49 protein-coding genes and 1 riboswitch (2 of these 50 running past the window's edge) are annotated in these 56,724 nt (G+C 68.4%); of the genes, 31 read left to right on the top strand and 18 right to left on the bottom strand.

The window, feature by feature from the left end; translation table 11 throughout:
- The 4 genes from ASC81_RS01060 to ASC81_RS01075 form a co-directional block, all read left to right on the top strand.
- A protein-coding gene (locus ASC81_RS01060) for a glutathione S-transferase (protein ID WP_056264123.1) crosses the window boundary here: on the top strand, positions 1-649 show its 3' portion. Its footprint begins 32 nt before the window's first position; only the last 649 of its 681 coding nucleotides appear in the window; its start codon lies off the left edge, out of view; it ends in the stop codon at positions 647-649.
- A 170-nt stretch (positions 650-819) separates the two neighbouring features.
- Positions 820-2,136 (top strand): Xaa-Pro dipeptidase, encoded by a 1,317-nt coding sequence (pepQ, locus tag ASC81_RS01065; RefSeq protein WP_056261570.1) that lies wholly within the window; start codon positions 820-822, stop codon positions 2,134-2,136.
- A gap of 3 nt (positions 2,137-2,139) precedes the next feature.
- The gene (locus tag ASC81_RS01070; protein WP_056261572.1) at positions 2,140-2,967 is read left to right on the top strand and encodes a DUF6624 domain-containing protein; all 828 of its coding nucleotides are present in this window, start codon (positions 2,140-2,142) and stop codon (positions 2,965-2,967) included.
- 20 nt (positions 2,968-2,987) lie between these two features.
- Positions 2,988-4,004, top strand: coding sequence for a hypothetical protein (locus ASC81_RS01075; protein WP_056261574.1), 1,017 nt, complete (start codon positions 2,988-2,990; stop codon positions 4,002-4,004).
- A gap of 14 nt (positions 4,005-4,018) precedes the next feature.
- Here ASC81_RS01075 and ASC81_RS01080 read toward each other — a convergent pair whose 3' ends face one another.
- The 7 genes from ASC81_RS01080 to ahcY form a co-directional block, all read right to left on the bottom strand.
- Entirely contained in the window at positions 4,019-6,274 is a 2,256-nt protein-coding gene (locus ASC81_RS01080) for a hypothetical protein (protein ID WP_200946667.1), read from the bottom strand.
- Between the two features lie 101 nt (positions 6,275-6,375).
- Positions 6,376-6,840 carry a low molecular weight protein-tyrosine-phosphatase gene (locus ASC81_RS01085; protein WP_056261577.1) on the bottom strand — a complete coding sequence of 155 codons (465 nt, stop codon included), beginning with the start codon at positions 6,838-6,840 and terminating at the stop codon, positions 6,376-6,378.
- Between the two features lie 19 nt (positions 6,841-6,859).
- Positions 6,860-9,169: a TonB-dependent siderophore receptor gene (locus tag ASC81_RS01090; RefSeq protein ID WP_056261580.1), complete on the bottom strand. Its 2,310-nt coding sequence runs from the start codon at positions 9,167-9,169 to the stop codon at positions 6,860-6,862.
- A 62-nt stretch (positions 9,170-9,231) separates the two neighbouring features.
- Positions 9,232-9,861, bottom strand: a complete 630-nt coding sequence (locus ASC81_RS01095) for an OmpW family protein (RefSeq protein ID WP_056261583.1) — start codon at positions 9,859-9,861, stop codon at positions 9,232-9,234.
- Positions 9,862-10,105: 244 nt separating this feature from the next.
- On the bottom strand, positions 10,106-10,966 hold the full coding sequence (metF, locus tag ASC81_RS01100) for a methylenetetrahydrofolate reductase [NAD(P)H] (RefSeq protein WP_056261586.1): 861 nt from the start codon (positions 10,964-10,966) through the stop codon (positions 10,106-10,108).
- Complete coding sequence (locus ASC81_RS01105) at positions 10,963-11,709, bottom strand: TlyA family RNA methyltransferase (RefSeq protein ID WP_056261587.1); 747 nt, start codon at positions 11,707-11,709, stop codon at positions 10,963-10,965. The genes metF and ASC81_RS01105 overlap by 4 nt, the downstream gene beginning before the upstream one ends.
- A 9-nt stretch (positions 11,710-11,718) precedes the next feature.
- Positions 11,719-13,137 carry an adenosylhomocysteinase gene (gene ahcY, locus ASC81_RS01110; protein ID WP_056261590.1) on the bottom strand — a complete coding sequence of 473 codons (1,419 nt, stop codon included), beginning with the start codon at positions 13,135-13,137 and terminating at the stop codon, positions 11,719-11,721.
- A gap of 74 nt (positions 13,138-13,211) precedes the next feature.
- Positions 13,212-13,287: riboswitch (S-adenosyl-L-homocysteine riboswitch) on the bottom strand.
- 68 nt (positions 13,288-13,355) lie between these two features.
- Here ahcY and ASC81_RS01115 point away from each other — a divergent pair.
- Entirely contained in the window at positions 13,356-14,366 is a 1,011-nt protein-coding gene (locus ASC81_RS01115; protein WP_056261592.1) for an aldo/keto reductase, read from the top strand.
- Here the strand turns inward: ASC81_RS01115 and ASC81_RS01120 are convergent.
- Together ASC81_RS01120 and ASC81_RS01125 are read right to left on the bottom strand one after the other, a co-directional pair.
- Complete coding sequence (locus ASC81_RS01120) at positions 14,363-15,460, bottom strand: DNA glycosylase AlkZ-like family protein (protein ID WP_056261596.1); 1,098 nt, start codon at positions 15,458-15,460, stop codon at positions 14,363-14,365. The two genes, ASC81_RS01115 and ASC81_RS01120, sit on opposite strands and share 4 nt — an antisense overlap.
- Positions 15,444-17,165, bottom strand: a complete 1,722-nt coding sequence (locus tag ASC81_RS01125; protein ID WP_056261598.1) for a sensor domain-containing diguanylate cyclase — start codon at positions 17,163-17,165, stop codon at positions 15,444-15,446. The genes ASC81_RS01120 and ASC81_RS01125 overlap by 17 nt, the downstream gene beginning before the upstream one ends.
- Positions 17,166-17,364: 199 nt before the next feature.
- On the opposite strand from ASC81_RS01125, the gene yajC reads away from it, so the two are divergent.
- The 4 genes from yajC to ASC81_RS01145 are packed head-to-tail and all read left to right on the top strand — an operon-like array spanning position 17,365 to position 23,222.
- Positions 17,365-17,688, top strand: coding sequence for a preprotein translocase subunit YajC (gene yajC / locus ASC81_RS01130; protein WP_056261600.1), 324 nt, complete (start codon positions 17,365-17,367; stop codon positions 17,686-17,688).
- A gap of 56 nt (positions 17,689-17,744) precedes the next feature.
- Positions 17,745-19,649: a protein translocase subunit SecD gene (secD, locus tag ASC81_RS01135; RefSeq protein WP_056261603.1), complete on the top strand. Its 1,905-nt coding sequence runs from the start codon at positions 17,745-17,747 to the stop codon at positions 19,647-19,649.
- Positions 19,650-19,658: 9 nt separating this feature from the next.
- Positions 19,659-20,693, top strand: a complete 1,035-nt coding sequence (gene secF / locus ASC81_RS01140; RefSeq protein WP_056261606.1) for a protein translocase subunit SecF — start codon at positions 19,659-19,661, stop codon at positions 20,691-20,693.
- A 45-nt stretch (positions 20,694-20,738) separates the two neighbouring features.
- On the top strand, positions 20,739-23,222 hold the full coding sequence (locus ASC81_RS01145; protein ID WP_056261608.1) for a DUF1631 family protein: 2,484 nt from the start codon (positions 20,739-20,741) through the stop codon (positions 23,220-23,222).
- Between the two features lie 41 nt (positions 23,223-23,263).
- Here the strand turns inward: ASC81_RS01145 and ASC81_RS01150 are convergent, their stop codons facing one another.
- The 3 genes from ASC81_RS01150 to ASC81_RS01160 form a co-directional block, all read right to left on the bottom strand.
- Positions 23,264-23,716: a DUF494 family protein gene (locus tag ASC81_RS01150; RefSeq protein ID WP_056261611.1), complete on the bottom strand. Its 453-nt coding sequence runs from the start codon at positions 23,714-23,716 to the stop codon at positions 23,264-23,266.
- A gap of 86 nt (positions 23,717-23,802) precedes the next feature.
- On the bottom strand, positions 23,803-24,897 hold the full coding sequence (gene dprA, locus ASC81_RS01155; RefSeq protein WP_056261614.1) for a DNA-processing protein DprA: 1,095 nt from the start codon (positions 24,895-24,897) through the stop codon (positions 23,803-23,805).
- A 4-nt stretch (positions 24,898-24,901) separates the two neighbouring features.
- Positions 24,902-26,068, bottom strand: coding sequence for a LysM peptidoglycan-binding domain-containing protein (locus ASC81_RS01160; RefSeq protein ID WP_235533536.1), 1,167 nt, complete (start codon positions 26,066-26,068; stop codon positions 24,902-24,904).
- 113 nt (positions 26,069-26,181) lie between these two features.
- Here ASC81_RS01160 and def point away from each other — a divergent pair, with 113 nt between their 5' ends.
- The 10 genes from def to ASC81_RS01210 all read left to right on the top strand — a co-directional run bounded on the left by def (position 26,182) and on the right by ASC81_RS01210 (position 35,907).
- The gene (gene def, locus ASC81_RS01165) at positions 26,182-26,718 is read left to right on the top strand and encodes a peptide deformylase (RefSeq protein WP_056261619.1); all 537 of its coding nucleotides are present in this window, start codon (positions 26,182-26,184) and stop codon (positions 26,716-26,718) included.
- Positions 26,718-27,650: a methionyl-tRNA formyltransferase gene (fmt, locus tag ASC81_RS01170; RefSeq protein ID WP_056261620.1), complete on the top strand. Its 933-nt coding sequence runs from the start codon at positions 26,718-26,720 to the stop codon at positions 27,648-27,650. The genes def and fmt overlap by 1 nt, the downstream gene beginning before the upstream one ends.
- A 58-nt stretch (positions 27,651-27,708) precedes the next feature.
- Positions 27,709-28,554, top strand: coding sequence for a zinc metalloprotease HtpX (gene htpX, locus ASC81_RS01175; protein WP_056261623.1), 846 nt, complete (start codon positions 27,709-27,711; stop codon positions 28,552-28,554).
- Positions 28,555-28,590: 36 nt separating this feature from the next.
- Entirely contained in the window at positions 28,591-28,944 is a 354-nt protein-coding gene (locus tag ASC81_RS01180; RefSeq protein WP_056261626.1) for a hypothetical protein, read from the top strand.
- 135 nt (positions 28,945-29,079) lie between these two features.
- The gene (locus tag ASC81_RS01185) at positions 29,080-29,838 is read left to right on the top strand and encodes a head GIN domain-containing protein (RefSeq protein ID WP_162245839.1); all 759 of its coding nucleotides are present in this window, start codon (positions 29,080-29,082) and stop codon (positions 29,836-29,838) included.
- Positions 29,839-29,863: 25 nt separating this feature from the next.
- A complete protein-coding gene (locus ASC81_RS01190) occupies positions 29,864-30,583 on the top strand; it encodes an AzlC family ABC transporter permease (protein WP_056261631.1) in 720 nt (239 codons plus the stop codon).
- Positions 30,576-30,905 carry an AzlD domain-containing protein gene (locus ASC81_RS01195; RefSeq protein WP_056261633.1) on the top strand — a complete coding sequence of 110 codons (330 nt, stop codon included), beginning with the start codon at positions 30,576-30,578 and terminating at the stop codon, positions 30,903-30,905. Before ASC81_RS01190 ends, ASC81_RS01195 begins: the two co-directional genes overlap by 8 nt.
- Positions 30,906-30,964: 59 nt before the next feature.
- Complete coding sequence (locus ASC81_RS01200; RefSeq protein ID WP_056261635.1) at positions 30,965-32,158, top strand: phosphoglycerate kinase; 1,194 nt, start codon at positions 30,965-30,967, stop codon at positions 32,156-32,158.
- Between the two features lie 89 nt (positions 32,159-32,247).
- Positions 32,248-33,504: a GGDEF domain-containing protein gene (locus ASC81_RS01205; RefSeq protein ID WP_056261637.1), complete on the top strand. Its 1,257-nt coding sequence runs from the start codon at positions 32,248-32,250 to the stop codon at positions 33,502-33,504.
- A 75-nt stretch (positions 33,505-33,579) separates the two neighbouring features.
- Positions 33,580-35,907, top strand: a complete 2,328-nt coding sequence (locus ASC81_RS01210; protein ID WP_056261639.1) for an NADP-dependent malic enzyme — start codon at positions 33,580-33,582, stop codon at positions 35,905-35,907.
- On the opposite strand, the gene ASC81_RS01215 is transcribed toward ASC81_RS01210, so the two are convergent.
- Positions 35,849-36,781 carry a DMT family transporter gene (locus tag ASC81_RS01215; RefSeq protein WP_056261642.1) on the bottom strand — a complete coding sequence of 311 codons (933 nt, stop codon included), beginning with the start codon at positions 36,779-36,781 and terminating at the stop codon, positions 35,849-35,851. The genes ASC81_RS01210 and ASC81_RS01215 overlap by 59 nt on opposite strands.
- A 41-nt stretch (positions 36,782-36,822) precedes the next feature.
- Here ASC81_RS01215 and ASC81_RS01220 point away from each other — a divergent pair, with 41 nt between their 5' ends.
- The 3 genes from ASC81_RS01220 (at position 36,823) to pyk (ending at position 39,375) form a co-directional block, all read left to right on the top strand.
- Positions 36,823-37,395, top strand: coding sequence for a helix-turn-helix domain-containing protein (locus ASC81_RS01220; protein ID WP_056261646.1), 573 nt, complete (start codon positions 36,823-36,825; stop codon positions 37,393-37,395).
- A gap of 5 nt (positions 37,396-37,400) precedes the next feature.
- Positions 37,401-37,877 carry a GNAT family N-acetyltransferase gene (locus tag ASC81_RS01225; RefSeq protein ID WP_056261649.1) on the top strand — a complete coding sequence of 159 codons (477 nt, stop codon included), beginning with the start codon at positions 37,401-37,403 and terminating at the stop codon, positions 37,875-37,877.
- 67 nt (positions 37,878-37,944) lie between these two features.
- Positions 37,945-39,375: a pyruvate kinase gene (gene pyk / locus ASC81_RS01230; protein WP_056261652.1), complete on the top strand. Its 1,431-nt coding sequence runs from the start codon at positions 37,945-37,947 to the stop codon at positions 39,373-39,375.
- Between the two features lie 4 nt (positions 39,376-39,379).
- On the opposite strand, the gene ASC81_RS01235 is transcribed toward pyk, so the two are convergent.
- Positions 39,380-39,802 carry a Cd(II)/Pb(II)-responsive transcriptional regulator gene (locus ASC81_RS01235; RefSeq protein ID WP_056261656.1) on the bottom strand — a complete coding sequence of 141 codons (423 nt, stop codon included), beginning with the start codon at positions 39,800-39,802 and terminating at the stop codon, positions 39,380-39,382.
- Positions 39,803-39,876: 74 nt separating this feature from the next.
- On the opposite strand from ASC81_RS01235, the gene ASC81_RS01240 reads away from it, so the two are divergent.
- Together ASC81_RS01240 and ASC81_RS01245 are read left to right on the top strand one after the other, a co-directional pair.
- Positions 39,877-40,497: a cation transporter gene (locus ASC81_RS01240; protein ID WP_056261659.1), complete on the top strand. Its 621-nt coding sequence runs from the start codon at positions 39,877-39,879 to the stop codon at positions 40,495-40,497.
- A gap of 96 nt (positions 40,498-40,593) precedes the next feature.
- Positions 40,594-41,346, top strand: a complete 753-nt coding sequence (locus ASC81_RS01245; protein ID WP_162245840.1) for an ABC transporter substrate-binding protein — start codon at positions 40,594-40,596, stop codon at positions 41,344-41,346.
- Positions 41,347-41,360: 14 nt separating this feature from the next.
- Here ASC81_RS01245 and ASC81_RS27315 read toward each other — a convergent pair whose 3' ends face one another.
- Positions 41,361-41,882 (bottom strand): ECF-type sigma factor, encoded by a 522-nt coding sequence (locus ASC81_RS27315; protein WP_056261663.1) that lies wholly within the window; start codon positions 41,880-41,882, stop codon positions 41,361-41,363.
- Between the two features lie 108 nt (positions 41,883-41,990).
- Between ASC81_RS27315 and ASC81_RS27320 the strand changes: the two genes are divergently transcribed.
- Positions 41,991-43,037, top strand: a complete 1,047-nt coding sequence (locus ASC81_RS27320) for a hypothetical protein (RefSeq protein WP_056261666.1) — start codon at positions 41,991-41,993, stop codon at positions 43,035-43,037.
- A 17-nt stretch (positions 43,038-43,054) separates the two neighbouring features.
- Positions 43,055-45,649: a serine/threonine-protein kinase gene (locus tag ASC81_RS01260; protein WP_056261669.1), complete on the top strand. Its 2,595-nt coding sequence runs from the start codon at positions 43,055-43,057 to the stop codon at positions 45,647-45,649.
- 12 nt (positions 45,650-45,661) lie between these two features.
- Here the strand turns inward: ASC81_RS01260 and cphA (ASC81_RS01265) are convergent, their stop codons facing one another.
- Together cphA (ASC81_RS01265) and cphA (ASC81_RS01270) are read right to left on the bottom strand one after the other, a co-directional pair.
- Positions 45,662-48,235, bottom strand: coding sequence for a cyanophycin synthetase (gene cphA, locus ASC81_RS01265; protein WP_056261672.1), 2,574 nt, complete (start codon positions 48,233-48,235; stop codon positions 45,662-45,664).
- A gap of 12 nt (positions 48,236-48,247) precedes the next feature.
- Positions 48,248-50,422, bottom strand: a complete 2,175-nt coding sequence (gene cphA, locus ASC81_RS01270; RefSeq protein WP_056261675.1) for a cyanophycin synthetase — start codon at positions 50,420-50,422, stop codon at positions 48,248-48,250.
- Positions 50,423-50,523: 101 nt separating this feature from the next.
- Between cphA (ASC81_RS01270) and ASC81_RS01275 the strand changes: the two genes are divergently transcribed.
- Positions 50,524-52,770 carry an ABC transporter ATP-binding protein gene (locus tag ASC81_RS01275; RefSeq protein ID WP_056261679.1) on the top strand — a complete coding sequence of 749 codons (2,247 nt, stop codon included), beginning with the start codon at positions 50,524-50,526 and terminating at the stop codon, positions 52,768-52,770.
- Positions 52,767-53,240: a DUF1854 domain-containing protein gene (locus tag ASC81_RS01280; protein ID WP_056261681.1), complete on the top strand. Its 474-nt coding sequence runs from the start codon at positions 52,767-52,769 to the stop codon at positions 53,238-53,240. Before ASC81_RS01275 ends, ASC81_RS01280 begins: the two co-directional genes overlap by 4 nt.
- A gap of 59 nt (positions 53,241-53,299) precedes the next feature.
- On the opposite strand, the gene bfr is transcribed toward ASC81_RS01280, so the two are convergent.
- Positions 53,300-53,776, bottom strand: coding sequence for a bacterioferritin (gene bfr / locus ASC81_RS01285; RefSeq protein ID WP_056261683.1), 477 nt, complete (start codon positions 53,774-53,776; stop codon positions 53,300-53,302).
- Positions 53,777-53,882: 106 nt separating this feature from the next.
- Between bfr and ASC81_RS01290 the strand changes: the two genes are divergently transcribed.
- The 3 genes from ASC81_RS01290 to ASC81_RS01300 form a co-directional block, all read left to right on the top strand.
- Positions 53,883-54,107: a bacterioferritin-associated ferredoxin gene (locus ASC81_RS01290; RefSeq protein ID WP_082536168.1), complete on the top strand. Its 225-nt coding sequence runs from the start codon at positions 53,883-53,885 to the stop codon at positions 54,105-54,107.
- Positions 54,108-54,232: 125 nt separating this feature from the next.
- Positions 54,233-54,448 carry a cold-shock protein gene (locus ASC81_RS01295; protein WP_056205145.1) on the top strand — a complete coding sequence of 72 codons (216 nt, stop codon included), beginning with the start codon at positions 54,233-54,235 and terminating at the stop codon, positions 54,446-54,448.
- An 84-nt stretch (positions 54,449-54,532) separates the two neighbouring features.
- Positions 54,533-56,724, top strand: partial view of a YgiQ family radical SAM protein gene (locus ASC81_RS01300; protein WP_056261686.1) — the 5' portion only. Its footprint extends 70 nt past the window's final position; 2,192 of the gene's 2,262 nt are visible here — the first part of the coding sequence; the start codon lies at positions 54,533-54,535; its stop codon lies beyond the right edge, outside the window.

Genomic DNA, 56,724 nt, shown 5'->3' on the forward strand with positions numbered 1-56,724 from the left:
GTCCTGGTCCATGCGCAGCGGCGTCCTGCTGGCGGCTTTCGGCATTCCCGTCGACGAGGTCAAGCTACGCTTCGACTTCAGCGAGGGCTCTGAATGGAGCCGCGTCATCTCGGGCATCACGCCCACCAAGCGCGTGCCGGTCATCGTCGAGGATGACGGCTTCACCGTGTGGGACACGCTGGCCATCACCGAGTACATCGCCGACCGCCATCCCGAGCACGCCATCTGGCCGCGCGACGTGAAGGCCCGCGCCCGGGCGCGCAGCCTGTGTGCGGAGATGCATGCCGGCTTCATGCGGCTGCGCACCGTCTGCCCGATGAACATCGAGGTGTTCTTCCCCGATGTCGGCGCCAGGCTGTGGGCCGAGGACGAGGCGCTGCGTGCCGATGTGGCCAGGCTGGATGCGGCCTGGAGCGATGCGCTGGCCGGCAGCGGCGGCCCCTTCCTGTTCGGCGCCTTCAGCGCGGCGGATGCCTACTTTGCGCCGGTCGCCGTGCGGCTGAGCCGATTTGGCTTGCCGGTATCCGAGGCGGCAGCGGCCTATCGCGACGCGCTGCTGGCGCATCCGGCGGTGGAGGACTGGGTGGCGGACGCGCTGCGGGAGCAGGACTTCATCGTCGAGGACGAGCCTTACCGCAAGAGCCGCTGACCCAGTTGGCGTTGCGTCCGGGCTGCGAGCATTGCGGGGCCCTGCTGCCGCCTGGAAAGTGCTCGCGTCTTTGCGGCGGCGGCGTCTGCCAGACAATCCAAAGTCCACCGTATCGCCACAAGCGATGCCCCAAGCTGCAAGCCGAAACCGCTGAGATCCAGGACCGCCGCATGAGCCTTTACCTCGACCATCTCGCCACGCTGCAACGCCAGGCGGAATCCGCGCTGGAGCGAACCGGCTTCGACATGCTGCTGATCGCCTCCGGCATCGAGAAGTACGCCTTCCTCGACGACCGCCCCTATCTCTTCCAGCCCAACCCGCATTTCAAACACTGGCTGCCGCTGACGAATCACCCGCACTCCTGGCTGGCGGTCAGGCCCGGCAGGAAGCCGCGCGTCGTCTACTACCAACCCGACGACTACTGGCATGTGCCGCCGAGCGCGCCCAGCGGTGAATGGGTGGATGCCGTCGAGCTCGTCGTCATCCGCGAGCCCGAAGATGCGGCCAAGGCGCTGGCCGATGTAGTCACGCCGCGCTCCGCCATCCTCGGCGAGCCCGACGCGGCCCTGCCTGGGCTGCTGCCCAACAATCCCGAGCCGCTGCTCAACCTGCTGCACTGGGCGCGCGGCGTGAAGAGCCCGTATGAGCTGACCCAGATGCGCGCCGCCCAGCGCCGCGCTGTGCCAGGGCACAACGCAGCGCGCGCGGCCTTCCTGCGCGGTGAGAGCGAGGCGGGCATTCATCGCGCCTACCTGCTCGCCACTGGCCACACCGACCGCGACCTGCCCTACAGCAACATCGTCGGTCTCAACGAGCATGCGGCGGTACTGCACTACCAATACCAGGACGAGAGCCCGCCGGCCGAAGTGCGCAGCTTCCTCATCGATGCTGGCGCGCAGGTGAACGGTTATGCCAGCGACATCACACGCACCTGGGTCGCGCCCGGCCATGACGAATTCGCGGCGCTGGTCGCGGCAATGGAGCGTGAACAACTCGGCCTAGTCGACCAAGTGCGTGAGGGCGTCGACTACCGCGACATCCACCTCAGTACCCACCGCCGCATCGCCCGCGTGCTGCGCGGGGCGGGCGTCGTCAACATGAGCGAGGAGGCCATGGTGGAAGAGGGCGTCACCAAGCCCTTCTTCCCGCATGGCATCGGCCACCTGCTGGGCCTGCAGGTGCATGACGTCGGCGGTTTCATGGCCAGCGAGACCGGCGGCGTGGCCGACAAGCCCGAGGGCCACCGTTACCTGCGCCTGACACGGCCGCTTCAGGCCGGCATGGTGGTGACCATCGAGCCGGGGCTCTACTTCATCCCGACGCTGCTGCGCCAGCTGCGCGCGTCGCCGCAGGGCGCGAACGTCGACTGGGACTGCGTCGAGCGCTTGTCGCGCTACGGCGGCATCCGCATCGAGGACGACGTGGCCTGCCGCCCCGCCGGCGAGGCGCCGGAGAACCTGACACGGGACGCGTTCGCAGTGGGGTGACGCGTGCAAGCGGTGCTGAAGTGCGCAGCAAGCCTCGTCTTGGCGAGTGGCGCCGCCGCGGCGGCGGCGAGCGCGGAACTCGTGCTCCCTTGTCCAGGCTACAGCGGCCAAGCGGTCCCTGACACCATCGTCAAGGCGGTCCGGGAAGACTACAGCGGTGCGGAGATCATTGGCAGGGGCAGCAATGGCGTCTGCCGGATCGTGCTTCCGCCGGGGGCCTTCTGGGTGAAGGCTGAGTCGTCTGAGGCGCGCTCCGTGGCAATCCGCGTAGTCGACGCCACGGCGCCGGGACGCATTCTGCGCATGCTGCCGTTGAAGGGTGCCGAAGCAGACTTGCAGCAGAGCTTGGCAGCGATGGTCCGGCGTGATCAGCAGGTGCGCCGCGCCCTTGAGGCCGCGCAGACCCAGGCCGATCAGACGCGCATTCAGGAGGCAGAGCGCGCGTTGATGGAAGCAGACGCGGTCCATGCGTCCGAACTCAAGCGTCTGCTGGAGACGCGTGGTATCCCCACGGCTGCCGAGGTGGGTATCGATGGCGTCGGCGCCGTGTGGCTGCTGCTTCAGCATTCACCGGACCTGATGGCGCAGCACATGCCGGGCTTGCGTGCGGCGGCGGCGGCGGGAGAAATTCAACGGTCCAATCTGGCGCTCAGCGAGGACCGCGTCGACATGATTCAAGGGCGACCGCAGCGCTACGGCAGTCAATTGCAACCCGGCCCGGACGGAAGATTGGCGCGGTACAGATGGGCCGACCCCGACGACGTTGATGTCCGTCGCGCAGAGATGGACCTGGAGCCACTGCGCGCCTACCTGAAGCGCTTCGATCCATGAGGGGTGCATGCTTGCTTTGCATGGCAGTCGGTGCCGCCGGTGCGTGGGCCGCGGACGCGCAACTCGGCCGTGTCGAGGTGCAGGGCGAGGCGGCCATCGCGCGCGAGAAGAAGACGCTGGCCCAGCTCTTCAAGGCCCAGGCGCTGTTCGAGAAGTACCACGCGCTGGCGCCCGCCGCTGCGCTGAAGTTCAAGGTCTATGCGCGCACCCAGGCGGAGAGCGCGCAGCGCCTTGAGCTGGCCCTGGTGACGCCGGCGGGCCGCCAGCCGGTGCCGCTGGACGACGAGGACCGCTTCGTCATCGACCCCGCCTGGCGCGTGCTGGATGAACGCATCGAGCTGCGCAGCCGCCTGGGCGATGGCCGCGTGACCTGGCGGCCCGACATCCGCACGCCTGGCGTGGCCGAAGGCGAGCGCCGCCTGGGCGACCTGCGGCTGCAATGCCGCGTCGGCTTCGGCAGCGGCGTGGCGCGTGGCAGCAGCTGGTTCGGCGGGCTGCTGTCCTTCAGCTTCGATGACTGCTGGGACCCGGACTGGAGCCCCAGCAACTTCGCCGACCGGCCGGTCTTTGCGGTGACGCTGGTGCATGGCGAGCGCCGGCGGGTGCTCGGCGCGCGCCTGCTGCACGGCCTGCGCGACGACGGCGGGCCGGACTACGACTGGGGCTATTCGCTGCGCGAGCGCATGTTTCGGCTGCCCATCGGCGACACCAGCTGGCCGGACGACACGCGGGTGGTTTTCGAGGCCATGGACGACCCGCCCGCCCCGCCCGACCCGGCCGTGCAGGCGCTGCCGCAGTCTTGGGCCAAGGCGGCGCTGGCCTTGTCACCCGGCCTGTCGCCGGCCGAGGTGGCCGAGCGCATGGGCGCGGCGCGCGACGACCTGCGTTTCGAATCGGGCCGGCGGTTGCAACGGCACCTGCACGAGATCGGCACGCCGGATCAGCCCCGGCAGCTGGAGCTGGTCACGCTGTTCGACGCGGAGGACCGGCTGCTCAAGTCGTCGTTGCGGCGGCTGGCGCCGCCTGTCAAACGCTAGCGGCTGTCACGTTGCTAGGGCCTGGGGTCGCCGTAGAGCACACCCCGCCCATGCGTGCCGACGTAGACGCGGCCGTAGACCTTGGGGTCGCCGCTGACATGCAGGATCAGCCCCCACTGATGCGCGTCGTCCTTGATGCGCCGCCAGGTCGCTGCCCCGTCGGTCGAGCGGAAGACGCCGTACTGGCCCGAGACGGTGCCGACGAGATACAAGGCGGGCTCCGCAGCGCCGGGCGCCGCGCGGCCGAAGCCGAAGGCGTGGATCTGCGTGACGGCGGGCTGGCGCTTGAAGGCCTTGCCGTCGCCAGCGCGGTACAGCCCGTGGAAGGCGGCCAGCCACAGATCGCTTTCGCGACCCGGCGTGGCGTAGAGGCGGTCCTGGCCGCCGCGGCTGTCGCCCCGGCCGGTGAGGTTGTGGCTGCCGGTCGTGGCGCGGGTGACGGGGCCGTCAGGCAGGGCGAGGGGTCGGGCGCTGAAGCTGAGCCCCGCGTCGTCGCTCGCATAGATCTTGTCGTCGAACAGCGCCATCGCGTGGAAGCGCCGCGGGTTCACGCGGTCGGCGATGACGCGGGTGCCGGCGGGGAGGCCTTTCACGGCCGTCCAGCTGTCGCCGCGGTCATGGCTGACGTGGGGCGTGCTTCCCTTGGGTGTCCAGATCCAGGCCTGGCCGTTGGCGGACACGGCAACGTGGCCGTCGCCCGATTTGGCAGCGGGGACGGTGGCGGGTTGGTGCCAGGTCTTGCCGCCGTCCAGCGAGTAGCCCAGGTTCTTGCCGCCGTCGCGTGCGTTGCCGATGCGCACGATGACTTCGGGCGCGGCTTCAGCGCCAGCCACGTCGTGCGTGTTGCCGAAGAAGGGCGGCTTGGGGTTGCCGGGTGCGGGCTTGTCGAGGTCGGCATGCACGAAGCCCGAGTAGTCGCCGATGGCCGTCACCAGTGGCACGCCCTGGGTCGGGCTGTGCAGGGCCAGCGCGACCGTTTCCTCGATGCCGGTGGCCATGATGCGCCAGTGCGTCGGCTTGCCGGCGTCGGCCTGCGTCAGGTCCAGCGTCTCCCAGCCGCCGTAGCCGGTGGTGAACAGCGCGTGGTCAGGGTTGGCGGGGTTGATCTTGACATCGTAGAGCCAGTGCAGGTGGGTGTCCGCGGCGTAGGGCGCAAACGCGGCATCGAAGCTGGCGCGATTGAACAGCGGCTGCCAGGTGGCGCCGCCGTCCGTGCTGCGGAAGAGCTCGTCCCCACCGGGGCGGCCGGCGGTGCTGGCGAGCAGGCGCTGCGGGTGGGCCGGGTCGACCGTCACGGTCGCATAGCCGAAGGGCTTGGTGGCGCTGGGGCGCTCGGGGGTGATGTCGGCCCAGGCCTGCTTGGCGACGTCGTAGCGCCACAGGGCGCCGTCCTTCATGCGGTGCGGGCCGGGATCGCTGGCGTAGGCGACGTACAGGTGCCCATCGCTGGCCAGCGACGCCCGCATCGGGCGGTGCTGTGTGGGCGCGCCGGGCACGGCCTGCCAGCTGGCGCCGGCATCGCGGCTGACCCACAGGCCGGGCCGACCGACGACCGACACGCCGGCGTAGATCGTGCGGCTGGGCTGGCCGCGTGTGCCGCTTGCGGGGTCGAAGAGCACGAAGTTGATGGTCGCCTTGCCATCGCTGCCGCCCCAGCTCGGCAGCGGGCCGTCAGCGGCGTCGCGGCGCCAGGCCGAGTCGGGAAAGGCATCCACGCGCTGGAAGCTGGCGGCCGCGTCGGTGCTGCGCCAGAGGCCGGCCTGGCGGCTGCCGAGGTAGAGCACGCGGCCGTCGTTGGGGTCCACCGCCAGGCGCTCGCCGTTGCCGCGCCCGCCCTCATTGCCACCGAGCTTGAAGGGCAGGTCGGTGCGCTGGAAGGTGCGGCCGCGGTCCTTCGAGCGCAGCACCGCGCCGTTGGGCACGGCGGGGTTCGTGTAGGTGCCGCAGGCGAGGTAGAGCGCGTCGGGGTTGTTCGGGTCGACGGCCAGGCTCTCGACACCCATGAGGTTGACTTCGGCCAGCGGCAGCCAGTCCAGCAGCGGTTGCCAGGGGCCGGTGGCCGTGTCGCGGCGGTAGGCGCCGCCCATGTCGGTGCGGGCATATGTCAGGCCCGGCACCGCCGGCTGGAAGACGATGCCGTCGACAAAGCCGCCGCCGACGATGGCGACGGGCCGCCAGTGGTAGGGCGCATGGGCCGGCGGCGCGGCCTGGGCCGATGCGCTGGCGAGCGCCAGCAGGGCAGCGCCCAGCAAGGGCTTGATGGGGTTCATGTCTCCGGCACCGTCTCGTTAGATGTGCCGGCAATCGTAATTTGTTCGCCTGGCGAACAAATCAGGCTTACCCCCGGAAACTCGCTGTCACCGCCGCTGGTTCAGCGCTTGCGCAGCGTGGCGATCAATCCGTCGCAGGCGGCTTCCACCAGGTCCAGCACCTCGTCGAAACCCGCCGCGCCACCGTAGTAGGGGTCGGGCACATGCTGCTTGCCGGTATGCGGCGCGTAGTCCAGCAGCAGCTTCAGGCGATGGCGCTGCGCCGGCGGGCAAAGGCGTTCGGCATGGGCAAGGTTGTCAGCATCCATCGCCAGCACGAGGTCGAAGCGCTCGAAGTCCGCCGCCAGCAGCTTGCGGGCGCGCAGCGGGCTCAGGTCGTAGCCGCGTTTGGCGGCGTGCTCCTGGCTGCGTTCGTCGGGCGGCGCGCCGATGTGATAACCGTGCGTGCCAGCGGAGTCGACCTCGATGTCCAGCCCCGCCGCCTTCAGCTTGGCGCGCATGACGCCGTCAGCCGTCGGGCTGCGGCAGATGTTGCCCATGCAGAAGAAGAGGATGCGGCGCGTCATGGCCGCATTCTCGGCGCGCTCAAAAGCGCATGTCGGCCCGCAGCGAGATCACCCGGAAGGTCTTGTTGCGCGACCAGCTCTCGGTCAGGTATTCGTGCTGGGTGACGCTGTTGCTGCTGATGCCCTCAGAGCGCGCCTCGGCATCTCGCGGCAGCAGGTTGGCCATGGACAGGCGCCAGTTGATGCCGTCGCGCACCGCGCCGCTGCTCCACGACAGGTAGGCGTCGAACTGGCGGCGGGCGTTCTCGTCGCGGCGCAGCGTTTGCGTCTGTTGCACGCGCGTGCCGGGCACGTAGCTGGCGTTGAAGCCGCTGCCGAAGTTCTGGCCCAGCGCCTTCCAGCGGTGGTCGATACCGAAATTCAAGCTGCCGCGCGGCTGCTGGTCGAGCCGGTTGTTGGCACCGGAGATGCCTTTGACCTTGCTGTCGAAGACCGCGAGGTTGAAGCGCAGCAGCATCAGCTGCAGCTCCGCCGGCGCGTCCTCCCAGAGTTCGTCCATGCGGGCCTTGAACTCGAACTCGACGCCCATGGTGCGCGCGCCTTCCATGTTGCGCGGCCGGCTGACCCAGCGCTGGGCCGTGTCCCAGGAGACGGTCTCCAGCATCACCTCGCTGCGGATCAGGCTCTTGATGTCGCGCACAAAGGCCGTGCCCGAGATGACGCCACCGGTCGGCAGCCAGTGCTCCAGGCTCAGGTCGACGCCGGTGGCCAGCTCGGGCTTGAGGTCCGGGTTGCCGGCGCGGTCGGCATGGGTCTGGTAGTTGGGGCCGTCGGGGTAGGTGGCGTTGATGCTGGGCCGGGCGACGAGGTCGTTGAGGTTGGGCGAGCGATAGCTGCGCGTCAGGCTCAGGCGCACCTGGTCCTTGGGGAAGGCGGCGGGCTTCCACAGCAGGTGGAACAGCGGCGACACCACCTGCGACACATTGCGCGTCTCGGGCAGCACGCCACTGGCGTCGGCCGTGGTCTCGATGCGCTCGTAGCGCAGGCCCGCGTAGACGGACCATTGCTTGGTGGGGCTCCACTCGTCCTGGGTGTAGGCGGCGAAGCGCTCGTTACGCGAACCCAGCGTTTTGCCGAACCTCACCAGGCCGGGCAGCACCTGGCCGTTGACGAGCGTGTCGCGCACCTGCGTGCGCTCGCTGCGCTCGGCCTCGAAGCCGCTGACCCACTGGTGCTCCTGCGCGGTCTTCAGGCTCCACTTGCCGCCCAGGCTGTTTTGCGTTTCCTCGACGCTGTTGTGGTCGTCTTGAATGCGCTGGGTCGTGACGCCCGCAACGGTCAGCGTGTCGCGACGGTGGCTGTTGCCGGTGTTCTTGAAGCCACCCGTGCCCAGACGCAGGTCAAAGCTTTCGCCGACCTTGGGGCGGTAGTTGGCCGACAGGTTGAGCCGCACGTTGTGCATGCGGCCGTCGTTGTCACCGCTGATGTCGCGAAAGCGTGTGCCCTCGGCGTTGCTCTGGCTGCTGCCCTCGTTCTGCGAGAAGGCGAAGAAGGGCGAGATGTTGAAGCTGAGCGTGTCGCTGTACTTCCAGCGCAGCCGCGCGTTGCCGTTGAGGTTGGCGCTGTTGCCTTCGCTGGTGCCGACCTGCGTCGTCTCCTCGACGATCTGGCCAGTCTCGGTGTCGGTGACGCGGTTGCCCGAGTCGATGTTGTTGAAGCGCCGCCGGATGCCGCCGTTGGTGGACACCGCGCCAACGAACTCGTCGTTGTTGGCGCCGCCCCAGCGCAAATTGCGCGTCCAGCTGAAATCGGCCTGCGGTTCGTTGCGGTCCTGGCCCAGCGTGAAGCGCAGTTCGTGGTTGGCCTTGACCAGCGGCTCGCGCAGGATGATGTTGATGGTGCCGGCGACGGCCCGCGCACCGGTCTCGGCGGTGGGGGCGCGGTAGATCTCGATGCGCTCGATCTGGTCGGGCGGCAAGTCCTCGACCGCAAAGCCGGCCGGCGCGCGCTCGCCGTCCACCAGGATTTGCGTGAAGCCGCTGCCCATGCCGCGCATGCGGATGTCGCCGCCGCGGCCCGGGCGGCCACCAAGGGTGACGCCGGGCAGGCGGCGCAGCACGTCGCCCAGCACGGTGTCGCCGTACTTGTCCAGGTCCTCGCGGTCGATGACGATCTTGCTGGCCGTGCTGTTACGGCGCCGGCTGTTGGCCGTGGGGCCGCTGCTGACCTCGACGCGTTCGAGCTGGTTGGCGCTGCTGGCGGCCGACGCCGGTACGCTGGCCGCCGGGGCGGATTGCGGGGGCTGGGCAGAAGGGCGGGCGGGCGGGGTCTGGGCCGTGCAAACGGCGCTGACGCAAAACCCGGCCAGCGCGAGGAGTAGGCGGCTCATGACGGCCGCGATTCTCTATGCGCGGGCAACCCGCCCGCCATGTAAAGCGCGCATTTACATGATCAGAAGCGCCAGCCCAAGCCCACGCTCGCCAGCGTCGGGTCGACCTTGAACTTGCCGACCGCCGCGCCACCGGAATACACGGTGGTCTTGAGAGCCACCTTCTTCAGGTCGACGTTCAGGGAGAGCCCCGGGCTGATCTCGATGTCGGCACCGGCCTGCCAAGCCAGGCCGACGCTGTTGTGCTTGATGCTAGGTTTCAGCGCGGCCTGCACGGCGGGCGCGAACTTGACGCTGGAGAAGTTGGTGTAGTTCAGGCCCGCGCCAACATAGGGGCGCACGCCGCCTGTCCGGTTGAAGTGGTACTGCAGCGTCAACGTGGGCGGCAGATGCTTGAGCGAGCCGATCTCGGCGCCGTTGGAATACAGCCTGTGCTTTTGCGGATAGGTCAGGACCAGCTCGGCAGCGATGTTGGGCGCGAGGAAGTAGCTGATGTCCAGCTCGGGAAAGGTCTTGTTGTTGACCGACAGGCCCAGGCCCAGGCCCGTGCCGTCCTTGTTGGCCGAGTCCAGGTGCAGGGCGCGCACGCGCACCAGCCACGGGCCTTCGTCGCCATCCTTGGCCAGGGCGGGCTGCAGGCTGAGTGCGGCAGCGGCCAGGGCGGCCAGGCGCAGGGCGGGGAGGAACTTCATCAATGACTCCAGGTGATGGGACGAATCCCGATGGAGACATTGCACGCGCCGCCGTGCCGGCGCGATTTGAGGCAACACAAGCTCGCGTTCAAACGCGAGCCGGGTCAGTCGTGAGTTTGCGTTGGATCAGACTTGCGGGCCGAGCGCAGGGCCGCTCCCAAGCCGGTCCGCGTGGGGTGATGCTTGCCGGTCGATCCGGCAAGCATCAACGTCCCCAAGGGGGACCGACCGGGCTTGCCCGCGTTCAGCGAGGCAGACCGGGCGAGGGGCTCTGACGATCGAGGCCGAGGCGCTTGCATAACTCCAGCGTCAGCGCGCTCTGGTTGAGCGTGTAGAAGTGCAGGCCCGGCGCGCCGCCGGCGATAAGGCGCTCGCAGAGCTTGGCGGCGACATCCAGGCCGAACGCGCGGATGCTGGCCGTGTCGTCCATGAAGCCTTCCATCTTCATCTGCACCCAGCGCGGGATCTCGATGCCGTCGCGCTGCGCGAACTGGGCGATGCGGCCATAGTTGTGGAAGGGCATGATGCCCGGCACGATGGGTTGCGTCACCCCGAGCCTGCGGGCCTCGTCGACGAAGTGGAAGTACGCGTCGGCGTTGAAGAAGAACTGCGTGATCGCACCGTCGGCGCCGGCGTTCATCTTGTCGGCGAAGTGCTGCATGTCCTTGGCGGCGTAGCGCTGCTGGGGGTGCACTTCCGGGTAGGCCGCGACCTCGATGTGCCAGTCCTTGCCTTGCGTCTCGCGGATGAAGCTGACCAGCTCGGACGCATAACGGAATTCGCCGGCGGTGGCCGTGCCGCTGGGCAGGTCGCCGCGCAGGGCGACGACGCGGTGGATGTCCTGGGCGCGATAGGTGGCCAGGATCTCAGCGATGTTCTCTCGCGTGGAGCCGACGCAGCTGAGATGAGGCGCGGCCTCGAAGCCGGCCGCGGCAATGTCCATCACCGCGCCCAGCGTCTTGTCGCGCGTGGAGCCGCCGGCGCCGTAGGTGACGCTGAAGTATTGGGGCGCGAGCGCGCCCAGCTCCTGCACGACGGTCTTGAGCTTCTCGACGCCGACGGGCGTGTTGGGGGGGAAGAATTCGAAACTGACAGGGGTGGTCATCGAGTGGCCCACAAGAAGAATTCTCGGTTGCCATCACCGCCGGTGATGGAGCTGTCGAAGTAGTCGAGCACGCGCAGGCCCAAAGCGGTGCAGGCCAGGCGCACGCGGCCTTCGAGGCGGGCGTAGTCGGCCGGGTCCTTGACGAGGCCGCCCTTGCCCAGGGCCTGCGGCCCCAGTTCGAACTGCGGCTTGATCAGCACCAGCAGATGGCCGTGCACTTCCAGCCAGGGCAGCAGCTCGGGCAGGCTGCCCACCATGGAGATGAAGCTCAGATCGCCGACGATGAGCGGAAAGCCACCGGTCGGCGAGTGCGCGCGCAGCACGTCCAGCTCGCGCACATGCGTGCCCTCCAGCGCCGTCACGCGCTGGTCGTCGTGCAGGCGGGCGTGCAGCTGGCCGTGGCCCACATCGATACCGACGACATGGTTGGCGCCATGGGCAAGCAGGCAGTCGGTGAAGCCCCCGGTGCTCTGGCCGATGTCGAGTGCGGTGACGCCCTTGATGTCGGCCTGCGTGCGGGCGATGGCGCCTTCCAGCTTGAGCCCGCCGCGCGACACATAGCGCAGCTCCGCGTCGTCGGTGACGCGCAGCTGCGCTGTCTCGTGCAGGTCCTCGCCCGCCTTCTTCAGCGCGGTCCAGCCGGTGGGCGAGGCCCATTCGGCTGCGCCGTTGCCGATCAGGCGCTGCGCGGCCGAGCGCGTGGGTGCCAGGCCCTGGGCGACGAGAAGCTGGTCAGCGCGCATCGACTCTTTTCAGTATCGGTAGGTGTCGGCCTTGAAGGGGCCGGCCCTGTCCACGCCGATGTAGGCCGCCTGTTCCTCGGTCAGCGTCGACAGCTGTGCATTCAGCGTGGTCAGCTGCAGCAGGGCGACCTTCTCGTCCAAGTGCTTGGGCAGCACATAGACCTTGCCGGCTTCGTAGCGGTCCTGGTGGGCGAACAGCTCGATCTGGGCGATGGTCTGGTTGGCGAAGGACGAGCTCATCACATAGCTCGGGTGGCCGGTGCCGCAGCCCAGGTTCACGAGGCGGCCCTTGGCCAGCAGGATGATCTTCTTGCCGTCGGGGAAGCTGACGTGGTCGACCTGGGGCTTGATCTCGTCCCAGCCGCAGTCTTCGATGGACGCGACGTCGATCTCGTTGTCGAAGTGGCCGATGTTGCAGACGATGCTGTTGTTCTTCATCGCAGCCATGTGCTCGCGGCGGATGACGTTCTTGTTGCCCGTGGCGGTGACGAAGATGTCGGCCTTGTCGGCGGCGTATTCCATCGTCACGACGCGGTAGCCCTCCATCGCGGCCTGCAGCGCGCAGATGGGGTCGATCTCGGTCACCCAGACCTGGGCCGACAGTGCGCGCAGCGCCTGCGCCGAGCCCTTCCCCACGTCGCCGTAACCGGCCACGACGGCGATCTTGCCGGCCACCATCACGTCGGTGGCGCGCTTGATGGCGTCAACCAGGCTTTCGCGGCAGCCGTAGAGGTTGTCGAACTTGCTCTTGGTGACGGAGTCGTTGACGTTGATCGCGCGGAACTGCAGCGTGCCCTTGGCGGACATCTCGTTCAAGCGGTGCACGCCGGTGGTCGTCTCCTCGGTCACGCCGATGATCTCGGCGGCCTTGCGGGTGTACCAGCTGGCATCAGTGGCGATCTTGGCCTTGATGGCCGCGAACAGGATGCGCTCTTCCTCGCTGCTCGGGTTGGCCAGCACGGACAAGTCCTTCTCGGCGCGCTGTCCCAGGTGCATCAGCAACGTCGCGTCGCCGCCATCGTCCAGGATCATGTTGGGGCCTTCGCCCGGCTCGCCCTTGCCGCCGAATTCGAAGATGCGGTGGGTGTAGTCCCAGTAGTCTTCCAGCGTCTCGCCCTTGTAGGCGAACACGGGTGTGCCGACGGCGGCCAGCGCGGCGGCGGCGTGGTCCTGTGTCGAGAAGATGTTGCAGCTGGCCCAGCGCACCTGCGCGCCCAGCGCCTGCAGGGTCTCGACCAGCACGGCCGTCTGGATGGTCATGTGCAGCGAACCGGTGACGCGCGCGCCCTTCAGCGGCTGCGTGGCGGCGTACTCTTTGCGGATGGCCATCAGCGCCGGCATCTCGTGCTCGGCGATCTTGATCTCTTTGCGTCCCCAGTCGGCCAGCGACAGGTCCTTGACGATGTGGGCGGGAAGATTGGCGGTCATGCAGAGCTCCTTCAAGCGAATGAAGCCGCTGGTGCACGCGAGGGGATCAGGACATCACCCAGGCACGGTCGGCCAGCGGGTGAGCGCAGTTGCAAGAAGAGTTCCGAGCCTGGCCTCAAAAGGTGCTGAGGTTGCAACGCTCCTCGGAAGCCGCGCATTCTAGGCGGCTCGACAGGGCCTTTGCAGCTCGCGCGATGATGACCACAAGGAGTTCCCCGATGACTAATGCCGTTTCCGCACAAATCCCGCCCCGCCGCCTGGGCGCTGGCGGTCCCGACGTCTCGGCACTCGGCCTGGGCTGCATGGGCATGTCCGACTTCTACGGCCCGGCCGACGATGCGCAGTCGCTGGCGGTGCTGCACCACGCGCTGGACATCGGCATCAACTTCCTCGACACCGCCGACATGTACGGCATTGGCGCCAATGAAAGGCTGCTGGCCCGGTTGCTCGCTGAGCGCCGCGACGAGGTCGTCGTGGCGACCAAGTTCGGCCATGTGCGTGCACCGGACGGCGCGGTCTTGCGCATCGACGGCAGCGCGGCCTATGTGCGCGAGGCCTGCGATGCCAGCCTGCAACGCCTGGGTGTCGACCACATCGATCTTTATTACCAGCACCGCGTCGACAAGCGCGTGCCCATCGAGGAGACGGTGGGCGCGATGGCCGATCTCGTCAAGGCCGGCAAGGTGAAGCATCTCGGCCTGTCCGAGGCCGGCGCGGCGACCATCCGCCGGGCCCATGCCGTGCATCCGATTGCCGCGGTGCAGACCGAATACTCGCTGTGGAGCCGTGACGTCGAGGCCGAGGTGCTGCCGACCTGCCGCGAACTCGGCATTGCCCTGGTGCCCTACAGCCCGCTCGGGCGCGGCTTCCTGACCGGCGCCATCCGCTCCGCCGACCAGCTGGCCGCGGACGACCGCCGCCGCATCCACCCGCGCTTCCAGGGCGAGAACCTGGACCACAACCTGGCGCTCGCCGATGCGCTGTCGGCGCTGGCTGCCGAATGGAGCTACACGCCGGCCCAGCTCGCGCTGGCTTGGCTGCTGGACCAGGGCGACGACATCATCCCCATTCCCGGCACGCGCAGCATTGCCCGGCTGGACGAGAACGCGCTGGCGGCGCGCGTTCAGCTTGACGCCGCGCGGCGCGACCGTATCGAGGCATTGCTGGCCGCGCATGCCGTCGCCGGCACGCGCTATCCGGCGGCGCAGATGCCGACGTTGAACGCCTAGAGGCCGAGGAAACCGGTCAGGCGCTGGATCTCTTCCTCCAGTGCCGCCTTGAAGCCGGCGTCGCGCGGCGCGCGGCCACTGACATAGCCGCAATCCACCTGCAGCTGCCCGCCGCGCACGCCAGCGTTGGCCCAGCCGATGACCTGGTCGCGCCACAGCAGCGGCAGCGCGTAATGGCCGCGCACCCGCTTGGCCGCCGGCGTGTAGGCCTCGAAGCGGTAGGCCCAGCCCCACAGCAGCTCGAAACGCCGGCGGTCCCAGACGACGGGATCGAAAGGCGCCAGCAGCCGCACTTGAGACGGGATGCGCCAGCCACGCGCCGGGTCTTCGTCGGCCGGCCAGTACCAGTCGGTGCCGTCGATGGTGGCATGGCCCAGGCGTTCCTTGGCACGCTGCAGCGTGGTCTTGCGTAGGGACTCCCACTGGTGGGCGCCGTGGAAGAGCATGTTGATGAGCTGGGACAGGCTGCCCGCCGGCAGCGGCGCGTATTTGCGCACCAGCACGTCGGCCATCGCGTCCATGGCGGCCTGCGGGTCGGCGTGCGCCTGCCAGCCTTCGGCCAGCCGGTAGACCCGCGTGCCGCTGTCGCGCCGGACGACGTCGAGATGGCCGCGGTAGTGCAGGCCGTCAAGCAACTCGGTCGACAGCCGGCTGTTGCCGCCGAACCAGTTCTTCACCGGGCCGTGGCCGAGCGCGGCGTCGACCTGGGCGGGGTGGGCCTCGCCCAGGCGCTCGACCTCGGCCAGCACGGCCCGGGCGAGTTGCCAGCGCGGCTCTTCCCAGACGCGGCGTGCCGTGCGCGGATGCATCAGCGCCCGCAGCTCGGGCGTGACGAAGCCGTAGTTGATGAAGAAGTCTTCCTGCAGCGGCAGGCGCGGGTAGCGGCGCTCAAGGTCGCCGGCCTGGTAGCCCTTGACGCGGTGGCGCAGCGTCAGGTCTTGCGCGCGGGCCGGTGCGCGCAGCGGGTCGGCCTGAACGAAGCCGCCGAGCTTCTCGATGGCCTTGAGCAACGTTGTCGGTGTGAACAGGCTGCGCGCCACGGCATGGCGGCGCAGCGCCGGGAGGTCGAGGCGAGAGTCAGGGCTTTGAGGCATTGCTGGTGGGGGGCTGCTGCTTGCGGGCGTACATGTCGGCGTCAGCATGCCGCAGCAGGCCCTCGGTGTCTTGGCCGTCGTCGGGATAGAGGGCGATGCCGAAGCTGGCGCCGAGCTGGAAGTCGGCTGGCGCTATTGCCCCCAGGCTTTCCAGCGGCGCGCGCACTGCGGCCTCCAGGTGGGCGCGCGCGGCTTCGGCATCGGCGCGGTTCTCGACCGAGTCGAGCAGCAGCACGAATTCATCGCCGGCATAGCGCGCCACGATGTCGCCGATGCGCACGCCCGCTCGCAGGCGCTGCCCGGTCTCCTTCAGCACCGCATCGCCGACGCCATGGCCGAAGCGCTTGTTGATGTCCTTGAAGCGGTCGAAGTCGATGAACATGACGGCGAACGGCCAGCTGTCGCCGCGGCGGCGCTGCTGCAGGATGCGGTCCTCGATGCGGCGCAGGATGGCGCTGCGGTTGGACAGGCCCGTCAGCTGGTCGGTCAGCAACCGCCTTTGCATGTCGGCAAAGCTGCGCGCAAGCTCGCCAAGCTCGTCGGTGCGGTGCACGTCGGGCGGCTCGTCCAGCACGCCGTCGCCGACGCGGCGGGCGGCTTCGGCCAGCTCGCGCAGTTCGCGCGTGACGATGCCCAACACGGCCCAGCCGAGGCCGAGTGCGATCACCACGCCAAGGCCCGCCAGCACGGCGGCCTGCACGAAGTTGCGTTGCACGCCGGCCAGGAAGTCGGCGCGTGGCACGGCGACGATGATGAGCCAGTCCAAGCCCAGCGCCGGGTCGAGGCGGGCATAACCGAGCTGCACACTGCGCCCGTCGGCGTCGCTGAAGCTGGTCGTGCGCGGCGCCGTGCCGGTCGCGTCGCCGCCGGTGGCGCCCTGTCGGCGCACGGCGTCGAAGGCGGCGGCCACGAGGGGGTCGGGGCTCTGGGCCGCGGTGAGGCGCTCGTGCCGTCCTGCGGCCAGCGTCTGCATGTGCGCGCCACGCGACACGCCGATGAGCTGGCCATCGGCCTCCATGACCATGGCAACGGCGTTCTCGGTCAGCGCTGCGCGCTGCAGCAGGGCGTTGACCTGCTTGAGCGGCAGGTCGGTCGCCGCCACGCCTTCGGGCTCGCCCACGTCGTTGCCGACGCGCTTGGTACGCGTGGCGACCAGGTCCAGCGTCTTGAAGTCGATGTAGACCGGTGTCCAGCTCAGGGGCGCGGGACTGGCCAGGGCGGCCTGGTACCAGGGCCGCTCGCGCGGCTCGAACACCTTGTCTTCGATCACCGGTGAGCGGGGCTCGCCCGTGATGCCGCTGAGCCGGTAGAGGGTGCGGGGACCCTCCCCCAGCACTCGCAGGCGCAGCTCGGCCTCCTGCTCCGAGAACCGCCACAGACCAATGAAATGACCATGCCGGTCGCCGTAATAGACGTAGTTGTTGGGATCGCGATGCACCGATGTGGCCAGCCAGAAGCGGCTGCGCAGGCTGTCCAGCTCGCGCTCGATGTTCCCGGGCGCCGGCAGGCCGGTGGGCGCCGCCGCTTCGAGCACGGCATCGGCGCCGCCGACATGGCCCTCAAGCGCCGCTGCGATGCGCCCGACTGCCTCGACGAGGAGCTGGCTGGACAGGGTGTCCACCGTGTCGCGCCCGGCCCGCCAGGACAGCGAGCCCATCAGCAGCACCAGCGCCAGCACCAGCACGACGTAGGGCAGCGTCAGCAAGCGGCGCAGGCTCAGTCGGTCAGTGAGTCTCCTGATCGGCAAGGAAGTGTTCCGCAGCGGTGGTGGCCGCAGCAGGTTAGCAGGCCGCGGGGCGCTCGCGCAGCTCGGCCGACAACGCTGGCCAGAGCGAGAACAGCGCCGCACTAGAATTCAAGGTTGCTCTGCAGTTTGTCGCGGCGGCTCACCCAAGGAATTCAACGTGTTCATCTCCAACGCCTATGCCCAGGCCGCCCCGGCGGCCGCCAGTTCCGATTCCGGCCTCCTCGGCATGCTGCCGCTGGTGCTGATGTTCGTGGTGCTGTACTTCGTCATGATCCGGCCGCAGATGAAGCGCCAGAAGGAACACAAGGCCATGATCGAGGCGGTGCAGAAGGGCGACGAGGTCGTTACCGCCGGCGGTGTCCTCGGCAAGATCAGCAAGCTGGGCGACAACTTCATCCACCTTGAAGTCAGCAATGGCGTGGAACTGCAGATCCAGCGCAGTGCCATCACCCAGGTTCTCCCTAAGGGCAGCTTGAAGTAACCGGCCCTGCGCCCATCTCCGTCGGCAGCCGTCTAGGCGCCGACAAGGAAGTCCCCATGAACCGCTATCCGCTCTGGAAGTACGCGATCCTGCTGGTCGCGCTGCTGATCGGCACCCTGTACACCCTGCCCAACCTGTTCGGCGAAGCGCCCGCGGTGCAGGTCTCCAGCGCCAAGGTGACCGTCAAGATCGACACCTCGGTGCAGGAGCGCATCGAGGCAGCGCTCAAGGCTGCCAGCATCCAGGCGGACTTTGTCCAGCTGGAAGGCAATTCGATCAAGGCCCGGTTCGGCGACACCGACACCCAGATCAAGGCCAAGGACACGATCAGCAAGGCGCTGAACCCCGACCCGGCCGACCCCACCTACATCGTCGCGCTGAATCTGCTGTCGCGTTCGCCGCAATGGCTGAGCAAGATGGGCGCCTTCCCGATGTACCTGGGCCTGGACCTGCGCGGTGGCGTGCACTTCCTGATGCAGGTCGACATGAAGGCCGCGCTGACCAAGAAGGCCGAGGCGCTGACCGGCGACGTGCGCCTGATGCTGCGCGAGAAGAGCATTCGCCACGCCGGCATCAGCCGTGACGGCAACGTCGTGCAGATCGCCTTCCGTGACGCGGAGCAGCGCGCCAGCGCCACCGAGCTGCTGAAGACGCAATTGCCCGACGTGGTCTGGACCCCGCAAGGCGAAGGCGGCGAACTGCGCCTCGTCGGCAGCCTGGCACCCCAGACCCAGGTGGCCGTGCAGGAAGCGGCGCTCAAGCAGAACATCACCACGCTGCACAACCGCGTCAACGAGTTGGGCGTGGCAGAGCCCGTCATCCAGCAGCAGGGCCTGGACCGGGTCGTGGTGCAGTTGCCCGGCGTGCAGGACACAGCCAAGGCCAAGGACATCATCGGCCGCACCGCGACGCTTGAGCTGCGCATGGTCGACGACAGCACCGAAGCTTTGGAGGCGTTGCAGGGCAATGGCCCTGTGCCCTTCGGCACGGAGCGCTTCATCGACCGCGGCTTCGGCCCCATCATCGTCAAGCGCCAGGTCTTGCTGACTGGCGACAGCCTGAACGACGCTCAGCCGGGCTTCGACCAGAACCAGCAGCCGGCCGTGCACCTGACCGTGGACGCCAAGGGCGCGCGGATCATGAAGGAAGTCTCGCGCGAGAACATCGGCAAGCGCATGGCGATCCTGATCTTCGAAAAGGGCAAGGGCGAAGTCGTCACGGCCCCCAAGATCAACGACGAGCTCGGCAACCGCTTCAGCATCTCCGGTGCCATGACGACGCAGGAAGCCGCTGACACGGCGCTGCTGTTGCGCGCCGGCTCGCTGGCCGCGCCGATGGAGATCATCGAGGAGCGCACCATCGGCCCGAGCCTGGGCAAGGAGAACATCGAGAAGGGCATCGCCAGCGTCACCTGGGGCTTCGTTGCGGTGGCTGCCTTCATGTGCGTCTACTACCTGTTGTTCGGCGTGTTCTCGTCGCTGGCCCTGGGCTTCAACCTGTTGCTGCTGATTGCGGCGCTGTCGATGATGCAGGCCACGCTGAGCCTGCCGGGCATCGCGGCTATCGCGCTGGTGCTGGGCATGGCCATCGACTCCAACGTGCTGATCAACGAGCGCGTGCGCGAGGAACTGCGGGCGGGCGTGTCGCCGCAGCAAGCCATCCACCTCGGCTACGAGCGCGCCTGGGCGACCATCTTTGATTCGAACGTCACGACGTTGATCGCCGGTGTGGCCCTGCTGGTCTTCGGTTCCGGCCCGATCAAGGGCTTTGCCGTCGTGCATTGCCTCGGCATCCTGACGTCAATGTTCTCGTCCGTCGTGTTCTCGCGCGGCCTCGTCAACCTCTGGTACGGCCGCAAGAAGAAGCTCAAGAGCGTGTCCATCGGGCAGATCTGGCGGCCAGACGCCGACAAGCCCGCCGCAGGGGCGACCGAAGTGACCGACGGGGCCGCCAAGGCTTAAGGATTCAAGATGGAACTCTTTCGCATCAAGCGCGACCTGCCGCTGATGAAGCATGCGTTGATCTTCAACGCCATTTCCTTCATCACCTTCGCCGCCGCCGTGTTCTTCCTGGTCACGCGCGGCCTGCATTTCTCAATCGAATTCACCGGCGGGACTGTCATCGAGGTGGCCTATGCGCAGGCCGCCGAAGTCGAGAAGACCCGACATACCGTCGAGCAGATGGGCTACGGTGAGGTCCAGGTGCAGAACTTCGGTTCTTCGCGCGACGTCATGATCCGCCTGCCGATACGTCCGGGTGAGAAGCAGACCGAAGTAGTCGACAAGGTTTTCAGCCAGCTTTGCAAGGCCGAGGTGGGGACCGTCACCCACCACAACCAGATCACACCGCAAGGCGAACAGGTCGACAAGCAGATCTGTGCCAAAGCCGATGGCGCCGAACCGATCAAGCTGTCGCGCTCAGAGGTTGTCGGCCCTGCCGTCGGCGCGGAACTCGCGCAGGACGCAGCCAAGGCGCTGGCCGTGACGGTCATCGGCATCATGATCTACTTGGCGATCCGCTTCGAATGGAAGTTCGCAGTCGCCGGCATCATCGCCAACCTGCACGACGTGATCATCATCCTGGGCTTCTTTGCCTTCTTCCAGTGGGAGTTCTCGCTGGCGGTGCTGGCGGCCATCCTGGCGGTGCTGGGCTACTCGGTCAACGAGTCCGTCGTCATCTTCGACCGGGTGCGCGAGGCCTTCCGCAAGTTCCGCAAGATGAACACGCACGAAGTCATCGACCACGCCATCACGTCGACGATGAGCCGCACCATCATCACGCACGGCTCCACTCAGCTGATGGTGGTGTCCATGCTGCTGTTCGGCGGCCCGACGCTGCATTACTTCGCCGTCGCGCTGACCATCGGCATCCTGTTTGGCATCTATTCCTCGGTGTTCGTTGCTGCGGCGATCGCGATGTGGCTGGGCGTCAAGCGTGAAGACCTGGTGAAAGTGGCCGTCAACCGCGACGACCCCAGCGACCCGAACTCCGGGGCCGTCGTGTAGAGTGAAGCGAACCCCGCCAACCAGCCGAGTCGCCGCCCTCGCTCCATGACCGCCGCCCGCAACCAGGCCCTGGCCACCCAGGCACGGCGCGTCTATCTTGAAGCGCTGGTGCGCGGCTTGACGCCCCTGGTGGCCGCGGTCGGCCAGGGTGCCGGCCAGCTGCTGGCACAGGGTGCGCCGCACGCCATCATGATGGCGCGTCGTGACGCGGTGCAGGCCTGGCAGAAGTTGGGGCCGAACTGGCAGATGGCGGTCGTTGGCGCGCTGCGCCACGCGGCCCTGCACGGTGTCTCAGACAACGCTCGCGACCCTGAACCTGCGGCGCCGGCCCAGTCGCAGAAGATGAGCCTGGTCGACGACTCGACCATCGAGCGCGAGATCATCAGCTCACGCCTGGCCCTGGTCATGATGGACCGTGCCACCTGGGAGTTCACCGACCTGCGCACCCGCATGCAGGTGCTTGAGGCCCATGATGATCTGGAGCCGCTGGACCTGCTGCGCGCCCATGTCATTGCCCGCGTTGCCTTGGATGCCTGGACCCGCGTTGGCCTGGACGCCAACGTCTGGCAGCTGCTGCACAACGAGCTGCACGAGGAGTTCGCCCAGCTCATCAGCGAGGCCTATCACGAGACCAACCGCTGGCTGATCGCGCAGAAGGTGTTGCCCGACGTCGACCTGCGGCCCTTCATCCGGCGCACCGCCCAGACCCCGGTGGCGGCAACGGCCCCGGCTGCGGGTGTGCCTGCAGCCCCGTCAGCGGCGCCGTCAACATCATTCCCCCCCTTTCCGCCGTTGCCGCCGGTTTCGCCGGGCCCTGGCCTCGGCCCCACTTCCGGCCCGGGGGCCATGCCCGCGCTGCCCTCGGTGCGCAGCAAGGCCAGCAGCCAGGCCGATGAAGTCATGGCCCAGCTGCAGCGGGTGCTGGCCCGTCACGTGCCGGGCTTTCCGGTTACCAAGAGCCAGGTGCCCGCCCGGCCTGGCGGCGGCAAACCCAGCCTTGCCGACGTGACACCGAGCCACCCGGGCGCGCTGACCGGCGGCGCTGGGCGCCCGGTCGCCGACGCTGCCAGACCTTCGCTGGCTGACGCGCCGTCGGTCGCCGCCTCGCCGCGGCTGATGGGCGCCATCAAGCATGCCCAAGAGTCGCTGCAGCGTCGCCCCGCCAGCGCTGGCGATACCGGCGGCGGTGCCATCAGCACACCGCGTGCGCTGGAGGAGATCGGCGCGCGCAACCAGGCCTTCAAGCAGGTCCTGAAGCAGGCCGCCAACACGCCGGCCGAGCGCGCGACCATCGAGATCGTCGCGATGATGTTCCAGAGCATCCTGACCGAAGAGCGCATCCCGGCCACCGTGCGGGTCTGGTTCGCGCGGCTGCAGATGCCCGTGCTGCGCGTGGCCGTCAGCGAGCCCGACTTCTTTGCCGCCGCCGACCACCCGGCGCGCCGCCTCATCGACCGCATGGGCGCCTGCGTGATGGGGTTCAACACGGCGCACAACAGCGGCCCCGGCACCGAGCGCGCCAGCAGCGATGCGCTGGAACGCGAGATCAAGCGCGTCGTGCAGGTCGTGGAGGCCTACCCCGACACCGGCCGGCGCGTCTTCGCGACCGTGCTGACCGAGTTCGAGAAGTTTCTCGACCACTACTTCGAGAACGAGAACCAGGCTTCCAAGCGCGGCGTCTCACTGGCTCAGCAGGTCGAGCAGCGCGAGACGCTGGCCATCCAATACACCATCGAGCTGCGCAAGATGCTGTCCGAAGTGCCGGTGCAGGACGGTGTGCGCGACTTCCTCTTCCATGTCTGGGCCGATGTGCTGGCCGTCACGGCCGTGCGCGCCGGTCCGCAGGCCGACGTGACCAAGGTGATGAAGCGCGCCGCGGCCGACCTGATCTGGAGCGCAAGCTCCAAGGCCTCGCGCGAGGAGCGCGCCGACGTCATCCGCCGCCTGCCGCCGCTGCTCAAGACGCTGCGCGACGGCATGAGCCATGCCGGCATCCCGATCGACAAGCAGGATGAGCATGTGCGCCAGCTCAACAACGCGCTGGCCGCGGCCTTCACGGCCAAGACCGCCGCCATCCCGCGCGAGCGCCTGGACGAGCTGATGGACCAGCTCGAAACGCTGGAGGCCATGCTGCCCGAGAACGTCGACGGTGACACCCATGTCGACGAGATGCTGGTGCGCGACCTGTCCGGCCACGAGTCCGACGGCATGGAAGTGGTGGCCGAGGGTGGCTCCGCGCCGACGCCGGCCATGGTGGCCTGGGCACGCGAGCTGCAGGTCGGCGGCTGGTTCATGCTGGACTACCGTGGTCGCAACGAACAGGTGCAGCTGGCCTGGCGCGGTCTGCGCAAGCAGCTGGCACTGTTCGTCACGCCCAAGGGCCGTGGCGTGCTGTTCTCGCTGAACCGCATGGCCGCCTTCCTGCAGGCCGGCCTGTTGCTGCCAGCGCAGGACGAGGCGCTGACCGTGCAGGCCACGCGCAAGGCCCTCGCCAAGCTGGATGCCGACCCCGAACAGCTGCTGAAATGACAAACGGCGCCCGGGGCGCCGTTGCTGCGATATGGGCGATCTCAGTGGATCAGCCGGTCCTCAGGGGCGACGAACAGCTCGTCGAGGATCAAGGCATCGGGTTCCTCGCCGAGGCTCCAGAACACCATCAGCACGATGATTTTCAGATCCTCGAGATCCATGGGTGCGCCGGGAATGGCCATCGCGCGGTCGATGACCATCTCGCGCATCGGGCCGGGCAGCACGCCAGCGGATTCCAGGAAGCTGACGAAACCGACCGAGGCTTCGCCCAGGTGCTCGATCTCGACGGGCGAGTAGACGCGCATGGCGTTCTCGCTCTGCTCACCCTGGTAGGACTCGCCGGCCGCAGCCAGGCCGTCAAGCCAGGACAAGGCTTCCTGGATTTCGTCGTTCTCGAACCCTACCGCCGTCAGCTTGCGCGCGAGCTGCGCGTGATCGGGGCAGGCGTCCGGGCGCCAATACGTCTCGTAGAGATAAACCAGGACATCGAACATTGTGAGGGGATGATAGCCCAGGGTCCGGAGCGCCCCTGACGCGAATAACCCCGGGGATCGGGCTCTGATATCCCCGGTTAAGCTCTTCAGCCCTGACCCCTGCGCTGGAACAGTTGGCCCGCCAGCCGGGCGACCCGGCCGTCCAGTTCCAGCTCCAGCAGCGCCCCGCTGAGTTCGGCCGCCGGCCAGCCGCTGCGGGCCATCAGCGCGTCCAGGCTGACGGGGTCGAAGCCCATCGCATCCAGCAGCGCCTGTTGTTCATGAGGGGTTTCCGGCATTTCCGGCGCCTTTTCACGTGGGGTTGCGAGCGGACGCAGTTCCTCCAGCACGTCCTGCGCCGATTCGACCAGCTTGGCACCCTGACGGATCAATGCGTGGCAGCCACGGGCCTGCGGCGAATGGATGGAGCCGGGGATGGCGAACACCTCCCGCCCCGCCTCGACCGCCAGCCGTGCCGTGATCAACGAGCCCGACTGCACGGCGGCCTCGACGACGAGGCAGCCCTCGGATAGGCCGGCAATGATGCGGTTGCGCTTGGGGAAGTTGGCCTGCGTGATGGGCGTCCCCAGCGAGTATTCGCTGACGATGAGGCCGCCGCCGGCCAGCAGCCGGGCGGCAAGATCTGCGTTGCGGCGCGGGTAGACCTGGTCCAGCCCGGTGCCGACGACAGCAATGGTCGTGCCGGTAGCGTCGAGCGCCCCCTCGTGCGCTGCGGCGTCCACGCCCAGGGCGAGGCCCGAGATGACGGTGTAGCCCGCACCGGCCAGGGCCCGGCCAAAGGCGCGGGCGTTGTCGCCGCCCTGGGCAGTCGGGTTGCGGCTGCCGACGATGGCGATGGACGGCGTGCCCAGCAGCTCGCGCCGCCCCTGCAGCCACAGCAGCAGCGGCGGGTCGGCGGTGGCCAGCAGGCGCGGCGGGTAGTCAGGGTCGCCAAGCACCAGCAGATCGTGACCGGGCTCCGCCAACCAGGACTCGGCCTTGACGAACAGCTCGTCAAGATGCTCGGGCGGCCGGTTGAAGGCTTCGCGCTGCTTGGCCGTCAGCGCCTGGTCGAGTGCTGCCGCGGGCAGCCGCAGAGCAGCCTCGGGGTTGCCGGCCATGGCCAGCAGGCGCCGCACCGAGCCGGCGCCGAGGCTTTCGGTCAGCCGTAGCCAAGCGGCCAGCTCGGCCGGGTCGAGCATGCGCTCAGGGTTGGGTGAAACGATCGCCCGGCTTGACCGGCTCGTTGACCGAGATGATCAGCGCGTAGGAGACGCGCTCGTACACCTCGAAGACGAAGAGCACGCCATGGCGTTCGTCCGGCAGCTTGATCGCCTGGGCACGTGCCATCGTCTTGTCGACGGCGGCCTCGCCGTCACGCCAGAGCGCCAGCACATGGCCGCGCTCCACGCCGTCGCGCTTGCCGCGGTTCAGGGCGACGATCTGGTTCTGGCCCGCATTCAGCGCGTCGCCGTAAATGGCCGCGATTTGACCCGCCATGGGTTTGTCGGGCGCGTGGGGCACATAGCGTTCGAGGTTGCGCTGTGGCGCGGGGGCCAGGCGGTCGCCGACGCCGACTTCCTGCTTGACCTGCTTGACCTGGATGGTGGCCGGCACGATCTCGGTCTTGCCATCGGCCGTCGCGCGGTTCTCGCCGCTGCGGATCAGCTCCGCCGTGCCGACGTAAGGCGCCTCGTAACCCAGGATTTCCCGGGTGGTCGGGTCGCGCAGCGTGCGGGCGGTACGGAAGACGCGGAAATCCGTGCCGTTGCCAAAGTCGCCACGGGCATAGGCGAGATCGCCCTTGCCGACCAGCACACGCCCCTCCTGCGTCGCGACCACGCGCGGCGCCGTGGCCAGCGCATCGGTGTCGAAGACGACCGCGTCGGTCAGGAAGGGTTGGATCAGGTGCAGGGGGATGGCAGCAATGGGGCTGCTGTCCATCGCCGAAACGCGCATCTGCGGGCGCAGCTTGACCGTGTCGCCCGTCCCGCTGCCACCGCGCCCCTGGGCCAGCTGCAGCCGCGCGCGGCCGTCCACCTTGACGAGCATGAGCACCTGGCCGGGGTAGATCAGGTGAGGATTGCGGATCTGCTCGCGGTTCATGCCCCAGAGTTCGGGCCAGCGCCAAGCGCTTTTCAGGAACAACCCGGAGATGTCCCACAAGGTATCGCCCGGCTGCACCGTGTGCTGGTCAGGCGCGTTGGGCGCCAGCTCGGACAGCGGCACGCCGACGCTGGCGACCTCGTCGGCGGTGCGGCGTTGCTCCTGCGTGATGGGCAGCGTGCTGGTTTGGGCCCAGGCCGCAGTCGTCGCGAGGGTCAGGCAGGCCGCAAGGACGGAAAAATGGGCGGGGCGAGCAGCTGGTATCAAGCGCGGTCTCCGAAGGGATTGCCGGATCGGCGAAAATCCAGGCGATTCTGCCCGCATTCAGAAGGGGCAACCAACAACCGCTAGCGCTCGTTTGCGAGTGCTTACAAGGCGCCATGGCCCAACTTGACATCCTCCGCTATCCCGATCCACGTCTGCACACCGTCGCCAAGCCGGTGGCGGTGGTCGATGAGCGCATCCGCGAACTCGTCGACGACATGCTGGAGACCATGTATGCCGCCGACGGCGTCGGCCTGGCGGCGACCCAGGTCGATGTGCACGAGCGCGTCATCGTCATCGACACCTCGCAGGACCGCGACACGCCGCGCGTGCTGATCAACCCCGAGCTCGTGAAGACCAGCGAACGCATGGTCGATGGCGAGGAAGGCTGCCTGTCGGTGCCGCAGATCTACGACAAGGTGCCCCGCCATGCCGAAGTCACGGTGCGCGCCACCGGCCGCGACGGCGAGGTCTATGAGTTGGAAGCGGATGGCTTGCTGGCCGTCTGCGTGCAGCACGAGATGGACCATCTGGCGGGCAAGGTCTTCGTCGAATACCTGAGCCCGCTAAAGCGCGACCGCATCAAGACCAAGATGATCAAGAAGGCGCGCGAGGAAGAGATCGAGGCCAAGAAGCGCAACCAGAGGTTCTGATGCGCGTCATCTTTGCCGGCACGCCGGAGTTTGCCGCCATCGCGCTGGATGCGCTGCTGCAGGCCGGCTTCAGGGTGCCACTGGTGCTGACCCAGCCGGATCGCCCGGCCGGCCGCGGCATGAAGCTGCAGGCCTCCGCCGTCAAGCAGCGCGCCGTCGCGGCGGGTATCCCGGTCGCGCAACCGCAGGGGCTGAAGCTCGACGGCAAGTACGCCGCCGATGCCGAGGCAGCGCGCCAGGCGCTGATCGCCGCCGATGCCGACGTCATGGTCGTGGCGGCCTATGGCCTTATCCTGCCGCAGTGGGTGCTGGACCTGCCACGCCGGGGCTGCCTGAACATCCATGCCTCGCTGCTGCCGCGCTGGCGCGGCGCCGCGCCCATCCACCGCGCCATCGAGGCCGGCGATGCCGAGACCGGCATCACCATCATGCAGATGGACGCCGGCCTCGACACGGGCGACATGCTGCTCATCGGCCGTGAGACCGTCCGCGCTGACGACACGACGGCGGCGCTGCATGACCGCCTTGCCGACCTGGGTGGCCGCTTGATCGTCGAGGCGCTGCAGGCCGCCAGCCTCACGCGCACGCCGCAGCCGGCCAATGGCGTCACCTACGCCCACAAGATTGAGAAGGCCGAGAGCGTGATCGATTGGACGCAGCCGGCCGCCGAGATCGAGCGCCGCCTGCGCGCCTTCGATCCATTCCCCGGTGGTGTCGCCATGCTGGCGGGCGAGGCGGTCAAGGTCTGGCGCGGCGAAGTGGTCGAAGGCAGCGGCGCGCCGGGCGAGGTCATCGCGCCCGGCCCGGTCGTCGCCTGCGGCGAGGGCGCGTTGAAGCTCACCGAGGTGCAACGCGCCGGCGGCAAGCGCGGGCCGGCGGCGGCCTTTGTACAGGCCCGGCCGATTGCGGTGGGCGAACGCTTCGGCGCTTGAAATCCGGCGCGCGTGGCACCATCTGCCACGCCATTCGTCACCGCAGGAGCACCCTGAGATGTTCAACCTGGTCAAGACCGCTGTCCTGATGGCCGCCATCACGGCGCTGTTCATGGCCGTCGGCGCCATGATCGGTGGCCAGACTGGCATGCTGATCGCGCTGGCGGTCGCCGTCGGCATGAACTTCTACAGCTACTGGTTCTCCGACAAGCTGGTGCTGAAGATGTACAACGCCCGCGAGGTCGATGCGAGTTCGGCGCCGCAGTTCTACGGCATGGTGCGCGAACTGGCCCAGCGCGCCAACCTGCCGATGCCCAAGGTTTACCTGATCGACGAGGCAGCGCCCAATGCCTTCGCGACTGGCCGCAACCCGGAGAACGCCGCCGTCGCCGCGACGACCGGCATCCTGCGCGTGCTGTCCGAGCGCGAGCTGCGCGGCGTGATGGCGCATGAGCTGGCCCACGTCATGCATCGCGACATCCTGATCAGCACCATCAGCGCGACCATGGCGGGTGCAATCTCGATGCTGGCCAATTTTGCCGCCTTCTTCGGCGGCCGCGACGAGAACGGCCGGCCCAGCAACCCGATTGCCGGCATCGCGGTCGCCATCCTGGCGCCGCTGGCGGCCAGCCTGATCCAGATGGCCATCAGCCGCGCGCGCGAGTTCGAGGCCGACCGTGCCGGTGCCGAGATCTCGGGCGACCCGCAGGCACTCGCCTCGGCGCTCGACAAGATCCATCGCTATGCCCAGGGCATCCCGATGGCGCCGGCCGAGGCTCACCCCGAGACGGCGCAGATGATGATCATGAACCCGCTGTCCGGCGGTGGCCTGCGCGGGCTGTTCTCCACCCATCCGGCAACCGAGGAGCGCGTCGCGCGCCTGCTCGCGATGGTCAGGCGCTGATTCAAGTTCCCGGTGGCGAGGCCGATACCTGAGCAGATGAAGCGCATCCTTCTTGCCCTGCCCCTGCTTGCAGCCCTGTCGGCCTGCGAGCAGTTGGGCATCGACGACCCTGCCAAAGTGGCCGCCAACAAGGAGGCCGAAGGGAAGGCCATCGGCAGCGCCTGCCGCCATGCGATGCGCGCCATCGAGGACTGCTACGTGCTCAACCCCAAGGCGCAAAAGGCCGCTGTGTATACCGGCTGGCGTGAGATGGACGAGTACATGCGCGAGAACAAGCTCGAAGGCGTCGTGCCCGTCGTGCCGCGCCCGGGTGCCAAACCTGCCCAGGTGCCCGACGAGGCCGAAGCCAAGGCGTCGGAGCCGTCCGGTGAGAAGGCCAAGACCAAGTGATCCGACGGCTGGGCACGCGCCCAGCCGCCGAAATTGCATTTCGGGCCTCCTATCCTGCGCATCGTCGCGCCGCCTTTCCAGGGCAGCCGGGGCGCCGGCAAGATGCGAGCCATCACAACCTTGATGGAGCCCGCCATGAACACCACCCGTCGCCTCTTCACCGTCGGCCTCATCTGCGCCGCCGCAGCCCTCAGTGGAACCGCCCAGGCGTGGAGCTGGAACAAGGGTGAACGCGTGACCGGCAATGGCGACATCGCCACCGAGGCGCGCGACGCTGGCGCCTTCGATGCGGTGTCACTGAGCGGCGGCTTCAATGTCGTCGTCCGGCAGGGGCAGGCCAACAAGGTCGAGGTCAAGGCCGACCGCAACCTGCTGACCTACATCGAGACCCGCGTCGTCGAGGGCAGCAAGGGCCGCACGCTGGAAATCGGCCCGAAGAAGGGTTTCAACATTTCCACCTCCAACAACCCCAGCCTCGTCATCGAGATGCCGGCCCTGCGCGCCGTCGCGGTGGCCGGTTCGGGCACGATCAAGGTCGAGGCCATGAAGACCGGCGGCGTCGATGCCTCCATCGCCGGCTCGGGCGACATCCGCTTTGCCGGCCTGGATGCCGAACGCCTGGGCATGAAGGTCAGCGGCAGCGGCGACATCGTCGCGGCCGGCCGCTGCGGCAGCGCGACCGTCTCGATTGCCGGCAGCGGCGACGTCAAGGCGGCCGAACTGGTCAGCGACGAAGTCAAGGTCAGCATCGCCGGCAGCGGGGATGCCCAGGTCAATGCCACCAAGAAGCTGAATGTTTCCATCGCCGGCAGCGGCGACGTGAAGTACGCCGGCTCGCCGGAGGTCAGCTCCTCCATCGCCGGCAGCGGCAAAGTCCGTCGTCTGGAGAAGTAATCCGCTTGCCGCCGAGAATGGCGGCATGAGTTTGATTGCCAGGCTGCGCGCGCTCGCGGCCGACCCCGATTTCCGAGCCGGCGCGCGCGACATGGCCTCGCCCTCCCTGGGCCTGGCGGCCTGGGGCCTGGTGACCGGCATGACCATGATCAAGAGCGGGCTGACCATCCCGCTGGCGATGGGTATGTCGCTGCTGGTGTTTGCCGGCAGCGCGCAGCTGACGGCCCTGCCACTGATCGCCTCCGGCGCGCCGCTGTGGGTGCTGCTGGCCACAGCCTTCTGCGTCAACCTGCGCTTCGTCATCTTCAGCGCGCAGTGGCGCCACTACTTCGGCCACCTGCCGCGCTGGCGCCGGCTGATGACCACCTACTTCGCGGCTGACCTGAACTTCGTCTATTTCGTCAAGCGCTACCCCGACCCCGTGCCGGCGCCCAGCCAGCAGCGCTATTTCTGGGGTGGCGTCGCCGTCAACTGGCCGACCTGGCAGCTGACCGCCTTGGCGGGCATCCTGCTGGCCGACCGCATCCCGACCCACTGGGGCATCGGCTTCGCCGGCGTGTTGGCCCTGCTCGGCCTGTCCTATTCGCTGCTGACCGAGAGGATGCTGTGGTGGGTGGCCGTGACCGCGGCTGCCGTGTCGATTGCGACCTATTCGCTGCCCCTCAAGCTCAACATCCTCTGCGCCATCGTCGGGGCGGGCGCCGTGGGCTGGTGGCTGGACAGCCGGAGGGCGCGCAATGCCTGAGTGGCTGATCTGGATCGCCCTGTTCGGCCTGGGCGCCATCACGGTGGTGACGCGGGGTTTCTTCATGATCGGCGACCGGCAACTGCCCATCCCCGACTGGCTGCGCGAACTGCTCAAGGTGGCGCCGCTGGCCGCGCTGGTGGCCGTCGTCGCGCCCGAGGTCTTCATGACGCAGGGCCAGGTCATCACCACCTGGCAGGACGCACGCTGGCCGGCCGCGGTTGTCGCCACCGGCTATTTCTTCTGGCGCCGCGACATCCTCGGCACCATCGTCAGCGGCATGGTGGTCATGCTGACGCTCAAGCTCGGTCTCGGCTGGTAACTGCGCGGAACCCGGGGGCGGAGAGAATCGCGGCAGTTTTCTCAACTGCCTCGCCCATCATGAACGTCATCCGCTTCTCCGACCTGATCGCTGCCGGCAAGGCCTCTGGCCAACGCGTCTTCATCCGTGCCGACCTCAACGTGCCCCAGGACGATGCGGGCAACATCACCGAGGACACCCGAATCCGCGCGTCCATCCCGGCCATCGAAGCCGCGCTGAAGGCGGGTGCGGCCGTCATGGTCACCTCGCACCTGGGCCGTCCCACCGAGGGCGAGTTCAAGCCCGAGGATTCGCTCGGCCCCGTGGCCAAGCGCATGGGCGAGCTGATGGGTCGCCAGATCCCTGTGGTCGCCAACTGGGTGGACGGCGTCAGCGTTGCGCCGGGGCAGCTCGTCATGCTGGAGAACTGCCGCCTGAACAAGGGCGAGAAGAAGAACAACGAGGCGCTGGCCCGCAAGATGGCGGCGCTGTGCGACATCTTCGTCAACGATGCCTTTGGCACTGCCCATAGGGCCGAGGGCACGACCTACGGCATCGCGCAGTACGCGCCCATCGCCTGCGCCGGCCCGCTGCTGGCCGCCGAGATCGACGCCATCACCAAGGCGCTGGCCAACCCGCGGCGGCCGCTCGTGGCCATCGTTGCCGGCTCCAAGGTCTCGACCAAGCTGACCATCCTGAAGGCGCTGTCAGCCAAGGTCGATGGCCTCATTGTCGGTGGCGGCATTGCCAACACCTTCATGTTGGCCGCGGGTCTGAAAATCGGCAAGTCGCTGGCTGAGCCCGACCTGGTGGGCGAAGCCAAGGCCGTCATCGAGGCGATGGCCGCCCGCGGCGCCGCAGTGCCCATCCCGGAAGACGTCGTCACGGCCAAGACCTTCGCCGCCGGCGCCACGGCGGCCGTCAAGGCCGCCACCGACGTGGACGACGACGACCTCATCCTCGACATCGGCCCCAAGACCGCCGCCAAGCTCGCCGAGCAACTGAAGGCGGCCGGCACCATCGTCTGGAACGGCCCGGTCGGCGTCTTCGAGTTCGACGCCTTTGCCCACGGCACCGAGGCCATCGCCCGCGCGATTGCCGAGAGCGTCGCCTTCAGCATCGCCGGCGGCGGCGACACGCTGGCCGCGATTGCCAAGTACGGCATCGAGAAGGACGTCGGCTATATCTCCACCGGTGGCGGCGCCTTCCTCGAAGTGCTGGAGGGCAAGACGCTGCCGGCGTTCGAGATCCTCAGCCGACGCGCAGCCGGCTGATACAAGTCCGCCCAGCCTCGACGGACCGATTTCACGCACGGCCGGGGGGCGCGTGACAGTTTGATGACGGCGGCCACCACAATGGCCGCATGGTCCTACGCTGGCTGCTTGCCCTGCTCGTCCTGGCGACGCTGCTGGGGTTGTATGCCAATGAGCATTGGATGACGCGCCGTCTGTCGCTGGACGGGCGCGGCGTGGGCCAGCACCTGGAGCTGGTCGACGACCGCGGCAGCGGCGGTGCCAGCAGCGCGGTGCTGGAGGCGCCGCCCAAGGGCCCGCTGACGATGCGCTGCGAGATCCGCGCCGGCTTTGAGTGGCCATTCTGCGAGCTGCAGATCGAGATGCGGGAGCAGGACCTGGACCTGCGACCCTTCAGCCATATCCGCCTTTGGTTGCAAGCCGAAGGCCCGACCAAGGACCAGGGCCCGGCGCAGGTCCGCGTCTTCCTGCGCAACTTCAACCCGGCCTACTCCGGCCAGGGCGGCGCCATCGACCTGAAGCCGCACGAGGTCATCTTCTCGCCCAGCGCCCAGCCGCAGCCGGTGGAACTGAGGCTGTCGCAGTTCATGGTCAGCTCCTGGTGGGCGCAGACCCATCCGCTGCCGGTCGCCCTGGTCGGGCCTGAGCTGGACCGCATCCGCATCATCAGCTTCAGCACCGGCGGCCAGACGGCGCCTGGCAAGCACTTCATCCGTGTCAACCGGGCCGAACTGGTGGGCAACTGGATTGCGCCCGAGACCTTCCGCCTTGGCCTCGTCGGGTTGTGGATGTTCAGCCTGCTGGGCTATCTCGCGTGGGAAAGCTGGATGGTGCGCGGTCGCCTGCGCCTGTCGATGAAACGCTCGCGCGCGCTGGAGAAGATGGCTCTGCGCGACCCGCTGACCCGGGTGGCCAACCGCGACGGCATGGACCGCGCGCTGGAATTGCTGCTGCAGGTGCAGGGCGAGATGGGCTTCCCGCTGTCGGTCGTTTTTGTCGACGTGGACCACTTCAAGCGCGTCAACGACGAGCACGGCCATGAGATCGGTGACCAGGTGCTGGTGCTGCTGGCGCGTACGCTGCGCGCCAACCTGCCGCGCGACGACCTGCTGGCGCGTTGGGGCGGCGAGGAATTCGTCATCGTCATGCCGCAGACGCCGGTGGACGAAGCCATCGCCGTGGCCGAGCGGCTGCGCATGGTGCTGTCCCAAGTCGAGTGGCCGGCCGGCCTCAAGGTGACGGCGAGCTGGGGCGTCGCCCAGGCCGCAGCGGCGGCGGATGTCGACAGCGCGCTGCGCGAGGCCGACCAGGCCATGTACCGCGCCAAGCATGAAGGCCGCGACCGCGTGATATCCGCTTCGGCATAGATCGCCAAAAAACCAGCATCGGCAGGCGCCGAAACGCGGCGTAATCTTCAGGGTTCCCCCTGGAGACACGCCCTCATGGAAAAGAACAACGCTCCCTTGTCACCGGCCGAAGCCGCGCTGCGCGACGCCGCGCTCGACTACCACCGCAGCCCGACGCGCGGCAAGATTTCGGTCACGCCGACCAAGGCGCTGAGCAACCAGCGCGACCTGTCGCTGGCCTATTCGCCGGGCGTGGCCTATCCCTGCCTGGACATCGAGCGGGACCCGGGGCTGGCGGCCGACTACACCTCGCGCGGCAACCTGGTGGGCGTCATCACCAACGGCACCGCGGTCCTGGGCCTGGGCGACATCGGCCCGCTGGCGGCCAAGCCGGTCATGGAAGGCAAGGGCTGCCTGTTCAAGAAGTTCGCCGGCATCGATGTGTTCGACATCGAGCTGGCCGAGCGCGACCCGGACAAGCTCGTGGAAATCATCGCGGCAATGGAGCCGACGCTGGGCGGCGTCAACCTCGAAGACATCAAGGCGCCCGAGTGCTTCTACGTCGAGAAGAAGCTGCGCGAGCGCATGAACATCCCCGTCTTCCACGACGACCAGCACGGCACGGCCATCATCTCGTCGGCGGCGTTGCTCAACGGGCTGGAGCTGGTGGGCAAGGACATCGCGAAGGTGAAGGTCGCGGTCTCCGGCGCGGGCGCGGCGGCCATCGCCTGCCTGGACGTCATGGTGGGCCTGGGCGTCAAGCGCGAGAACGTCTTTGTCTGCGATTCACGCGGCGTCATCCAGAGCGAGCGCGAGGACGCCAAGGCCGGCAAGCTGGACGAATCCAAGCAGCGCTATTGCCAAATCACGGCGGCTCGCACGCTGGCCGATGTCGTCGATGGCGCCGACGTTTTCCTCGGCTGTTCGGCCGCTGGCGTGCTGACGGCGGAGATGGTCAAAACGATGGGCACGCAGCCCATCATCCTGGCGCTGGCCAACCCCGAGCCCGAGATCCGGCCCGAGCTGGCCAAGGCCGTGCGGCCGGACTGCATCATGGCCACCGGACGCAGCGACTACCCCAACCAGGTCAACAACGTCCTGTGCTTCCCCTACATCTTCCGCGGCGCGCTGGACTGTGGCGCGACCAAGATCACCGAGGGCATGAAACTGGCCTGCGTGCGCGAGATCGCGGCACTCGCCAAGGCCGAGACCAGCGATGAGGTCGCGGCCGCCTATGCCGGCCAGGAGCTGGCCTTCGGGCCCGAATACCTGATCCCCAAGCCCTTCGATGCGCGCCTGATCCTGCGCATCGCGCCCGCCGTCGCGGCGGCCGCGGCGGCGGATGGTGTCGCGACAAGACCTGTCACCGACCTCGTCGCCTACCGCCAGTCGCTGGAGCGCTTCGTCTACCAGACGGGCATGTTCATGCGCCCGGTGTTCGCCGCCGCCAAGGCCGCACCGGCGCGGGTGATTTATGCCGAAGGCGAGGACGAGCGCGTGCTGCGCGCCGTGCAGGTGGCGCTGGACGAAGGCCTGTGCAAGCCGACCCTGATCGGCCGCCCCGAGGTGCTGGCCACGCGCATCCAGCGCGCGGGCCTGCGCCTCAAGCTGGGCGAGGACGTCGCCGTCATCGACCCCGAGGACGACCCGCGCTTCCGCCTCTACTGGGAGGCCTATCACGCGCGCATGAAGCGCAATGGCGTGACGCCCGAGATGGCCAAGTCAGCCGTGCGGCGCTCCAACACGGCCATCGGTGCGCTGGCCATCGAGCTGGGCGACGCCGACGCCATGATCTGCGGCCTGGTCGGCCGCTTCGACCGTCACCTGGAACAGGTGCGCGACCTCGTCGGCCTGGCGCCGGGCGCACGCCAGTTCGCCGCGATGAACGCGCTGATCCTGGAGCAGATGACGCTCTTCATCACCGACACCTTCGTCAACGATGACCCAAGCGCCGAGGAACTGGCCGACATCGCCGCGATGGCTTCGGAAGAAGTCAGCCGCTTCGGCCTGCCGCCCAAGCTGGCCTTCGTCAGCCACTCGATGTTCGGCTCATCGACGCGCCCGTCGGCGCTGAAGATGCGCCGCGCCCACGAGCTGTTCGCGGCGGCGCATCCCGAGGTCGAGTGCGACGGCGAGATGCATGGCGACGCCGCACTGTCAGAGAGCGTGCGCCTGGCCTTCCTGCCCGACAGCAAGCTCAAGGGCGCCGCCAACCTGCTGGTGCTACCGACACTGGACGCCGCCAACATCCTGTTCAACGTGCTGAAGATCAGCGCCAGTCACGGCGTGACGGTCGGCCCCATCCTGCTCGGCGCCGCGGCGCCGGTGCACATCCTGACCCCGTCGGCGACGGTGCGCCGCATCGTCAACATGACGGCTCTGGCGGTGGCGGACGTGCGGGAGGCCCGGGCCGTGAAGGGCTGAACTGCGCGAGGGCGACACCGGCAAGGATGACGCCGGCGCCGAGCAGCTTGGGCGCGCTGAACTGCTCGCCGCCCCACAGCCACGCAATGAGGCCGGCGACGAGCGGCATCAGGTAGATCAGCGGCGCGGTGCGGGCCACGCCGCGCTTCTCGTTCGCCCAGCCCCAGGCCAGCCAGCCGATGAAGCCGCCGCCGGCCACCTGCCAGACGGTGCCGCTCCAGACCCAGGCCGGTTGCGCCTGCCAATCTAGTGCGGCCAGCGACGGCGCGCACCACAGCAGCATGGGCAGCGTGCAGACCAGGCTACCGTATCCCAGCACCGTCACGCCGCCGTGATGCAGGATCAGCGGCTTGCTCGCGACCGTGTAATAACTGAACAACGCAGCGGCGGCCAGCAGCGTGAGGTCGCCGATGCCGGCATGCCAGTCGGCTGCCAGCAGCTTGTCGGAGGTGAACAGCAGCGCCCCCGCGGCGGCCGTCGCCACGCCCGCGACCTGGCCACGGGACAGCCTTTCCACGCCACTGGCGCGCAGGATCAGCAGCGTGAACACCGGCCCGCAGGCCAGCAGCACGCTGGCGCTGAAGGCGGTGGAGCCCTGCATGCCATAGGCCGACAGCAGCAGGTGCAGCCCCTGGCCGATCAGCGTCAGCCGCACCAGTGGCCAGACTTCGCTCCGGTCCAGTCGTGGCCAGCGCCAGCCGAAACGCCAGCACAGCAAGGCAATGGCACAGAAGGGCACGATCAAGTAGCGCAGGCCCAGAAAACCGACCGGGCCGACCTGGCCGAACAGCGCCTTCTGCAGCGGGAAATTGAAGCCCCAGGTCAGCACCACCGCCAGCGCGGCGATCAGCGGGGCAGTGTGGCGATCTCTCATATCGGCTAGCATATTCCCGTATGAGAGAAAAGTTCTCTGAAATGAACGACGAGGGTCAGTTCGAGCTGCAGCTTGCCGAGCGCCTCGCTGCGTTGCGCCTGGCCGCGGGCTGGTCCTTGGACGAACTGGCCACGCGCAGCGGCGTCAGTCGGGCGACGCTATCCCGGCTTGAGCGTGCCGAGGCCAGCCCGACCGCCACGCTGCTGTCGCGCCTGGCGCGCGCCCATGGGCTGCCCTTGAGCCGGCTGCTGGCCGACGCCGAGGCCCTGCCGGTGCGGCTGCTGCGCGCGGCCGACCAGCCGCGCTGGCACGACCAGCAAAGCGGCTTCGAGCGCCTGATGCGCTGCCCGCCGCTGGCCGGCTTCGCCACCGAGGTCATCGAGGCCCGCCTGGCGCCTGGCGCCGAGCTGGTCTACGAAGAACCCACCGTCGCCCGGCTGGAACACCACCTCTGCCTGCTCGAAGGCGACGTCAGCCTGACGCTGCAGGGTCAGGTCTATACCTTGACGGCGGGTGACTCGATCAGCTTCCGTGTCACCGGCCGCAGCGTTTTCGCCAACCCCGGCACCGAACCCGCGCGCTACCTGCTCGCGATGACCGTTCCCACCCTGTAACCGCCATGCAGCTTTCGCCACTCGACCCGACCAGCCCCGACGCTCAGGCGTTGATCGCCCAATCCGAGGCGCTGATGACGGCGCTCTACCCGAGCGAGAGCAATCATTTCGAGCCTGCGGCCAACCTGCGGCCGCCGCACGGCGCCTTCTGGGGCGCGTGGGTGGACGCCCGCCTCGTGGGCTGTGGCGGCGTGAAGCACCATGCGCCCTCAGGAGAGCCGGCTTACGGCGAGATCAAGCGGCTCTTCGTGCTCGACAGCGCCCGCGGGCGCGGCGTTGCCAGGCAGCTGATGGCGCGACTGGAGGCCGAGCTGACGGCGCGCGGCGTGGGGCTGGCGCGGCTGGAGACCGGCATCCACCAGCCCGAGGCGCTGGCGCTGTACCGACGCCTGGGCTACCGCGAGCGCGGGCCCTTCGGCGACTACGCGCCTGACCCGCTCAGTGCCTTCTTCGAAAAGGAGCTGACGCCCACGCAGATGTGAAATACGAAGAAACTCGCGCCAGGCTTGGCGGACCATAATTCCGCGCCTTCCAAGAATCGAGACAGCCATGACCCGCGCCACCAAGATCGTCGCCACCCTCGGCCCTGCTTCCAACACGCCGGAGATCTTGGAGAAGATGCTCCGCGCCGGTGTCGACGTGGTGCGGCTGAACTTCTCGCACGGCAAGGCGCAGGACCACATCGACCGCGCCACCATGGTTCGCGCGGCGGCCGAGCGGGTCGGCAAGTCGGTGGCCATCATGGCGGACCTGCAGGGCCCGAAGATCCGCGTCGGCAAGTTCGAGGGCGGCAAGATCGAGCTGATCCCCGGCAACAAGTTCATCCTCGACGCCGACCGCACCGAGCTGGGCAACCAGGACATCGCCAGCCTCGACTACAAGGAACTGCCGCGCGATGTGAAGCCCGGCGACACCCTGCTGCTGAACGATGGCCTGCTGGTGCTGACGGTCGACCATGTGCGAGGTGCCCAGGTGCACACCACCGTCAAGCTCGGCGGTGAACTGTCAAACAACAAGGGCATCAACAAGCAGGGCGGCGGCCTCACGGCACCGGCGCTGACCGGCAAGGACATGGAGGACATCAAGACCGCGATGTCCTTCCAATGCGAATACCTGGCCGTCAGCTTTCCGAAGAACGCCACCGACATGGAGATGGCGCGCCAGCTGGCCAATGTGGCCGGCGAGCCCTATCGCCACAAGCCGGCCATGATCGCCAAGATCGAGCGCTACGAGGCCATCCCCCACCTCGAAGCCATCCTCAAGGCCAGCGACGGCATCATGGTCGCGCGCGGCGACCTGGCCGTTGAAGTGGGTAACGCGGCGGTGCCGGCGCTGCAGAAGCGCATGATCAAGATGGCCCGCGAGCTGGACAAGGTGTCCATCACGGCCACGCAGATGATGGAGTCCATGATCGTCAACCCGGTGCCCACGCGCGCCGAGGTCAGCGACGTGGCCAACGCCGTCCTCGATGGCACCGACGCCGTCATGCTGTCCGCCGAGACGGCCGCCGGCCGCTACCCTATCGAGACCGTCGAGCAGATGGCCAACATCGCGCTGGAGGCGGAGCGCGCCGAGTTCGTCAGCCTGGACACCGACTTCGCCGGCCGCCAGTTCGGCCGCATCGACCAGTCCATCGCCATGGGCGCGCTGTTCACCGCCTACCACCTCGGCTGCAAGGCCATCCTGGCGCTGACCGAATCCGGCTCCACCGCGCTGTGGATGAGCCGCCATCGCATCCAGGTGCCCATCTTCGGCCTGACGACCCAGCCGATCAGCCAGCGCAAGATGGCGCTGTACCGCAACGTGCTGCCGCTGCTGATGCCGAAGTTCGACGACCGCGACACGGCCCTGGCTGCGGCCGAGAAGATCCTGGTCGAGCGCGGCGTGCTGATGCCCGGCGACACCTATGCCATCACCTGCGGCGAGCCGATGGGCTACCCCGGCGGCACCAACATGTTGAAGGTCTGTCGCGTGGGTTGACGACCTAGTGGCTGTGCCCCACGTGGCCCTTGAGCGGTAGCTCCGCCCCGGGCTGCGCCAGGCCTTCCAGGATGGCGCAGGCCGGCTCGTCGCCCTTGCAGCGCGCCCGCAGCGCCAGCAGCTCCGCCTGCAGTTCCTGCAGCGCCGCGATGCGCGCGCTGACATGACCGATGTGCTCGTCCAGCAGCGCATGGGCTTCCCCACCATGCCCGCCGCCCTGCAGGGCCAGCAGCGCCCGCACCTCCGCGAGGTTCATGTCCAGCGAGCGGCAGCGGCGGATGAAGTGCAGGCGTTCGGCGTCGGCCGGGCCGTAGACGCGGTAGCCGGCATCCGTGCGCGGTGGCGGCGCCAACAGGCCCTCGCGCTCGTAGTGGCGGATGGTGTCGACCGGGGTCGCGGTCTGGCGGCTCAACTCTCCGATGCGCATGCAACGATTGTGAGCTTGACTCTGGAGTGGCTCCAGGGTTTGCAATGCAGGCCTGTGTCGTCCAAGGTCTTCTCATGAGCCACGCCTGTCATCACCACCATCACGAACCCAGCCCCGGCAACACGCCGGCCTACCGCCGCGTGCTGTGGGCGGCGCTGGTCATCAACGCCGCGATGGCCGTCGTCGAGATCACGGCCGGCTGGCGTGCCGGCTCGCTGGCGCTGTGGGCCGACGCGCTGGACTTCGTCGGCGACGCCGCCAACTACGGCGCCTCGCTCGCCGTGCTGTCGGCTGGCCTGCTGTGGCGAGCCCGGCTGGCCTGGTTGAAGGGCTTGGCGATGGCGATCTTTGGTGTCGGCGTGCTGGCGCGTGCCGCCTGGGCGGCGCTGCACGGCGAGCCGCCGCAGGCCGCGACGATGGGCATCGTCGGCACGCTGGCCCTGCTGGCCAATGTGGGGGTGGCGGTCATGCTCTACGCCTGGCGCGAGGGCGATGCCAACATGCGCGCCGTCTGGCTGTGCAGCCGCAACGACGCGCTCGGCAACGTGGCCGTGGTGGCCGCCGCCGGTGCCGTGGCGCTGACCGGCCAGGCCTGGCCGGACCTGCTGGTGGCCGTCGTCATGGCCAGCCTGGCCCTGCATTCGTCGCGCGACGTGCTCCGGCAGGCGCGGGCCGAGATCCGCTCGGCAGCCTGAGGCCGACTCGGCGCCACGCCGGTTTCCGTGCGCTGCGCACGTTGGCGATCAGCCCTGGGCGCCCACAGGCCATTTCTGCGCGGCATGATGCCGGCCATGAAAAGGGCAGGGCGTCGCTGGATACGGCAGGCATGGGCGGGTCTGGTCGCCCTGTTGCTGTGTCCGCTCGCCAACGCCGAGCCGAACCGGCCGCCGCTGGTGCTGCTGGTCGAGACCAGTGCCCTCATGCCCCATGCACGCGTCGACGGCGACCAGGTGGTCGAGGGCCTGAACCTGGACATCGGCCGGGCGCTGGGACGGCGCCTGGGGCGCGAGCTGGTGGCAAAACCGGTGCCCCGCAAGCGACTGGCCGAGGCCCTGCAGCGCGGCGAGGGCGACCTGCTGTGCGACTACCAGAGCGACTGGCTGCCCGGCGCCTTCGCGTGGAGCCGCGCCTTCATTCCCGACCAGGCACTGCTCATCAGCGCCGCCGCGGTGCCTGCACCGAAAGGCCTGGTGGGGGTAGGCGGCCAGCCGGTGGGCACGGTGCGTGGCTATATCTACCCCGAGATGGCCGACATGCTGCGGGCCGGCTTCCTGCGCGACGACGCGCCCGACGCGGTGACCAACCTCGAGAAGCTGGCACGCGGTCGCGTGAACCATGCGCTGACGGGCCGGCGGGTGCTGGAGTACCAGCAGCGCATGGGCCACTTCAAGCTGGCACTACACCCGCCGCTGGTCGTCTCCGAGGTGCTGGCGCAATGCGCGCTGTCGCCCAGCAGCTCGGTGGGACTGGCGGCCTTGAACGCGGCCATCCAGGGCTTGGTCAACGAGGGTGAGCTGGCGCGTCTGATGGCGCGTTACCGATAACCCGCTGACCGTCGCTAGGCTGCCGTCAGCTCGCGGTGCAGCCAGGCGCGGGCCAGCGCCCAGTCGCGCTTGACGGTCGTGCGGCTCAGTTCCAGCACCTCGGCGATCTCTTCAAGCTCCAGCCCGCCGAAGAACTTCAGCTCGACAACCTTGGCCGCGCGCGCGTCCTGCTGTTCGAAGGCCAGCAGCGCCTCGTGAACCCGCAGCACGTCGGCGTCCACGCTGCCGGCCACCTGCTGGGCCTCGGTGAGCGTCAGCGGCACCAGCAGGGCCTCGCGCTTGGCGGCCTGCTTGGCCAGCGCATGGTTGACCAGGATGCGCCGCATCATCAGCGCTGCCACGCCCAGGAAGTGGCTGCGGCTCTGCCACGCGGTACGCGTCTGATCGGCCATGCGCAGCCAGGCTTCGTGGGTCAGCGCCGTGGCGCTGAGCGTGTGGCCGGCGTTCTCCTTGCGCATCTGCGCGGCAGCGCAGCGGTGCAGCTCGTCGTACAGGCTTTGGTTCAGCGCATCCGACGGCGCGGCAGGTTGGGGCATGCAGAAATTCTTGCATGCATGGTCCTGGATGGTCCTTTTGGAAGCGGTCCGCTGCGTGTAGGGGAGGAGGCCCGGCAGTTGTCGGGCTCGTTCACCCCAGGAGCTTCCATGTCGCCCCGTTCCTTCGCCATCGCCGCCGTGCTGTGCGGCAGCCTGCTGCAGCCCGCCCTCGCCAAAGACCCGGCGGCGCTGCCGTTGCCCGACCCCTTCGACGTCGCGTCGGCGGCGGCCAGCCTGGTCGAGGTGTCCGGCGTCAAGGCGCTCAAGGACATCAAGGGCAACCGGCGCGTGGCCGTGCCGCAGTTCAGCATCGAGTTCGTCACGCAGGACAGTGTCAGCTCCGAGACCTCGGGCTTCGCCGCTGCCGGCCGTGCCAGCGTCAGCGGCTACTACCGGCTCACCGGCGTGGCCGAGCCCGAGTTCCAGGCACTCACCGAGCAGCTCTACGCCAGCTTTGTGCAGGCGCTGCAGGCGCAGGGCCTGGAGGTGCTCACGCCTCAGCAGCTGGCCGCGTCGCCCACCTGGGCCAAGCTGACCGCCGGCGGCGTACAGATGCCGGTGCGCGGCGAAACGTCCATCACCGTCGCACCGCCCGGCATGGCCCTGTACGGCACCCACCGCATGCTGGCCAACACCAGCAAGAAGGGCGCGCTGGCCGCGCTGGCCGGCTTCGGGGCGGCCGTCACCGGCATCTCGGAGTCGGTCGAGAACGTCACCCTCCAGAAGGAGCTGGACGGCGCCGCGCTGGTGGAGGTGTCGATGAAACTGCACTTTGCACAGTTGAAGAACGAGAACCGCGGCTTCCTCAGCGGGCTCAGCAACACGGCCGCCGTCAGCGCCAAGCTGCACCCCATCCTGACGCATGCGCGCATGACCGTCATGTCGGGGCCGGAGGGCTCGACGCTCAGCACCAAGGCGCCGCTGCTGCTGGACCCGGCCGCCTTCACCGAGGTGCGCAAGGAGGCCGCGACCACCGGCGAGATCGCTGGCGCGGTGGCTGTGGGCCTGCTGCGCATGGCCATCGGCTCCAAGGACAGCAGCTCCAGCGAGAAGTACGAGGTCGTCGCCGAGCCGCAGCGCTACCGCGAGCGCATCGCCGCCAACCTGGCGCAGACCCACGCGATGCTGATTGCCCGCATGGTCAGCGAGCAGTGAGGCCGGGACACTGGGGCATGAGCAAGCCCGAAGAGTCCTGGAACCGCGTGAAGGCGTTGTTCGATGCGGTGGCCGAGCTGCCTCCCACCGAACGCGACGCAGTCATCGCCGAAGTCGCACTGCCGCCAGAACTGCTGGCCGAGTTGCGCAGCCTGCTGCAGCACCACGACGACGCCACCGGCGGCTTCCTCGCTGCGGCCGCGGCCATGCAGGTCGACGGCTGGACCGGCCGCCGCCTGGGCGCCTGGCTGCTGGTGCGGCTGGTGGGCGCGGGCGGCATGGGCGAGGTCTACGAGGCTCAGCGGGCCGATGGCAGCTACGAAGGCCGCGCGGCCATCAAGCTGCTGCAGGGCGGGCGCGGCGCCGGCTGGCTGGCGCGCTTCGAGCAGGAGCGCCGGCTGCTGGCGCGTGTCAACCATCCGCACATCGCCCAGCTGATGGACGCTGGCATGACGCCCGAGGGCCAGCCCTATTTCGTCATGGAATTGGTCGATGGCCAGCCGCTGGACGAGGCCGCGCGCGGCCTGCCCGTCGAGGGCCGCATCGCGTTGATGCTGCAGCTCTGCGACGCGGTCGCTTTCGCGCACCGTCAGTTGCTGGTGCACCGCGACCTCAAGCCCGGCAACGTGCTGGTGGATGCGCAGGGCCGCGTGAAGCTGCTGGACTTCGGCATCGCCACGGCCATCGCACCCGACGGCGCCGGGCTGGAAGATACGCAGGCCGGCGCGATGACGCCCAACTACGCCAGCCCGGAGCAGGTGCGCGGCGAGCCGGTGGGCACGGCCACCGACATCTACAGCCTGGGCGTACTGCTCTACCTGCTGCTGACCGGCGTGCGCCCCACCGGCCGCGACGCCACCACGCCGCAGGAGGCCGCCCGCAGCGTGCTGGAGGACGAACCTAAGCGCCCCAGCCGCCTCAGCCCCGATGACGTCGGCAACCCGCGGTGGCAGGCGCAGGCGCGCACGCTGCAGGGTGACCTGGACAACATCGTGCTGAAGGCGCTGGAGAAGCAGCCCGAGCGCCGCTACGCCAGCGTCGACGCGCTGGCCGCCGACCTGCGCGCCTACATCGGCGGCTTCCCCGTCAGCGCCCGCGCGCCGACCTGGGGCTATCGCACGGCCAAGCTGCTGGCGCGCAACCGGCTGGCCAGCGGGCTGGCGTTGGTGAGTGTGCTGGCCTTGGTGGGCGGACTGGCCGCGACGACTTGGCAGGCTCGCGAGGCGCGGCTGGCGCAGGGGCTGGCCGAGCAGCGGCTGGCCGAGGTCAGGCGCGTCACGCACGACCTGGTGTTCGGCTTCGGCGACAGCGTGGAGTACCTGCCGGGCGGGCAGAAGATCAAGCTCGACCTGCTGCGTGACACGCACGCTGCGCTGGAGCGCCTGCTGCCCACGCTCGGCGGCGACACGGCGGTGGTGGCCGACATGGCGCAGGTCCAGGTGCGCATGGCCGAGGCGCTGATGCCGGGCTACCCCGGTTCGCTGGAGAAGCAGGACGATGCGCGCCGCCATGCCGAAGCCGCCATGGCGCTCGTGGCCCGGGCCTGGCCCACGCAGAAGCGCAACGCGCTGTTCGCGACCTATGCCTCGCGCGCCTACAACGTGATGGCTTCGGCCGAGCAGGAGGCGGGACGCCTGGAGGAGGCCGTCGAGCTCACACGTCACGGCCTGAAGCTGGCCGAGGAGGGTTTTGTGCTGGCACTGCCCGGCGTGGACCGGCTGCGACTGTTGGGCGCCATCACGGCTTCGCAGTTCAACCTCGGCCTGCTGCTGGACGACAACGGGCAAGGTGTGAACCGGCCTGCTGAGGCCATGACGGCCTACGAGGCAGCGCGAGCAGGCGCCTTGGCGCAGCTGGGCATGACGGCGGAGATTGCTGCCGTCAACGCAGGCTTGCGGCCCGAGGAGACGCGGCTGGAGGCCGAGCTGGGGCAGACCCAGTCCGTCATCGCGGGCGCCATCGCGTCCTCCCGGCTGCGTCGGGGCGATTACGCCGGCTCAGCCGAGGCGCGCCGCGAGAACGTCCAGCATCTGCGCCGTGTGCAGCCCATGCACCCCGAGCAGCAGCAGTTCTGGGCCAGCCTCGCGACCACGCTGTTCCTGCAGGCCGAACTGGCGCTGCAACTGGCACATCCGGCCGAAGCGTTGACGGCGATGCGCGAAAGCATGACCTGGACCGGGCGCCTGCTTGAAAAGGACCCCGACAACCCACGCTGGCCCGGCGACCGGGATTCGCGTGCATTGACGCTGGGCACGGCGCTGGTGCTGAACGGCGCCGCGGTCGAGGCCCGGCCCTGGCTGGAGCGGACGCGCGCCTACTGGTCGGCGGAGACGGCCAAGGCTGGCAATGCGCGAAACCGGCGCTCGCTGGCCTTGAGCGAGCTGCGGTTGGCTGGCCTGCATGGCGATGCGAAGGCGATGAAGGCGGCCGCCGTGGCGCTGCAGGCACTGTCGGACGCCGAGCCCCGAAGCGCCGACAACGCGCTGGCCGCCGCCGAAGCTGCCTACATGCTGGCCGACAAGCCCGCTGCTTGTGCCGCCTGGTCCCGCGCCGCGCCGCTGCGGCCGCTGCCGCCGCAGGCGCAGGCCTGGCGCGCTGAACTGGGCTGTTAGGCCGGGCAGCGATCAGCCTTCGGTGATGCGCTTGGCCAGGTGGGCCAGCGCGTCCTCGACCTGGTCCACCAGCACCAGGCAGAGGTCACCCGGCTGCAGGCGTTCCAGCGCACGGTCGATGGCTGTGAACTCGCCGATGATTTCCTCGATGTGCCGGGTGCGTGACGCCCCTTGCAGCCCCGCGCGCAGCAGCGCGACGACCTCGCCTGCCTCGCGGCCGCGCTGGCAGGCATCTTCGTAGAGGATGACCTCGTCGAAGGCAGCGCCGAGGATCTCGGTCTGTACGCGGATGTCCTCGTCACGCCGGTCACCGGCGCCGCTGATGACGACGCTGCGTGTCTTGGCTGGCAGGGCCGCGACGGCGCCGACCAGGGCCTTCATCGCGTCGCCGTTGTGGCCGTAGTCGGCAATGACCGTGGCGCCACGGTAGTCCATCACGTTGAAGCGCCCGGGCGCGTTGTCGGCGTCGTTGGAGAAGCTGCCGACACCGCGGCGGACGGTGTCCCAGTCCAGGCCCACGGCCCAGGCAGCGGCCACCGAGGCCATCGCGTTCTCGACCTGGAAGCCGATCAGGCCACCGCGGGTGATGGGGATGTCGCGCAGCGGGATGCTCTCGCGCCACACCCCTTGCGCGGCGACGAGTTGGTCGCCGTCCACGTAGACGCAGCGCTTGCCTTGCGCGCGGTGCGTGGCCATGACCGGGTGGTGGCGGTCGGCCGCGAAGTAGATGACCTGGCCGGGGCAGACGGCGGACATGCCGGCCGTCAGCGGGTCGGCCGCGTTCAGCACCGCATAGCCGTTGGGCGCCACGTTTTGCACGATGACGCGCTTGACGAGGATGAGATCTTCGGCGGTGTTCAGGAAGTTCATGCCGAGGTGGTCGCCCGCACCGACATTGGTCACGACGGCCACCTGGCAGCGGTCGAAGCCCAGGCCCTCGCGCAGGATGCCGCCGCGCGCCGTCTCCAGCACGGCCGCTTCGACATCGGGGTGCATCAGCACATTGCGCGCGCTCTTGGGGCCGGAACAGTCGCCGCTGTCGATCTGGCGGCCGTCGACATAGACCCCGTCGGTGTTGGTCATGCCAACCTTGAGGCCACAGCTGGCAAACATGTGGGCGATCAGCCGCGTGACCGTCGTCTTGCCATTGGTGCCGGTGACGGCGACGACCGGGATGCGGCCATCCTCGGCCTTGGGCCCCTGACCGAACAGGTGGCCGACGATGGCCTCGCCGACGTTTCGGCCCTTGCCGTAGCTGGGGCTCAGGTGCATGCGCAGCCCAGGTGCGGCGTTGACCTCGACGATGCCGCCGCTGATCTCCTCCAGCGGGCGCAGCACGCTCTCGGCCACGACGTCGACGCCGCAGACATGCAGGCCCACGACCTGGGCTGCCGCGATGGCGCGGGCGGCGACTTCCGGATGCACGTCGTCCGTCACGTCGGTGGCCGTGCCGCCCGTGGACAGGTTGGCGTTGTTGCGAAGGATGACGCGCTGGCCCTTCTCGGGCACCGACTCGGGGGTCAGGCCTTGCTGGGTCAGGCGCGCGACGGCGATGTCGTCAAAGCGGATCTTGGTCAGCGATGTCGCATGGCCGTCACCGCGCTTGGGGTCGGCATTGACCTTGTCCACCAGCTGCTTGACGGTGTGCATGCCGTCGCCGATGACGTGGGGCGGGTCGCGGCGCGCGGCGGCGATGAGCTTGTCGCCGATGACGAGCAGCCGGTAGTCCGACCCGGGCAGGAACTTCTCGACCATGACAGTGCCTATCTCGTCGGCCGCCTTGTAGGCCGCCTCGATGCCTTCGCGTGTCGTCACGTTGACGGTCACGCCCTTGCCCTGGTTGCCGTCCTGCGGCTTGACGACGACGGGCAGGCCGATGTCCTGCGCAACTTCCCAGGCGTCATCGATGGACTCGACCGGCCGACCCGTCGGCACCGGCACGCCGGCGGCCTGCAGCAGGCGCTTGCAGAGATCCTTGTCCTGGGCGATGGATTCGCTGACGGCGCTCGTCGCGTCGACCTCGGCGGCCCAGATGCGGCGCTGCTTGGCGCCCCAGCCGAACTGCACGAGGCTGCCCTGCGTCAGCCGGCGGTAGGGGATGCCGCGCGCCAGTGCTGCGTCGACGATGGAGCCGGTCGAGGGGCCGAGGCGGATGTCCTCGTCGAGCTCGCGCAACTGCGCGAGGACGGCGTCGGCATCGAACTCGCCGCCGCCCTCATCACGTTGAAGCGCGGCCAGCACCAGCTTGAGCGCATGCTCGAAGGCCAGGCGGCCGACGTCTTCCTCGCTGTATTCGATGACGAGCTGATAGGTGCCGGCCTCGGGCGTGACATGGGTCTGGCTGAAGGTGACCGGGCAGCCGGCCTGGGCCTGCAGGGCCAGCGTTGCCTGCTCCAGCACCTGGGCCAGCGAGGCGTCGCGGCGCAGCTCGCCGATGGTGGGGAAGAGCTGGCGCAGGCGCGACTCGAAGCCGGGCAGGCGTTCGAGCGACCGCTCTGACTCGTTGCAATGCACGACGGCCTCGATAGCCGTGTGGCGGCTCCACATATTGGGGCCGCGCAGCGCGCGGGTGCGGGAAACGTCCATGGGTTTTTGGAGTTAGGCGAGGTGGAGTTCAGGCACGAAGGTGTCGAGGCCGGCGGCGATCAGTTCGGGTGAGATGCCCAGCGCCCAGGCCGCGGCAACGGCGGCAAGCAGCGTGGGCGCGTCGACGACCTGCGCGCCGAAACGGCGCAGCAGCGCTTCGATATTGGCCCCGGGCGTCTCCGCCGGGCCCTGGGCGAGCACGGCAGCGCCGCCGCGCAGGAAGACGGCACGGCCGCCGCGGTCGCGGTGCTGCTGGATGGCTGGCAGCGCGCCGTCCTCGGCATAGAAGACGACCTCGCCATCGCTCAGCTCGGCCATGTCGACCAGGCGCGGATGCGCGGCATTCAGCACGCTGGCGCCGTCGCTCAGCACCACGTCGACCTGCGTGCGCAGCACCTTGTAGAGCTGGTCCTCGTCCTGCACGTCGAACTCGGCCAGCGCGGCGATGCCGTCCATGTCGGTGACCACGCCGACCTGGCAGCGGTCATAGGCCAGGCCATCGCGCAGCACCGAGGCCGGGTCGTTCTCGATGACGACGGCATTGACGCCGCGGTTCATCAGCAGGCGGTGGGCGGCGTCCCAGCGGGCACTGTTCTTCTTCTCGACGCGGCGCGTGCCGAGGAATAGGCCGTCGCGGCAGGCCAGGCCGACATGGCGGCCGTTGAGGTGCAGCAGCCAGGCGACGAGGCGCGAAATCTGCGGGCCACCGCGCGAGCCGGCCACGCCGACGATGGGGATGCGGCCGCTCTCGTCCTCGGCGAACAGGTGGTCGATGATGGCCTGGCCCACCGGCTGCGGCGCACCACCCGCGGGCTTGAGGTGCATCAGCAGGCCCGGCCCGGCATTGACCTCGACGATGGCGCCGCCGGTTTCGCTCAGGGGCTTGCCGATGTCCTCGGTGACGAGGTCGACGCCGGCGATGTCCAGGCCGATGGTGCGCGCAGCCAGCGACACGGCATGGGCGACCTCGGGGTGGACCTCGGGCGTGCAGTCGATCGCAACATTGCCGTTGCGCTGGATCAGCACCGACTTGCCCTGCGGCGGCACCGACTCGGGCGCAAAGCCCTGGCGCTGCAGGTCCAGCAGCACGACGGGGTCTTCGCCAAGGGTGATGCGGTTGAGCGGGAAGTCCTCGGTCAGGCCGCGGCGCGGGTCGGTGTTGATCTGCAGGTCGATGAGTTCGGCAACCGTGTGCACGCCGTCGCCATGCACCCAGGCCGCCTCGCCGCGCGCAGCGGCCACCACCTGCCCGCCGACAACGAGCACGCGGTGCTCATTGCCGCGGATATAGCGCTCCACCAGCACGGAGGAACCCTCGGCGTCGGCGAGCAGATAAGCCGCCTCGCAGTCGGTCTCGTTGGCGATGTCCAGCGTGACGCCACGGCCATGGTTGCCGTCGCTGGGCTTGATGACGACGGGCAGGCCCAGGTCCTGCGCGGCGCGCCAGGCTGCGGCGGCGGTCTTGACTTCCTCGCCCGCCGGCACCGGTACGCCGACGGCCTTGAGGAGGGTCTTGGTCAGGTCCTTGTCGCCGGCGATGCCTTCGGCGATGGCGCTGGTCATGTCGGTCTCGGCCGTCCAGATGCGGCGCTGGCGCGCACCGTGGCCGAGTTGCACGAGGTTGCCGTCGTTCAGGCGGATGTGCGGGATGCGGCGGTCGGTGGCCGCCGCGACGATGGCCGCGGTGGAGGGCCCCAGGTAGCAGTCGTCCAGCTTGTCGCGCACGCGGGCGACCGCAGCGGGCACGTCGAAGGGCTGGTCGTTGATGATGGCCATGATGAGGGCATGGCCCTCGGCCAGCGCCGCGCGCGCCACCTGCTCGTCGCGGGCGCGGAAGACCATGCGGTAGACGCCGCGTTTGGAGGTGGAGCGCGTCTGGCCGAAGCCGGTGGGCATGCCCGACAGGTTGAGCAGCTCGATGACGATGTGCTCCAGCACGTGGCCCATCCAGGTGCCGTCACGCAGGCGCTCGATGAAGCCGCCACGCTCGCCGACGCCGCAATGGTGTTCGATCAGGTTGGGCAGTGCGGCCGTCAGCCGGTCGTTGAAGCCGGGCAGCAGGTGGCTGGGGTGGTCCTCCAGCTCGCCCAGGTCCAGCCAGACCTCCAGCACGGGCCGGTAGGTCCACATGTTCGGCCCGCGCAGGTAATTGATGCGCAGCAGCGCGATGTCGTTCTTCTGGCTCATGCAACGTATCGAGTGAGGGGTTGTGCGCGGTGAAGGCGCGTGGAATTGTGCGCCGAAGTCATCAGCCAGAATCGCGACCGCCCGTCGCAACGAACAACAACATGCAAGACCTTCCTCCCGGCACCGCGCCGCATCCGCAAATGGCCGCCCTGCAGGGGCGACTCCAGGCTGGCGAGAACGTTGTGGCCACGCTGGAGGTTGACCTGGACGCCCAGGCGCGCTTTGCGCAGGGGCTGATCGCCCTGACGAATTCACGCCTGCTGACCTTTGATCCGGCCGCCGGCGGCTGGGCCGAGCATGCGCTGGCCCCGGGCCAGAGCCTCAAGCTCAGCGACCATGGCGGCCTGGCCTTCATGGAGCTGTTCGGCGCCGAGCGGCGCCTGGCGCGCTGGCGCTTCACGCTCGCCTGCAACCCGGCAGCGGTGCGCCTGGTCGAGGCGTTCGAGCGCGAGGTGCAGCGCCTGGCCGGCCATGCCATGCCGGAGGACGACGCAGCGGGCGAGGACTCGGGCTTCGACTTCGGCGAGGCCAGCAAGCCGCCCAGCACCTGGGTGCTGCTGCGCCTGTGGCGCTTTGCCCGACCCTATCGGGGCCAGCTCTTGCTCGGCTTCGCGTTGATGCTGGGGGCCACGGGCGCAACGCTGGTGTCGCCCTATTTGACGATGCCGCTGATGGACCGCGTGCTCATCCCCTTCCAGAACGGCCAGCAGATCGACCCTGGCCTGGTCGGCCTGCTGCTGAGCGGCCTGTTCGGTGCCGCGCTGTTGTCCTGGGGGCTGGGCTGGGCCAAGACCTATCTGCTGTCGCTGGTGTCTGAACGCATCGCGGCGGACCTGCGCACGGCCACCTTCGAGCATTTGCTGGGGCTGTCGCTGGAGTACTTCGGCAACAAGCGCACCGGTGACCTGATGGCCCGCATCGGCTCCGAGACCGACCGCATCTCGGTCTTCCTGAGCCTGCATGCGCTGGACTTCATCACCGACGTGCTGATGCTGGCGATGACGTCCATCATCCTGTTCAGCATCCACCCCGGCCTGGCGCTGGCCACGCTGGTGCCACTGCCCTTCATCGCCTGGCTGATCCACCTCGTGCGCGACCGGCTGCGCACCGGCTTCGAGAAGATCGACCGCGTCTGGGGCGAGGTCACCAACATCCTGGCCGACACCATTCCCGGCATCCGCGTCGTCAAGGCGTTTGCACAGGAAAAGCGCGAGGCCGCGCGCTTCCGTGACGCCAACCAGAAAAACCTGCAGGTCAACGACCGGCTCAACAAGACCTGGAGCCTGTTCACGCCCAGCGTGGCGCTGCTGACCGAGATGGGCCTGCTGGTCGTCTGGGGCGTGGGCATCTGGCTGATCTCGCACCAGAGCATCACCGTCGGCACACTGACCGCCTTCCTGGCCTACATCGGCCGCTTCTACGGCCGGCTGGATTCGATGAGCCGCATCGTCTCGGTGACGCAGAAGGCGGCGGCGGGTGCGAAGCGCATCTTCGACATCCTCGACCATGTCTCCAACGTGCCCGACCCGGTCAACCCGCAGCGTTTCGAGAACGTGACGGGTGCCATCTCCATGCAGGGTGTCAACTTCCGCTACGGCTCGCGCTCGGTGATCCGCTCGCTGAACCTGGACATCCGGCCTGGCGAGATGGTCGGGCTGGTGGGCCACAGCGGCTCCGGCAAGAGCACGCTGGTCAACCTGATCTGCAGGTTCTACGACGTGACCGAGGGTTCCATCCGCGTCGATGGCGTGGACCTGCGGCGCATCAAGGTGACCGACTACCGGCGCCACATCGGCCTGGTGCTGCAGGAGCCCTTTTTGTTCTTCGGCACAATCGCCGAGAACATCGCTTACGGCAAGCCCGACGCAACGCGTGAGGAGATCGTCAGCGCGGCCCGCGCTGCCCATGCGCACGAGTTCATCCTGCGCTTGCCGCATGGCTATGACAGCTTGGTCGGCGAGCGTGGCCAGGGCCTGTCGGGCGGCGAGCGCCAGCGCATCTCCATCGCACGCGCGCTGCTGATCGACCCAGCCATCCTCATCCTCGACGAGGCCACCAGCGCCGTCGATACCGAGACCGAGAAGGAGATCCAGAAGGCGCTGGACAACCTGGTGAAGGGCCGCACGACCATTGCCATCGCCCACCGGCTGTCGACGCTGCGCAAGGCCGACCGCCTTGTCGTCATGGACCGCGGCGAGATCGTCGAGTTGGGACCGCATGACGAACTGATCGCCATGCAGGGCCACTACTGGCGATTGTGGGAAGCCCAGGCTCGCCGCGTCGATCAGGAAGACCTGGAAGAACACGACGTTGCCCCCAACCCCAGCGCGCACACGGAGAACGCATGACCGACCTGCCTTTCCGCGACCTGGCACTGGACGCCGCCGGCAAGCTGGTGCTGATCGATCTTGACGGGGTGGCCCATGTGGGCGTGACGCCCGTGCGCGCCCACCCGATTTCCGCGCCCGACGACGGCTTGAGCCTCGTCGGCGTGCATGGCCATGAGCTGGCCTGGGTGGCGCGCCTGTCGGCCCTGCCAGACGCCCCGCGCGGCCTGCTCGAAGCCGAGCTGGCCGCGCGCGAATTCCACCCCACGCTCAAGCGCCTGATCTCCGTGAACACCTTTGCGACACCCAGCACCTGGCGCGTCGAGACCGACCGCGGCGAGGTCGACTTCGTGCTGAAGAGCGAAGAAGACATCCGCCGCCTGGACGAGGGCCGGCTGCTGATCACGTCCAACCATGGCGTGCAGATGCAGGTGCCGGACCGCTGGGCGCTGGACAAGCAGTCAAAGCGCCTGCTGGAGCGGTTTCTCTGACGCATGAAAAAGCCGCCTGCAAGAGGCGGCTTCGCTCGGTGACGCGGGTTGTCGGCTGATCAGCTGGCCTCGCCCATTTGCGATTGCAGATAGTTCTGCTCGCCGACCGCGTTGACCAGCTCCAGCTGGGTTTCGAGGTGGTCGATGTGCTCCTCGGTGTCTTCCAAGATCTGTACGAACAGCTCGCGTGACACGTAGTCGCGCACGCTTTCGCAGTAAGCGACGGCTTCCTTCAGGTGCACATGCGAGGCCTTCTCGATGATGAGGTCGCAGCGCATCGTCTCGACGGCGTTCTCGCCGATGTAGATCTTGCCGAGGTCCTGCAGGTTGGGCAGGCCGTCAAGCGTCAGCACGCGCTCGATGAGCTTGTCAGCGTGCTTCATCTCCTCGATGGACTCTTCGTATTCGTGCTTGGCCATCTTCAGCAGACCCCAGTTCTTCAGCATGCGGGCATGCAAAAAGTACTGGTTGATGGCGGTCAGCTCCAGCTTGAGTTGCTGGTTCAGGTGGACGAGGACCTGGGCGTCGCCTTTCATGGGGAACTCCGATTCGTGAAATTGAGCCGGAGTATCCCCAGCGAAAGCCCCCCAGCAAAACCAGTCTTTTTGCTAATGAGATCGATTCGCATTAGACTCTGCATCCATGATTGTTTGCGTCTGCCACCGCGTCTCCGACCGAGACATCGCGATTGCCGCGTCCAGCGGTTGCCCGAGCTTTGAGGCCTTGCAGGACGACCTGCGCGTGGCAACGGCCTGTGGCGCTTGCCGGGACTGCGCCTGTGCCGTCTTCGAGGAGAGCCGCGTGGACGTCAGCGGGCCGCGAAGCCGCAGCATCGCTGTAACGATCAAGCCGTTGATGGCGGCCTGAACTAGAATCCGCGTCGGCGCCGAATTCCGGCGCCTTTTTGTTGGTCTTGTTTCCTGAACGTCGTTGTGAACTCCGCAGCCGCTCTGGGGCGGGCCACGCAGCACGACACACAGTAAGGAAATTCCATGAGCACCCTCCAAACCGGCACTGTCAAATGGTTTGACGACGGCAAGGGCTTCGGCTTCATCACGCCGGCCGACGGCAGCAAGGACTTGTTCGCCCACCACAGCGAAATCAAGAACAACGGCGGCTTCCGCACCCTGGCCGAAGGCGCCCAGGTCGAATTCGAAGTGAAGCAGGGCCCCAAGGGCCTGCAAGCCGCGAACATCCGTTCGCTGTAATCCTCACGGCTTCGGCCGTTGAGTCAAGCCCGCGCACTGCGCGGGCTTTGTGCTTTTTGGGCGCGCCCAACGACAATCGCTGCTATGTCTGCCTTACCCCTTCCGCCCAAGGCGCTGACCGCTTACCGCCCGTTCTGGGCCAAGCGCTTCGGCCCTGCGCCCTTCCTGCCCATGTCCCGGGCGGAGATGGAGCAACTCGGCTGGGACAGTTGCGACATCATCATCGTCACGGGCGACGCCTACGTCGACCATCCCAGCTTCGGCATGGCCGTCATCGGCCGCACGTTGGAGGCCCAGGGCTTTCGCGTCGGCATCATTGCGCAGCCGGACTGGCAGAGCGCCGACGCCTTCAAGGCGTTGGGCAAGCCCAACCTGTTCTTCGGTGTCGCGGCCGGCAACATGGATTCGATGATCAACCGCTACACGGCTGATCGAAAAATCCGCAGCGACGATGCCTACACGCCGGGCGGCGAAGGCGGCAAGCGCCCCGACCGCGCGACGCTGGTCTACACCCAGCGCTGCCAGGAAGCCTTCAAGGACGTGCCCGTCGTCATCGGCGGCATCGAGGCCTCGCTGCGCCGCATCGCCCACTACGACTATTGGCAGGACAAGGTGCGCCGCTCCGTGTTGGTGGACGCCAAGGCCGACCTGCTGGTCTACGGCAACGCCGAGCGCGCCATCATCGAGATCGCCCACCGCCTGGCGCGCCGCGAGCCCATCGAGGCGCTGACCGACGTGCGTGGCACGGCGTTCATGCGCCGCACCGACGACCCGACGGCGGACGGCTGGTTCGAACTGGACTCGACCGAAGTGGACCGCCCCGGCCGCATCGACAACCTCATCAGCCCTTACCAGATCGTCGATGACAAGGTCTGCGAGACCGCTGAGCCCGACGCGCCCAAGCCGATCACCATCCACAAGATCGGCCGCATCCAGATGCCGCCGCGCGACCACACCGTCGTGCGACTGCCGGCCTACGAGCAGGTCAAGAGTGACCCGGTGCTCTACGCCCACGCCAACCGCGTGCTGCACCTGGAAACCAACCCCGGCAACGCCCGCGCGCTGGTGCAGCGCCATGGCGAGCGCGACCTCTGGATCAACCCGCCGCCCATCCCGCTGACGACGCCGGAGATGGACCACGTCTTCGACCTGCCGTATGCGCGTGCCCCGCACCCGAGCTATGCGGATGAGGCCGGCAGCCACGACGGCGCGACCAAGATCCCCGCGTGGGAAATGATCCGCTTCAGCGTCAACATCATGCGTGGCTGCTTCGGCGGCTGCACCTTCTGTTCGATCACCGAGCACGAGGGCCGCATCATCCAGAGCCGCAGCGAAGACTCCGTGATCCGCGAGATCGAGGAGATGCGCGACAAGGTCAAGGGCTTCACCGGCATCGTGTCGGACCTGGGCGGCCCCACGGCCAACATGTACCGCATCGGCTGCAAGTCGCCTGAGATCGAGGCCGCCTGCCGCAAGCCCAGCTGCGTCTACCCCGGCATCTGCCCGAACCTCAACACCAGCCACGACCCGCTGATCAAGATGTACCGCCGCGCCCGCGCGCTGCCGGGCGTCAAGAAGATCCTGATCGGCTCCGGCCTGCGCTACGACCTGGCCGTGCAGTCGCCGGAGTACGTGAAGGAGCTGGTCACGCACCACGTCGGCGGCTACCTGAAGATCGCGCCCGAGCACACCGAGGGCGGCCCGCTGTCCAAGATGATGAAGCCGGGCATCGGCAGCTATGACCGCTTCAAGCAGATGTTCGAGGCGGCCAGTGCGGCGGCCGGCAAGAAGCAATACCTGATCCCCTACTTCATCGCAGCACACCCTGGCACCAGCGATGAGGACATGATGAACCTCGCCGTCTGGCTGAAGAAGAACGGCTTCCGCGCCGACCAGGTGCAAACCTTCTACCCCAGCCCGATGGCCACGGCCACGGCGATGTACCACTCGGGGCTTAACCCGCTCAAGGGCATCAGCCGCGACGAGGCCCGCGGCGAGAAGGTCGACATCGTGCGCGGCGAGCGCCGCCGGCGCTTGCACAAGGCCTTCCTGCGCTATCACGATGCCAACAACTGGCCGCTGCTGCGCGAGGCGCTCAAGGCCATGGGCCGCGCCGACCTGATCGGCAATGGCAAGCACCACCTGATCCCGAGCTACCAGCCGCTGACCGACGGCAGTTACGACAGCGCGCGCCGCAAGAATTCCACCGTCGTCAAGCCGGCCGCCACGCCGGCATCGGCGCCGCGCAAGGGCCAGCTCTTGACCCAGCACACCGG

Source organism: Pelomonas sp. Root405 (assembly GCF_001425165.1).
Taxonomy (GTDB): Bacteria; Pseudomonadota; Gammaproteobacteria; order Burkholderiales; family Burkholderiaceae_C; genus Pelomonas.

Bases quoted from the DNA above. Each gene is read 5' to 3' on its own strand.
- pepQ (WP_056261570.1), top strand. From the start codon at position 820: ATGAGCCTTTACCTCGACCATCTCGCCACGCTGCAACGCCAGGCGGAA.
- ASC81_RS01075 (WP_056261574.1), top strand. From the start codon at position 2,988: ATGGCAGTCGGTGCCGCCGGTGCGTGGGCCGCGGACGCGCAACTCGGC.
- ASC81_RS01080 (WP_200946667.1), bottom strand. From the start codon at position 6,274: ATGAACCCCATCAAGCCCTTGCTGGGCGCTGCCCTGCTGGCGCTCGCC.
- ASC81_RS01085 (WP_056261577.1), bottom strand. From the start codon at position 6,840: ATGACGCGCCGCATCCTCTTCTTCTGCATGGGCAACATCTGCCGCAGC.
- ASC81_RS01090 (WP_056261580.1), bottom strand. From the start codon at position 9,169: ATGAGCCGCCTACTCCTCGCGCTGGCCGGGTTTTGCGTCAGCGCCGTT.
- ASC81_RS01095 (WP_056261583.1), bottom strand. From the start codon at position 9,861: ATGAAGTTCCTCCCCGCCCTGCGCCTGGCCGCCCTGGCCGCTGCCGCA.
- metF (WP_056261586.1), bottom strand. From the start codon at position 10,966: ATGACCACCCCTGTCAGTTTCGAATTCTTCCCCCCCAACACGCCCGTC.
- ASC81_RS01105 (WP_056261587.1), bottom strand. From the start codon at position 11,709: ATGCGCGCTGACCAGCTTCTCGTCGCCCAGGGCCTGGCACCCACGCGC.
- ahcY (WP_056261590.1), bottom strand. From the start codon at position 13,137: ATGACCGCCAATCTTCCCGCCCACATCGTCAAGGACCTGTCGCTGGCC.
- ASC81_RS01115 (WP_056261592.1), top strand. From the start codon at position 13,356: ATGACTAATGCCGTTTCCGCACAAATCCCGCCCCGCCGCCTGGGCGCT.
- ASC81_RS01120 (WP_056261596.1), bottom strand. From the start codon at position 15,460: ATGCCTCAAAGCCCTGACTCTCGCCTCGACCTCCCGGCGCTGCGCCGC.
- secD (WP_056261603.1), top strand. From the start codon at position 17,745: ATGAACCGCTATCCGCTCTGGAAGTACGCGATCCTGCTGGTCGCGCTG.
- secF (WP_056261606.1), top strand. From the start codon at position 19,659: ATGGAACTCTTTCGCATCAAGCGCGACCTGCCGCTGATGAAGCATGCG.
- ASC81_RS01145 (WP_056261608.1), top strand. From the start codon at position 20,739: ATGACCGCCGCCCGCAACCAGGCCCTGGCCACCCAGGCACGGCGCGTC.
- ASC81_RS01150 (WP_056261611.1), bottom strand. From the start codon at position 23,716: ATGTTCGATGTCCTGGTTTATCTCTACGAGACGTATTGGCGCCCGGAC.
- dprA (WP_056261614.1), bottom strand. From the start codon at position 24,897: ATGCTCGACCCGGCCGAGCTGGCCGCTTGGCTACGGCTGACCGAAAGC.
- def (WP_056261619.1), top strand. From the start codon at position 26,182: ATGGCCCAACTTGACATCCTCCGCTATCCCGATCCACGTCTGCACACC.
- fmt (WP_056261620.1), top strand. From the start codon at position 26,718: ATGCGCGTCATCTTTGCCGGCACGCCGGAGTTTGCCGCCATCGCGCTG.
- htpX (WP_056261623.1), top strand. From the start codon at position 27,709: ATGTTCAACCTGGTCAAGACCGCTGTCCTGATGGCCGCCATCACGGCG.
- ASC81_RS01180 (WP_056261626.1), top strand. From the start codon at position 28,591: ATGAAGCGCATCCTTCTTGCCCTGCCCCTGCTTGCAGCCCTGTCGGCC.
- ASC81_RS01185 (WP_162245839.1), top strand. From the start codon at position 29,080: ATGAACACCACCCGTCGCCTCTTCACCGTCGGCCTCATCTGCGCCGCC.
- ASC81_RS01190 (WP_056261631.1), top strand. From the start codon at position 29,864: ATGAGTTTGATTGCCAGGCTGCGCGCGCTCGCGGCCGACCCCGATTTC.
- ASC81_RS01195 (WP_056261633.1), top strand. From the start codon at position 30,576: ATGCCTGAGTGGCTGATCTGGATCGCCCTGTTCGGCCTGGGCGCCATC.
- ASC81_RS01200 (WP_056261635.1), top strand. From the start codon at position 30,965: ATGAACGTCATCCGCTTCTCCGACCTGATCGCTGCCGGCAAGGCCTCT.
- ASC81_RS01205 (WP_056261637.1), top strand. From the start codon at position 32,248: ATGGTCCTACGCTGGCTGCTTGCCCTGCTCGTCCTGGCGACGCTGCTG.
- ASC81_RS01210 (WP_056261639.1), top strand. From the start codon at position 33,580: ATGGAAAAGAACAACGCTCCCTTGTCACCGGCCGAAGCCGCGCTGCGC.
- ASC81_RS01215 (WP_056261642.1), bottom strand. From the start codon at position 36,781: ATGAGAGATCGCCACACTGCCCCGCTGATCGCCGCGCTGGCGGTGGTG.
- ASC81_RS01220 (WP_056261646.1), top strand. From the start codon at position 36,823: ATGAACGACGAGGGTCAGTTCGAGCTGCAGCTTGCCGAGCGCCTCGCT.
- ASC81_RS01225 (WP_056261649.1), top strand. From the start codon at position 37,401: ATGCAGCTTTCGCCACTCGACCCGACCAGCCCCGACGCTCAGGCGTTG.
- pyk (WP_056261652.1), top strand. From the start codon at position 37,945: ATGACCCGCGCCACCAAGATCGTCGCCACCCTCGGCCCTGCTTCCAAC.
- ASC81_RS01235 (WP_056261656.1), bottom strand. From the start codon at position 39,802: ATGCGCATCGGAGAGTTGAGCCGCCAGACCGCGACCCCGGTCGACACC.
- ASC81_RS01240 (WP_056261659.1), top strand. From the start codon at position 39,877: ATGAGCCACGCCTGTCATCACCACCATCACGAACCCAGCCCCGGCAAC.
- ASC81_RS01245 (WP_162245840.1), top strand. From the start codon at position 40,594: ATGAAAAGGGCAGGGCGTCGCTGGATACGGCAGGCATGGGCGGGTCTG.
- ASC81_RS27315 (WP_056261663.1), bottom strand. From the start codon at position 41,882: ATGCCCCAACCTGCCGCGCCGTCGGATGCGCTGAACCAAAGCCTGTAC.
- ASC81_RS27320 (WP_056261666.1), top strand. From the start codon at position 41,991: ATGTCGCCCCGTTCCTTCGCCATCGCCGCCGTGCTGTGCGGCAGCCTG.
- ASC81_RS01260 (WP_056261669.1), top strand. From the start codon at position 43,055: ATGAGCAAGCCCGAAGAGTCCTGGAACCGCGTGAAGGCGTTGTTCGAT.
- cphA (WP_056261672.1), bottom strand. From the start codon at position 48,235: ATGGACGTTTCCCGCACCCGCGCGCTGCGCGGCCCCAATATGTGGAGC.
- cphA (WP_056261675.1), bottom strand. From the start codon at position 50,422: ATGAGCCAGAAGAACGACATCGCGCTGCTGCGCATCAATTACCTGCGC.
- ASC81_RS01275 (WP_056261679.1), top strand. From the start codon at position 50,524: ATGCAAGACCTTCCTCCCGGCACCGCGCCGCATCCGCAAATGGCCGCC.
- ASC81_RS01280 (WP_056261681.1), top strand. From the start codon at position 52,767: ATGACCGACCTGCCTTTCCGCGACCTGGCACTGGACGCCGCCGGCAAG.
- bfr (WP_056261683.1), bottom strand. From the start codon at position 53,776: ATGAAAGGCGACGCCCAGGTCCTCGTCCACCTGAACCAGCAACTCAAG.
- ASC81_RS01290 (WP_082536168.1), top strand. From the start codon at position 53,883: ATGATTGTTTGCGTCTGCCACCGCGTCTCCGACCGAGACATCGCGATT.
- ASC81_RS01295 (WP_056205145.1), top strand. From the start codon at position 54,233: ATGAGCACCCTCCAAACCGGCACTGTCAAATGGTTTGACGACGGCAAG.